Origin of the sequence: Ruegeria sp. HKCCD6119, from assembly GCF_013110585.1 — a bacterium.
Classification (GTDB): Bacteria; Pseudomonadota; Alphaproteobacteria; order Rhodobacterales; family Rhodobacteraceae; genus Ruegeria.
Genome location: NZ_WVQV01000017.1, coordinates 1 through 49,632 on the forward strand (window position 1 = coordinate 1; position 49,632 = coordinate 49,632).

A 49,632-nucleotide genomic window follows, 5' to 3' on the forward strand; every position below is an offset into this window, starting at 1 on the left:
TCAGGCTCATAACCTGAAGGTCGTAGGTTCAAATCCTACTCCCGCAACCAATATTACCTACATAAAACAGTATGTTACGCACCGCCTCAAGGCGGTGTTGCAATTTGTGCCAACCCCGCTGGAAACACTGTGGAAGCAAGCCCGTTCAACAGGCAAGGCCGAGTGGCGTTGAACAGAACCTCGTCGCTGTCGGTGTGCAACTTGCGGGTGCCAAACCCGCCGCCGGTGGCGATCCGACAGAAGGCGTCCGCCATCATCGGGCGGATGGTTGAGAGATAATCAAAGCTCAGAACATGGTTGTGCATGGAGGCGATCACCAAATCCTGTTCGGAATTGGGCGTGCTACGGGGGCTGGGCCAGGCCGATCAGGTCGCGCAGCGTTTGTGCAGTGGTGCTTTTGGCGCTGCCCTGTTCGCCTGACAGGATCAGGATAGGGTAGGGGCCTTTGGGGTGGAAACATCCCAGAACCCATGCCACCAACATGCGGAAATCATCTTCGCTGTCCACATTCAGAAAACCGCGCAGCAACTCGATGCCATTCTCATGCCGTTCCGGCACTGGCAGCGCCTGCATGGCTGGTGAGCGCCGAAACCGCGCGGGCGGGTGGCTGACCACCTGCCAGCCCTCGGACGTGATCGCCACAGCCCGCCAATCGGTGTTGCCAAGGTCGAGATAGACCGTGCGCCCGATGGAGGCGAAGCGGCTGGACACGGGGTAGGTCTCGCCTTCGAACCGAGCCACCCCTTCCAGCGGGCGCACCCGTTCTGCTGGGATAAACATGCTGGGTATCAGCGACACCGGCTGTCGGGTGGCGAAGGTTGGGCAGCGCGCTCATGCCTGCACCCCTAGGCGCCGAGCCAGCGCACGTGCGGCCTGACCTTGCTGCACCTCGTTCAGATAGGCAAAAAGGCTGATGGCATCCCCGCCTTTTTCACCCGTCGCGAAGTCTGCCCACAGTCCGCTGTCGAGATTGATCCGAAACGAACCCCGCGACCGATCTGCGCGGGTGGGATTCGGCGCCACCCATTCGCGCCCAATGATCCGGCCATCTGGCAACCATTAGGCCAGTAAAACTTGCAGATTGATCCGGGCCAGTGCAGCAATGGTCGCAAATTCGATGGGCTTCCAGTTACCAGTCATTTGTAACCACCTCCTGAAGACGCGCGATCTCGAACGCTTCTACATCTCCCATGCGATAGCGGACCAATCGGCGATGGCCGGATGCGGTAAAGGTGTTGAGAACTCTGCCAACACCTCACATGGACTGACAGCAAAATGCCCTGCTCAACTTGGATTTGGTGAAGCGGGTTGCCGGGGCTGAAAATTGCAAAAATTTTCGAAAAACCTTAAACTCAGCAGATTAAGGCCAAAAGCCATTTCCGGTTTTTGACAGCAAAGTCATGCGAAAACAGAAAATTCCCGGCTGAATTTTATTTCGTGGAGCCAAAAATATGACTGACAAAAACACCTTTATTGACATGCACACCCACCTGTTCACGGCGCGATATTTGCCGTTGCACAGTATCTTCTACTCGTTCACTTCACTGTATTGGTTTTCGCTTGGGTTGGCCTTTCTGGCGGTTCGTTTGACCCGCATGAGTGACTTCAGCAAACTCGCGACGGAAGAACCTGACCAGGACGATTTGATCGACGCGTTGCTCGATCACGATGTGGACCGGCTTATGCGGGCCATTGCACATCCAGTTCGCGAGAAAATCAGAGAGTATCAATCGACACCCAACCCCAGCCACCAAGATTGGAAGGACATAGAGGAGCTGATCCGAGCCCTGAACGATATTGACCGTGATATCAACTATTCAAGGGCGGGTGACCTCCCAATAGGTGTTCAGCTTGTGGGCGGCGACAGAATTTCTGAAAGGTCCGTCTTTGGAGACAGTGGCACGGACCCTGATTTGCTGGACCGTTTTCTGGCCGAGGCCTTCAGGACCGCTGGTCAAAAAGCGGTAGAAAGCGATTTCTTTCATGAAGCTGCACACTTGCCGTCGGGTGAGGTGTACAAACCTGGATCTGATGCCGGCTTTCGTGCCGTCGACATTCCAATCGGTCAAATCGGCATTATCTTTCAGTTTCTTGAATTCTTTGTCATCATGACCTTGTCCGAGCGAAACCGGTTCAAAGCGCTCAAGAGGGATTTCAAGAAGAATGGTCAGCCGAGCGACCCGGAAGCCAGCCTTTTCGTGGGTATCCTGCTGGATATGCGCCGTGCCTTCGACAAGCTCAAGGAATTTTGGATGCCCGGATTCCTACCGCCGTATTATGACTTCACCGAACAAATGGACCGGATGCAGTCACTCGCAGCTGAGAACCCGAATGAATTGATCAATTTTGGGGCAGTTGACCCGTTTCGAGGCGGGAACTGGAAACAGATTGTCGATTCAGGCGTTGCACTAGGGATAACGGGATACAAAATCTATCCGCCCTTGGGGATCCGGCCGATCGATATGCGCGGCTACCAGACCCCGGTCGCCCCTGGGCGAAGTCTGGACAAGTACAAAGAAAAAGCGCAGAATCCTGCGCCCTACCCGATGGCACAGGCCAAGATGGGTGACATCATTCGCCATTTCTCCAGCCACAACCTGCGTTTGTTTGCCCATTGCAGCCCGATGGGGTTTGAGGTGGAGAAAGGTTACGGCGTCTATTCCGATCCAGAGTTGTGGAAGCACGCGATGGAGACCCACAATGCCCAGGACCTTTGGTTGTTCCTGGCTCATGGTGGTGGCGCAAAAGAAGTAGATTGGATGGGATGGGCAGCAACCAACAATTTTGACCAAACATTTGCCTATCGTGCTATTCGCTTGGTTGAGGAATTCGACAATGTCTATCTTGGCTTGGGTCATTTTTTGGGAATTCTGGATTCAAAGCTCAAGCCAAAGATATTTCAGCGATTGAAATCAGTACTAGTGGCCAAGAGAACCAAGAACGCACCGCACCATTTCCGGGACAAAGTGTGTTTTGGAACGGATTGGGCGATGCCCCTGATGGTCGGCAGAACCCGTGAATACCTGATCGAATTTGACAAGTTCTTCAGCGATCCACAGATCAGTCCTTGTGCACCTAACTTCTTTGAAGGAAATGCAAAAAAATTCCTGGGTATTTGATGGATTTCCAGGCTGAGAGTGCCTGACCGGCGTCCATGACAACCTGAATTTCCGATGGTCCTGTTTCACACGGACTCCCAATACCTGAGGCGATCTCTGAATAATATATTGTGCATTGTAAATACATGTTATGTTGGTTGGGGGGTATTTTTATGAGTCGTATTTTGGAAGAGTCTTATAGGGCTTACGAACCTCGTCCTTTTACTGCGGATCAGCGCAAGGATGTCACCCTGTTGTTTGGTGGGGTTACGTGGCGCGCCGAAAAACTGCTGGAAGGCCTGTTCAAAAGCGCGGGCTACAATGCGCAGCGCCTGCCTGATGTGACAGTTGAAGACTTGTACCTGGGACGTGAACTGGCGGATGTCGGACAGTGCTGCCCCACAGCTTTCACGACGGGCAACTTGTCGAGTTTCCTCAGAAACGAAGCCGAGGCCATCGGGGCTGACGAAGTGGCCGAAAAATATGTTTATGTGACCGCCGGGGCCTGCGGAGCCTGCCGTTTCGGTCAATATCACCAAAGCTATGAGCTTGCGCTGAAGAACCTGGGGCTCGAGGCGTTCAGGATGTTCCTGGTTCAGCAGCATGAAATCGATCAGTCGAAAGGCAAAGACGCCGGTTTGCAGACTGACATTCACCTGCTGCTGAGCACGGCCTTGGGCATGATGGCTGCGGATGCCATTCAGGATCTGGAATACCAGCTGCGACCCTATGAGCTAGAGCAAGGAGCGACCGACCGGGCGGCTCAGAAGGCGGTTTCCGAGATATACGACGTCATGTTGAGCAGGCCGAAACACATGCCGAAATGGGGATCAGTCCTGTGGCATGCGACGACCAGACGCTTTCTGAAGGCCATGAGGCGTGCGCGCGGCCATTTTGAAGACATCCAGCTTGATCGCTTGAGGGTCAAGCCGATGGTCAAGATTACCGGCGAGTTCTATCTGGCCACCGCCGAAGGGGTGCAAAACTACAATATGCATAACTGGCTTGAAGGCGAAGGCGCCGAAGTTCAGCCGGCGCCGATGGTCGTATGGTTCGACTACCTGATGCGGTATGGCGGACAAAAGCTGGAGCTGGGTTTCGGGATAAAAGAAAAAGCGCGTCAGAATTATGTTCTGTTGAAACTTGGGCAGCGCTTTTTCAGGTTCAAATACGATCAGATGCGCCGGATGCTGGGGAGTGTTCCGCGTCCGATGCCCGATCAGGACAAGCTGGGCAAATTGGCGGCTCCGTTTTTTGACAACATGATCAACGGGGGTGAGGGTGATTTGCTGATCGCCAAGGCGATCTGGGCGCATACCCAGCGAAAAGCACATATGATTTGCGAGCTGTCGCCCTATGGATGCCTTCCCAACACAATGAGCATCGGCGCAATGGCGGCCGTACAGGGCCGGTATCCCGATATGCTGTATGCCCCAATCGAGGTAAAAGGGGACAGTGACGTACACGCTTTGTCGCGGTGCCAGATGGTGCTGGCAGACGCCAAGATCCGCGCGCAGGAGGAATTTGAATCTGCTCTTGCCGCTGCCGGGTTGACTGCGGACGAGGCCAGAAAGCGCGCCAAAGAGCATCCCAAGGTCAACACGCCGTTTTGGAAAGTTCCCCATCGTGGCGCCGTGGGCACCGCATCCAATGTCGTGCTTGAGCTGGGAAATGCCACGTTGTGAAATACGCGGGGATAGATATCGGATCGACAACTGTAAAAGGCGTCGTGGTAGAAGATGGCGAAGTCATCTGGAAAGCCTATGGTCGTCACAAAACACGCCAGGCCGAGAAAACCCTTGAACTGTTGTCGCAAATGGAGCTGGAGGCCGGCCTGACCGCCGGTCGCGATGTCGTCACGTTTACGGGATCCGGGGCTGGGACACTGGCAAATCATGTGAACGCGCGGCAAATCCAGGAAGTTGTCGCCGTCGCGGCCGCAGTCGAAGCGTTGCATCCGGATGTGCATTTCGTGTCTGAAATTGGCGGTGAAGACATGAAGACGTTGTTCTTCACGCCAACTACCGCAGGCAAGGCCAAGCAGGTCTATATGCAATCAGCGTGCAGCGGCGGTACGGGCACCTTTATCGAAAAGTCCGCACGAAAACTGAACATCTCCCCGGACGAGCTGACCACTCTGCCATTCGATGGACAAACCCTTCATCGGATCAGCGCCAAATGTGGGATCTTTGCAGAGACGGACGCAAACAGTCTGGTCAAGGCCGGAGTTCCCAAGACCGAAATCATCGCAAGCTTGTTTGACGCAGTCGTGCGGCAGAATCTGGCGACTTTGACAAAAGGCAACACCCCCACACCATCAGTGCTTTTGCTGGGTGGGCCGAACATGTTCTTTCAAGGTCTTCAGCAGGCATGGGCAAGCCATTTGGCCGCGCTCTGGGACGAGCGCAATGTCGTATTGGAAGCAGGACAGAGCGTCACCGATGCAATCCTGGTTCCCGGCGATGCCTTGTACTATGCAAGCCTTGGTTGCGTCGAGATATCTCGTCGGGAAGAAAATGTATCCCGGGCCTATTCCGGCACGGATGGCCTGAAATGGTGGGTGGAAACAGGCCAACACGGTGAAAAGGCCAAGACCGGGCAAGAGGCCTTGGCCCGGAACGGTGAACTCGTCCGGTTCCTGGAGGATTTTACGCAACCAGTGATCCAGATGCCCCAGCCCGTTGTGGCCGAGACATATTATGTCGGGTGCGATTTCGGCAGCACTACGGTCAAGGCGGTGGCGTTGGACTGCGACGCTGAAATTAAGGCTTCGGTTTATCAGCATAGTCAGGGAAACCCGATCGAAGACGCCAAGTCCGTTTTCCGCAAGTTGCGCGATGCAGGGATCGAGGATATCGGCGCTCTTGGCCTGACGGGGTACGGGAAAGATCTGCTGAAGGATATTTTGGGGGCGGACGTGCCAGTGGTTGAGACGGTCGCACATGCGGCTGCAGCCATGCACATACATCCCGACGCAGACGCGATATGCGACGTCGGTGGGACCGATGTCAAAATCATGCTGTTGCGGCAGAAAGCGGTCGTCGATTTTCGGCTCAATTCCCAATGTTCTTCCGGCAATGGGGCGTTTCTTCAAGGCGTTGCCGAACGCTATGATGTCCGGCTTGAGGATTACGCCGAAAAAGCCTTCAGCGCCAAGCGGATGCCGAAACTGATGATGGGGTGCGGCGTGTTCCTTCAGTCCGACATCGTGAACCAGCAACGCAAAGGGTGGGCGGCAGAAGAAATCATGGCAAGCCTTGCTGCGGTCCTGCCCCTGAATGTTTGGGTCTATGCCGGGCAGTTTCAGAACCTCAAGGCCATCGGCAGGAAGTTTGTCCTGCAAGGTGGAACACATCGAAACCTGGCCGTCGTCAAAGCCCAGATCGATTTCATCAGGGGTAAAATTCCTGACGCGGAAATTACCGTGCACCCTCATGCTGGCGAGGCTGGCGCTTTGGGCGCCGCCCTTCTGGCGCTCGAACATGTGAACACCGGGCAAACGTCCCGCTTCGTCGGGCACGACCGCATCGAAGAGTTGGAATATGTCAGTACAACCAACAGCAAAACCACCTGCAAGTGGTGTGCGATGAACTGTAGCCGGGCCTTTGTGGATGTTCAGATCCCCGGCGGTCGTGGCCGGGCAAACAGCAAGGTTCCTCTGGCGGAAGGGTGGGAGCGGGTGATTACCGGCAATTCTTGCTCGAAAGGGTTGATTGAAGACGCAGCCGAGATGAAAGCGCGAAAAAAGCAAATCGACGAGGAAGCGAATGCCAATCCAAATATTGCAGAAAGCGTTCGCGAAGGCGCCTTTCGCTAAGTCCAAACCACCCAAGCGGGATTTTCGGATCGGCATCCCTCGGGTCCTGAACCAGTGGTCGACGCACAGGTTTTGGACGACATTGTTCGTTGAACTGGGAATCAATCGCCGCAATATCGTCTATTCGTCGGACACATCAGAAGCACAACAGCTGAAATTCGGAAAAGGGCGTGGTGCTGTTGATTGCTGTTACCCCGTCAAGTGCATGTCCGGCCATTATGGTGAATTGCTGGACGGGCAAAAGCGCCCCATTGATATCCTGTTCGTTCCCATAATCCTGACTGTCCCATCCTTTTTGCGGGGTCATGTCCGGGAAAACATGGCCTGCCCGCGCGTTATTGCCGGCCCCGAAAGTACACGAGCCGGATTTCGGCGGGAAAAGGACGTGTTCAAGGAAGTGGGCGTACATTATCTTTCGCCCGCCGTATCCTTGGCAGACCCACAAATTGCGACCCGGCAGCTGTACGATGCCCTGAAGGGCGTAATCACCGACTTGCGCTTGGCTGAACTGCGCGCTGCGGTTGCCAAAGCTTATGACGCCCTTCAAGAGTTTGATCAGAGTCTGCGGCGGCAAAGTCTGGCGGTACTGTCCGAGTGCGCCACGCAACATCGGCCTTGCATCCTAGCCTTGGGCCGCCCCTACCACATGGACACCGGAATTGGCCACGCCATTGAAAGTGAGTTGCAGGCCTTTGGTTATCCGATCCTCTGGGGTCAGTACCTGCCATTGGACGCAGAGATACTGGATTGGTTATACGGCGATCTGATCAAAGCTGGCCGAATTCAAAGCCCTTTTGACATTTCGGATATTTGGAAAACGTCTCACAGTGCAAACACCAACGAACTTCTTTGGGCTGCACGCTATGGATCTATTATGCCGTGGATAACCTGTTCAATCCGGTTTTCAAGCTATGAATGCGGAATGGACCAGCCGACTTATTCACCAGTCCAGGAAATTACCGAAGCGCTTGGAACGCTTTTCTTTGTTTTTCAGGATCTCGATGAGACGAAACCTGCCGGCTCTGTCCGAATTCGCGTGGAAACCATTGCTTACTATCTGGAACAGAAATCGCCGAATATCATTCAGAGCAAACTGGAGGCTCTGAAAACAGCACCACCTGAATTGTTGTTGCCAACTTGATCCAACGGCCGATTTTCAGGGCAGTACGGCACCCGTTTGCGGGCGCGAGGCCAAAAGCGGTTCAGGCTGTGTTGGCGTCGCGACGCGAAAGTAGCTTCTGAACAAACAACCTGGGGCTTATCGACTAAGAAAGGGATTTGAGGGATATTTTGCATAGAGCTGGCGCGGGGGCGATGCTTTGCTGAAACACATTGTGGACTCTGAAAATCCGATCGACGATGGAAAAATAAGACGAAAAATGCAAGTTGTTAACGTTGCAGCCTTTATTGCGTCGCTTGGGTTCGGTTTCACAGCTTTCTACCAGTTCCAACTTGGACCAGACTGGAGATATCTCGCATGGGTAAACTTTGGTCTTGGCTTCGCGGCACTTTTGACGATGACGTTGGATCGCTTCGGCCTTGAGGTCAAAGTCGCTTATTTTACAGTGTGGTTATTCCTGTTTCTGGCCCATGACATCAGTGTCGGCAAAAACGGTGAAGATCATCTGGTCTTGCTTGTTGGCCCGCCCTTGCTTTTTTATTTTCTGGGGGCCGCATATTGGCGCTGGATCACTTTGATAACGATCCTCAGCGCAGCTTTGTTTATTTACATATCGCTTGTCGTTCCTTTGCATATACCGCCCGGCGAAACGATTTGGGATATTATTGCGCAGTCATATCGGGACGGATTTGTAAGGCAGCCTCAGGATGTTATTTTCATTGTATTGATTTTGGGAATCGTCTCGGCGCTTTTTTTCACCTCCTATTCTGCAAATGCCGCAATAGATCGATACGAAGATGCTTTGGAAAGGGAATTTGCTGTTTCCGAGCGGCTGATAAATGTTCTTTTGCCTTCGCGCATTGCAAGGCGCATCAAAGCGCACCCGGACAGGTTAATCGCTGAAAGAATTGATGACGCCACAATTCTGTTTTCTGATTTGTCTGGATTTTCTGAATTCGCGGCCGCCAATGGGGCAAGGGCGACGGTCAAATTGCTGGGCTCCGTGTTCTCAGCATTCGATGAACTGGTTTTGAGCTACAAGCTGGAGAAAATCAAAACCATCGGTGACAGTTACATGGTTGCAGGTGGTTTGGACCCCTCGGTCAAAGAGAGGCAACCGGATTCTGTTCGCATGGCGGCGTTGGCGATTGATATGATTGCGACGGTCGAGCAGGTGACAGACAAACTGCATCCAAAGGTGTCCCTGCGGGTCGGAATTCACAAAGGCCCGGTAATCGCAGGTGTAATCGGCGGCGACAAACCGTTTTTTGACGTTTGGGGTGATACAGTCAACATCGCCTCAAGAATGGAAAGCACCGGAGAACCCGGGCGCGTTCAAATCTCACCCGAAGTAAGAGACGAGATAGCCGAATATGTAGATTGCGAGAGACGAGAGGTTATCAATATCAAGGGAAATGGCGAAATCCAACCGTATTGGCTGCTGAAGGTCCACGACAAACCTGCAACGTCACACTCGTCCGAGCGGCTCATCAAAGGCTGAAAACCTTATCTTCTCGGTGAAACGTGCCAATTTCAGTGCGGGTTCAATCAGTGACTGGAATGGGGCGAACCTGGGTCAGTTGAAACAACAGATCACGCGGAGGCAGCTGCGAGCCGCAGCCGGATGGCCTGTTGTGACAGTGAGAGCATTCCTTTGAAGCCCGGCCGCTTTTTCAAAAACGAGCCGCCGGATGAAAACCCCGGCGGCTCGGACCTTGGCGCTTTACGGTGAAACTGGGACAACCGTGGTCAGCGGTTTTATGCGGCAACTTCCTGCTCGGGCGCGCTGAGCGAGATGACAAGCACCACGGCCGCGCCGTTCAGCCAATAAAACACCGCATCCAGTCCTGAGAACCCTAGGACGCTGGGTGCAAACAGGAATGTGATGCCGACAATCAAGTCTACGGCCAGATGGAACTTGTAGGGAAGGACCCGCCAAATCCCAAGGTGGTGATCCGTCAGTACCGTCAGAACAAACGCAGCAACACCGGTGACAACCGACAGCCACAGGGCCAGGGGGTTGGATTGGCCCAATCCCAACAGGAACGGCAACGTCATGAGGGCAATGGCGACGGGGTAGTCGAGGTAAGCATGGACAGAGCGGGTAACGAAACGCAGGGACATCAGATCTTCCTTTTCTCAATCAATGATAAAGGGAAGGTAGGACGCCCAAGCCGAACGCTGAATTCCTGATCGTCTCTAATACCATGCAGATCGTTCAAAAAACCTGGGGGATCAATGCATCGCCCGGTACGCAGCCGGTGACAACCCAACCTGTTTCTTGAACACGCGTGAGAAAGCCGCCTCGGAGGCATACCCGACCTCGGCCGCTGCATCTGCAACGTTCCATCTTGCCTCGGTCAGGCCGTGGCACGCGATTTGCATCCGCCAATCCGTGAGGTACTGCATCGGCGTAGTGTCCATCTTTTCAGCAAAACGCTGAGCAAAGGCAGTGCGCGACATACCCGCCACACGTGCCAAAGACGCGACGCTCCAGTCCTTGGCCGGGGCCTGGTGGAACGCGGTCAAGGCCCGCGAGATGCGCTGATCAGCAAATCCTGCCAATGCGGAATCCTGCGGGCTCTGACGCTCCAGATAGGCCCGGATCGCCTGTGCGAACAGGGCCTCGGACAGTTTCAGCGCGATCAGGTCGCCACCGATTTTTGCGCCTGAAACCTCAGAGCCGATCATGCGCAGGGTGGCTTCCATCCACGATCCGGCCTCTTCGCCATAATTCTCGATCAGGATATAGGGCGGCAGGCGGTCGATCAGCATATGCCCGGTGCCGTTTCGGCCGGCCGGGCCGGAAAAAGAGAAATGACCGCAGATCAGCTGTGTATCCCGTTCCTCGTCATCACCGCCATAGACCAGCACGCCTTCGCCCGAGTAGCCCGCGCGCTCCAGCACCTGCTCCAGAGGCAATGCGTCCAACGGCTTGACCTCGGCGCAGAGCAATGCGTGTGGCGCCCCGTGGGGGATCAGGATCAGGTCCCCCTGCCTCAACCGCAGCGTTTCGCCCGTGGTCGAGACATGAACCTTCAGCTCACCACGCTGCACAAAATGAAACCGCGCCACGTTTTCGAACCCCGGCACCTGAATTCCGAAGGGCGGAGTGAATGACGTGCGGAAGTAAAACGTGCCGCGCAAGGAAAGGCGGGTGAGAATATCGCTGAGAAGGTCCAACATGTGCCGAAGATACGCAATCTGTGCAATCCGTCCAGATGGCCGAACGGTTTGCACAAAAAATTGCACGTTTGGCAACAAAAAGCCCCCGACAAAGCGGGGGCAATGTCTTACGAGCGAACCAGTTTCTCGTAATCTTCGGCGATTTGGCGGGTCAGGTCGCCGACCTCGAATGTATATTCGCCGATCTGTCCGACAGGCGTGACCTCGGCCGCGGTGCCGGTCAGCCAGCACTGTTCGAAGTCAGCCATTTCTTCGGGCTTGATGCGGCGCTCATGCACGGTGATGCCCTTGTCTTTCAACATCTGGATCACCGTCTGGCGGGTGATGCCGTTCAGGAAGCAGTCTGCCAGCGGGGTGTGCACCTCGCCATCCTTGACGAAAAACACGTTTGCGCCGGTGGCCTCGGCGACATAACCGCGCCAGTCCATGAACAATGCGTCCGAGCATCCTTTGGCCTCGGCCTTGTGCTTGGATATGGTGCAAATCATGTAAAGACCCGCCGCCTTGGCATGGACCGGGATGGTTTCCGGGCTGGGGCGTTTCCATTCGGCGATGTCCAGCTTGGCGCCCTGCAACTTGGCATCGCCGTAATAGGCGCCCCAAGGCCAGACTGCGATGGCCATGCGCACCGGATTGCGCGCCGAGGCCACGCCCATATCCTCGCCCGAGCCACGCCAGACCAACGCCCGCACATATGCGTCCTGCAAACCGCTGGCTTTCAGCGCTTCTTCCTTCGCAGCTTCGATTTCATCAACCGAATAAGGCATCGGCATGTCCAGCGCTTCGGCCGAGGCGATCAGACGCTGGGAATGTTCGCGGCTTTTGAAGATCTTACCGTTGTATGCGCGCTCGCCTTCGAATACCGATGACGCATAGTGCATTGCGTGGGTCAGAATGTGCACATTGGCCTCACGCCAGGGCACCAGCTTGCCATCCATCCAAATGGTGCCATCACGATCATCATACCCCGCCATGCGAAACCTCCTGAACCGGGTTGAGTTTTCGATTGTTGCGCGATTTAGGTCCGGTGCGGACACAATATTGCGCAAAAACTGCAATTCGATACCGCTCTACTCTTGGAATGTCAATAACGCTGACATAAACTCGGCCCCGGTAGTAACGAATGAGGCATGATATGTCCGACGTCCGTCCGGCCCCGCGTTATGGGGGCGAGAGCCTTTTGTTTTTGACCGATGAGCAATTGAGGCAGGGGATCGAGGCCATGTTCTTCGCCTATCGCGGCTTTACGGCTGATCCCGACCGCATCCTCGCAGAGATGGCCTATGGCCGCGCCCACCACCGGGCAATCCACTTCATCAACCGCGCGCCGGGCACGACGGTCAACAATTTGTTGGCCATCCTTGGCGTGACAAAACAGTCTCTGAACAGGGTTTTGCGAACCTTGATCGAGGATGGTTTGGTGGAAAGCCGCGTGGGTACAGTGGACAAACGCGAACGCCACCTATTTCTGACAGAAAAGGGGCAGTCGCTGGAAACCACGTTGTCGGATGCTCAGCGGGCAAGAATGCGCGCCGCCTACAAGGATGCCGGTCCCGAAGCCGTGGCCGGATTTCGCAAAGTGCTTGAAGCAATGATGGATGCTGATATGCGTCATGCCTATACGAAACTTCGGGATACGACCACATGAGCGATATGGATGCCCATCTGCTGATTGTTGACGACGACGAGCGCATTCGTGATCTGCTCAAGAAGTTTTTGATGCGAAACGGGTTTCTGGTTACTGCGGCACGGGATGCGGCCCACGCGCGGCGCGTATTGTCGGGGTTGGATTTCGACATGATCGTCATGGACGTGATGATGCCGGGCGAGGATGGTGTCAGTCTGACCCGCGCTTTGCGGGAAACGCATACGACACCGATCCTGCTGCTGACAGCAAAGGGCGAGACGGAACACCGGATCGCGGGCCTCGAGGCCGGGGCGGATGATTACCTGGCAAAACCGTTCGAGCCGAAAGAGCTGCTGTTGCGGATCAATGCGATCCTGCGCCGGATGCCGGAAACGCCGGCAGAAGAAACCACGGCGAAGATCCTGAACCTCGGGCCCATCCGCTATGACATTGAACGCGGTGAGATGTGGCAGGGCGAAGACCCGGTCCGTCTGACCGCAACCGAAAGCCAGTTGATGAAGATATTCTCGGCCCAGCCCGGAGAGCCCATCAGCCGCGCCAAGCTGGTCGAGGATCTGGGCCGCGACAAGGGACAGGCGCAGGAGCGCGCGGTGGATGTGCAAATCACGCGCCTTCGACGCAAAATCGAACAGGACCCCAAGCAGCCACGCTATTTGCAGACTGTGCGGGGCGCGGGGTATATGCTTGCGCCGGATTGAGATGCCGCTGCGCGGCGTTTTTTGGCCTTCGGCGAGGATATTTGTAGCCAGATGAAGATGGGATCCCAATGACAACCGCCCTTTTGACCCACGCCGATTGTCTGGGCCATGTGACACCTGACGGGCACCCGGAACGGGTGGCGCGGCTGGAGCATATATTGCATGCATTGGAAGCGCTGGAGCTGAAGCGGGTGACGGCTCCGCTGGCTGCGGATGACGATCTTCTGCGCATTCACCCCGAGAGCTATATCCGCGACATTCGGGCCGCGCGCCCTGCGGACGGGTTCGCCCAGATCGACGGGGATACGTTCCTGTCTCCGGGATCGGTGGACGCAGCATACCGCGCGGCGGGTGCGGCGGTGCGGGCCGTTGATCTGGTTTTGGGCGGTGAAGCATCGAACGCGTTCTGTGCCATTCGCCCGCCGGGGCACCATGCGGAAACCGAAACGGCCATGGGCTTCTGCCTGTTTGGAAATGCAGCATTGGCGGCGAAACATGCGCTGGACCATCACGGCTTGAATCGTGTGGCGGTGGTCGACTTTGACGTGCATCACGGCAATGGAACCCAGGACCTGTTGTGGGATGAAGCGCGGGCATTGGTGATAACCAGCCAGCAGATGCCTTTGTGGCCCGGATCGGGCCGGCCCGAGGAAACGGGTGTTCATGATACGGTTCTCAACATCCCCCTGGCGCCCGGCAGTGGCGGCGCCGAGATGCGTGCCGCCTATGAAACGAAGGCCTTTCCGCGCTTGCGGGCCTTCAGGCCGGAACTGATCATCATTTCCGCCGGGTTCGACGCCCATCAGGACGACCCGCTGGCCAATCTGAACTGGGCCACTGATGACTTCGTCTGGATCACCGCAGAGCTGTGCAGGATTGCCGACGAGGTTTGCGACGGTCGTATCGTCTCGACTCTGGAAGGCGGGTATGATCTGAACGCACTGGCCCAGGCCACACGCGCCCATGTGGAAGAATTGATAAAGGCAGCCCGATGACCCAGACTCCCGTAGACCAGATGACATTCGAACAGGCGATGAAAGAGCTTGAAGCCGTAGTCGGCCAGCTGGAACGTGGTGATGTCGCGCTGGATCAATCAATTGCGCTGTACGAACGCGGCGCGGCGCTGAAAAAGCGGTGCGAAGACGAGTTGAAGCGCGCGGAAGAAAAAGTCGCAGCGATCACTCTGGACGCCAGTGGTCAGCCGACCGGTACGACGCCCGTCGAAGGTATGTGAATGTTCCCCGAAAGACTTGCGCAGGATGCTGCCAGCATTCAAAGCCATTTTGATCTGGTTTTGGGCGCGTTTGCAGACGTGGATGTAACCCGGGCCATGGCATATGCCACCCGAGGCGGAAAGCGGCTGCGCGGGTTTCTAGCAATGGAAAGTGCCCGACTGCACGGTGTTGAAGAAGACCGTGCGATCTGGCCGGCCACGGCCATAGAGGCGCTGCACGCTTATTCCCTGGTGCATGACGACCTGCCCTGCATGGATGACGATGACCTGCGCCGCGGGCGGCCCACCGTTCACGTAGAGTGGGATGAGGGCACGGCTGTTCTGGCCGGGGATGCCCTTCAGACGCTTGCTTTTGAACTTTGCACCTGTTCGCAGGTTGGGTCCGCAGATATTCGCGCAGACCTTGCCCTGACCCTGGCCAAAGCCAGCGGCGCACAAGGTATGGTGCTGGGACAGGCGCTGGACATTGCGGCGGAAACGGCCGCCAAACCGCTGACGCTGGACGAAATCACGCGTCTTCAGGCCGGCAAGACGGGCGCCCTGATCGAGTGGTCTGCCTGCGTTGGCGCCGTTATGGCCCGATCCGATCCTGACCCGTTGCGCCGATATGCCCGGGCAATGGGTCTTGCTTTTCAGATCGCAGATGACATCCTTGATATCGAAGGCGATGCCCAAAAGGCGGGCAAGCGATTGCAAAAGGATACCGAGGCAGGGAAAGCCACTTTTGTTTCGCTTTTGGGTCTGCCTGCTGCCAAAGCCCGCGCAAGTGAACTTGTGGATCAGGCCTGCGCCGCTTTGGACGGGTTTGGTCCGAGGGCGGAAACCTTGAAGGAAGCCGCCCGCTTCGTTATTGCCCGGGACAGCTAAGCCAGGAACGCGACACATGTCTGACCGCCCCAATACGCCCTTGCTGGATCTTGTGAACCGCCCAGCGGATCTCAAGCAGTTCTCGGACGCGCAGCTGCACCAGGTCGCACAGGAGTTGCGGGCCGAAACAATTTCGGCGGTTGCCGTGACCGGCGGGCACTTGGGGGCCGGCTTGGGTGTCGTTGAACTGACCACCGCGTTGCACGCTGTGTTTGATACGCCCCGAGACAAGATCATCTGGGATGTGGGTCATCAGTGTTATCCGCACAAAATCCTGACCGAACGACGTGATCGCATCCGCACATTGCGCATGAAGGATGGCCTCAGCGGTTTCACCAAGCGCAGCGAAAGCCCCTATGACCCATTTGGCGCTGCGCATTCCAGCACGTCGATCAGCGCTGCTTTGGGTTTTGCTGTCGCACGGGATCTGGGTGGTGTCACGCCCGAAGGGCTGGGCGACGCAATTGCGGTGATCGGCGATGGTTCGATGTCTGCGGGCATGGCCTTTGAGGCGATGAACAATGCAGGCCACCTGAAAAAGCGTCTGATCGTCATTCTGAACGACAACGAGATGAGCATCGCGCCGCCAGTTGGTGCGTTGTCCAGCTATTTATCGCGTATCTATTCCGAAGAACCGTTTCACGATCTGAAAGCTGCTGCAAAAGGCGCTGTCTCATTGCTGCCCGAGCCATTCCGGGAGGGTGCCAAGCGCGCCAAGGAGATGCTGAAAGGCATGGCGGTGGGCGGCACGCTGTTCGAAGAGCTTGGGTTTTCCTATCTCGGCCCGATAGATGGCCATGACATGGACCAGCTGCTGCCTGTTCTGCGTACGGTCAAAGCACGGGCAACCGGGCCGATTCTGATCCATGTATTGACGAAAAAAGGCAAGGGGTATGCCCCCGCCGAACAGGCCCGCGACAAAGGCCATGCCACGGCCAAGTTCGATGTGGTTACTGGGGAGCAAAAGAAGGCACCTTCAAACGCGCCCTCTTATACGTCTGTATTCGGCAAGGCGCTGGTGGATGAGGCCGCGCGTGACGACAAGATCGTTGCCGTGACCGCTGCGATGCCCGACGGAACAGGCCTCAACCTGTTCGCCGAGCGCTATCCGTCACGTTGCTTTGATGTGGCGATTGCCGAACAGCACGGCGTGACGTTTTCGGCTGCGCTTGCCGCAGGAGGAATGAAGCCGTTTTGCGCAATGTATTCGACCTTTCTGCAGCGTGGTTACGACCAGGTGGTACATGACGTGGCGATTCAGCGCCTGCCCGTACGTTTTGCAATCGACCGGGCAGGTTTGGTCGGTGCTGACGGCGCCACCCATGCGGGGTCGTTCGACATTGCCTATTTGGCCAACCTGCCCGGTATGGTCGTCATGGCTGCCGCAGACGAGGCCGAGCTGATGCATATGGTGGCGACCGCCGCAGCGCATGACGAAGGCCCCATTGCGTTCCGCTATCCGCGCGGCGAAGGTGTCGGGGTGGACTTGCCCGAACGCGGCGAGGTTCTGGAGATCGGCAAGGGCCGCGTTATCCGGGAAGGTGCGCGGGTGGCTTTGCTTTCATTCGGTACACGTCTGGCAGAGGTTCAGAAGGCGGCGGAATCCCTTTCAGCCAAAGGCATAACGCCCACGATTGCCGATGCTCGTTTTGCCAAACCTCTTGACCGTGACCTGATCCTGGATCTGGTATCCCGCCACGAGGCGTTGATCACCATAGAAGAAGGGGCCGTTGGCGGTTTTGGCAGCCATGTCGCTCAACTTTTGGCGGATGAAGGTGTATTTGATCGGGGGTTGAAATACCGCTCGATGGTTTTGCCTGATATTTTCATCGATCAAGCCAGCCCCGCGGACATGTATGCGGTGGCCGGCATGAATGCCGAGCATATCGAAGCGAAAGTTCTGGACGTTCTGGGTGTTGCCTCGATCGGAGAGAAACGCGCTTAGCGCGCCAGTCGGCAGGGCAGCGGAGGTTGCGAGGGCCGAATTCCGTTTGACCTGGATATATCTGGTGCCGCTGAAGGGACTCGAACCCCCGACCCCATCATTACGAATGACGTGCTCTACCAGCTGAGCTACAGCGGCACCTTAGGTCATATGGAACTGATTATGACCGGATGCGAAGCTTCGTTTAAACCGTCAGTCTGGCGCCTGCAAGCCCGGTCGTAACCGTTTTGACGTTGCTCAGCACGGCTGGGCCTCGAGTTGTGAACCGAAAGCCTGCGGCCAGTCTTTCAAATTGGCGCTCTGATCCGTGAATTTTTTGTGACGATGCGGAATGAAATTGACCCATCTTCTTTATTTCAATAATTCATGAAATATGATAGAAAAGATAATCGATCAGTTTACCATCCTTGGCCACCCGCAGCGCATCACCGTGTTTCGCATGTTGATGCGACGGTTTCCTGACAGGATTCCCGCGGGCGAGCTGGCGGCGGAGCTGGATATCAAACCCAGCACCATGTCGAACTACCTGAATGCTTTGCAGCGGTCGGGATTGGTGAAACAGGAACGATCCGGGACGTCTCTGCTCTATTCGATTGAAATGAAGAATGTGCAGAAAATGCTCGATTTCCTGATCGTGGATTGCTGCCGTGGCCGCCCGGATATCTGCATGTCCTTTCCCAAAGACACCGCGACGAACCGAAAGTTCAATGTGCTGTTCATCTGTTCCGGAAACTCCGCACGTTCGATTTTTGCCGAATCCTTGCTGCGAGAGATCGGCGGCGACCGGTTCAACGTCTATTCAGCCGGGACACGGCCCAGTTCAGAACTCAATCCCTTTGCGGTGCAGGTTCTGCGCGACAAGGGGCACGATATCTCGGCCCTGCGGCCGAAGACTCTGTCCGAGTTTTTGGTGCCGGAAGCACCTGCCATGGATTTTGTCTTTACTGTCTGCAATCAGGCCGCCAACGAGGAATGCCCGGCTTGGGAGGGCCAACCGATAAGTGGCCATTGGGGCGTGGAAGACCCGGTCAAGGCCGAAGGCACCGACGCCGAGAAAAGCCTGGCCTTTCAAACCGCCTATGGCGCACTGAAGCGCCGGATTCAGGCCTTTTCATCATTGCCGGTCGAAAGCCTTGACCGGATCGCATTGCAATCCGCCGTCGATGAAATCGGGCGTACGCCTACCGAGGAAATGAAATGACCACCTACGCACTGAACGGCCTTGGCCGTATGGGAAAACTGGCCCTGAAGCCCTTGCTTGAAAAAGGCGCAAAGATTGCCTGGATCAACGATGCCGTCGGTGATCCCGAGATGCATGCGCATCTGCTGGAATTCGACACCGTGCATGGGCGCTGGGACGCGGAATTCGACCATGACGCAGACAGCATCACGGTCAACGGAACCCGTCTGCCATTCATTGGCACCAAAGACCTGAGCGCGTTGCCGCTGGACGGTGTTGACGTGGTGATCGACTGTACCGGCGTGTTCAAGACCGAAGCGAAGCTGGCACCGTATTTTGACGCTGGGGTAAAGAAGGTTGTTGTCTCTGCTCCGGTCAAGGACGGGCCGACGGCCAATATCGTCATGGGTGTAAATGACGAAACTTACGACCCTGCGGCGCATAGGATCGTGACGGCGGCCTCGTGCACGACAAACTGTCTTGCGCCTGTCGTAAAGGTCATTCACGAAAACCTGGGCATCCGCCATGGATCGATGACGACGATTCACGACGTAACCAATACGCAGACAATCGTGGACCGGCCTGCCAAGGACCTCAGGCGCGCACGCTCGGCCCTGAACTCTCTGATCCCGACCACGACCGGCTCGGCCACGGCCATCACTCTGATCTATCCGGAACTCAAAGGTCGTTTGAACGGCCATGCGGTTCGGGTGCCGTTGCTGAACGCTTCGCTGACCGATTGCGTGTTCGAGGTTGAGCGTGAAACCACGGTTGAAGAGGTCAACGCCTTCTTCAAAGCCGCTGCCGAAGGCGAACTGAAGGGCATTCTGGGCTATGAGACGCGCCCGCTGGTGTCCACCGATTACACCAATGACGAACGCTCTTCGATCGTCGATGCGCCCTCGACCATGGTTGTGAACGGGACGCAGGTGAAAATCTATGCGTGGTACGACAACGAGATGGGTTATGCGCATCGGCTGGTGGATGTCGCGCTGATGGTCGGGGCATCATTGTGACGCAACGCCCCGAAGGACTGTCGGCTTATATCGCGGTCACGGCTGCCTATTGGGCCTTCATGCTGACCGACGGGGCGCTCAGGATGTTGGTGCTGTTGCACTTTCACACACTGGGCTTTTCACCGGTGCAGCTTGCCTATCTGTTTGTGCTTTATGAAATCGCCGGGATTGTCACCAACCTGTCCGCCGGTTGGATCGCCGCACGGTTCGGGCTGACCTCGACCCTCTATGCTGGGCTGGGGGTGCAGATCGTCGCGTTGCTCGCCATGACGCAGCTTAACCCGAACTGGACCGTCGCGGCTTCGGTCACTTTTGTCATGATCGTGCAAGGGGCCAGTGGAGTAGCCAAGGATCTGGCCAAGATGTCTTCGAAATCGGCGGTCAAATTGCTGGCTCCTTCCGAAGGAGGCGCGTTGTTTCGATGGGTTGCGGTTCTGACGGGTTCGAAAAACGCGGTCAAAGGGCTGGGATTCCTGTTGGGTGCCGCCATGCTTGCAACACTGGGCTTCCTTCCGGCAGTGCTTGCCATGGCCGCCGTTCTGGCGGTGATCCTGGTCGCGGTGATGCTGTTCATGCCAGCGGGCCTGCCGAAGGGGCGCAAGGGCGCAAAGTTCTCTGAGGTTTTTTCAAAATCCGCAAATGTGAACTGGTTGTCCGCGGCGCGTGTCTTCCTGTTCGGCGCGCGGGACGTCTGGTTCGTGGTCGGCATCCCGATCTATTTCTATGCTGTTCTTTCAGATGGCACCGAACAGGGCAATCGGGCCGCGTTCTTCATGATCGGAACATTCATGGCGGTGTGGATCATCCTCTATGGCGCCGTGCAGGCCAACGCGCCAAGGATTCTTCGTGCGTCAGATCGAACCGAAGGTGATCTGATCCGTGCCGCACGCAGCTGGGCGGCGATCCTGTTCTGCGTTCCTGCGGCTCTGACACTGGCAGTTTTGCTGTCAAATGGGCCCGAGACCTGGCTGACCCTGACACTGGTCGTCGGGCTTTTGGTCTTTGGTGCGATCTTCGCGGTCAATTCATCGCTGCATTCCTATCTGATTCTTGCCTTCACCCGGTCCGAGCGTGTGACGATGGATGTCGGCTTTTACTACATGGCAAATGCGACGGGGCGGTTGGCCGGCACCGTCTTGTCTGGCCTGACCTATCAGGTCGGAGGGCTGCCCATGGTGCTGGGCACGGCGGCCGTGATGGTCGGGCTTGCCGCGCTGACCTCTGGCAAACTTACGGATCAAACGACTGAGGCGCTGTCATGAGCATTTTTGAACGGTATCTCACGATCTGGGTTGCACTTGCGATGATCGGTGGCGTCCTGATCGGGCTGGCCGCGCCGGGGCTGGTGCACCTGGTGGCAAACGCCGAAATCGCCAGCGTCAATCTGGTGGTGGCGGTGCTGATCTGGGCAATGGTTTACCCGATGATGGTCAACGTCGATTTCGGCGCAGTCGCCGGAATCGCCCGCCAGCCACGTGGTCTGATTGTGACGCTGGTAGTGAACTGGCTGATAAAGCCTTTCACCATGGCACTGCTGGCCGTCCTGTTTTTCGACTATGTCTTCGCACCCTGGATCGCGCCCGAAGATGCCGCGCAATACACTGCCGGTCTGATCCTGCTGGGGGCCGCCCCTTGCACCGCCATGGTGTTTGTGTGGTCGCAGCTTACCAGAGGCGACGCGACTTACACGCTGGTTCAGGTCTCGGTCAATGATCTGATCATGGTCGTGGCATTTGCGCCGATCGTGGCCTTTTTGCTGGATGTCACCGACATCGAAGTGCCGTGGCAGACTTTGGTCTTGGCCACGGTCCTTTATGTGGTGCTGCCGCTTGCCGCCGGGTTGATCACCCGCCGCAGATTAGGCTCTAAACAAGCGATAGAAGCCTTTTCTTCGCGGGTGAAACTGTGGTCCGTCATGGGATTGATTGCAACCGTGGTCATCTTGTTCGGCCTGCAAGGTCAGACCATTCTGGCGAAACCTACGGTCATCGTTCTGATCGCCGTTCCCATTCTGATCCAAAGCTATGGGATTTTTGCCATTGCCTATGGCGCCGCTTATGCGCTGAAGGTTCCCCACCGGATCGCAGCGCCCTGTGCCATGATCGGGACATCGAACTTTTTTGAACTGGCCGTTGCCGTCGCAATCAGCTTGTTCGGTCTTCATTCCGGCGCGGCACTGGCGACGGTCGTGGGGGTCCTGGTCGAAGTACCGGTGATGCTGTCGCTTGTGGCTTTCGCCAACCGAACACGCCAGCGTTTCCCGGAACCTGCGACATGACAGAATCGGTCAACGCAGCAGGGCGATAATCGGAACTGGCGGCTATGCACCGCCAGCCTTGCAGCAACGTTGCTTCAGAAATCCACGCCGCGCTGTGCTTTGATGCCCGCTTGGAACGGGTGTTTCTCCTCGGTCATTTCCGTGACCAGATCAGCATAGTCACGCAGCGCGTTCGGCGCGTCGCGACCAGTCAGGAATACGCTGGTCTTTTCCGAACGCGTGTTCAAACCTTCGATGACCTGTTCGACCGACAGGTATTCGTAACGCAGGGCGATGTTGATCTCGTCCAGCACAACCAGATCGTATTCGCCGCTGGACATCAGGGCGCGGGCCTTGTCAAAGGCGGCATTGGCAGCCGCAATATCGCGTTCCCGGTCCTGTGTGTCCCAGGTAAAACCTTCGCCCATCGTATGCCATGTCACCAGATCGCGCTCTTCGAAGAAACGGCGCTCGCCGGTTTTCCACTTGCCCTTGATGAACTGCACCACAGCAACCTTCTGGCCCCAGCCCAAGGCACGAATGACCACGCCGAACGCGGCCGAGGACTTGCCTTTGCCCTTGCCGGTATTGATCAGGACCAGACCGCGGCCTGGATCCACGGCCTCGGACACTTTCTTGCGGTGCTGGGCCTGCACCTTCTGCATCTTTTCCTTGTGATCCTGCGCGTCGCTCATTTGGGAACCTCTTTGACTGTTCGGCCCAACCTAGGGGAAGATTGCAAAAGGTAAAGTCATGCTTTGGGGTCTGTAACCGACCGGACCTTGCCGCGCTCCAGCCCCAACTGGTGTTCGCGCCAGATGACGACAACATTGCCTGCAATCACCAGCGCGGCCCCGATCAGGATTGCAATCGTTGGCAGTTCGTCGAACCAGACATAGCCGATCACGATCGCAAAAAGCATGGTTGCATAGTCATAAGGCGCCAGCATCGAGGCCTGGCCAAACCGATAGGAAGATGTGACCAAAATCTGCGCGACGCCGCCGATCAGGCCCATCATGACCATGATCAGAGCCTGATTCCAGGTGGGCATCGTCCATCCCCAGAATGCTGTCAGAGCGGACAGGAGCGTCGCGGTCATCGAGAAATAGAACACGATGGCCGCAGGGTGATCGACCTTGACCAATTGCCGGATATGGATCTGAACGAAGGCACGGGCGAGGGTTGCGCCCAACACGCATAACGCGCCGATGGTGGCGGCGAGTTCCATCTTGGTGGTGCCAATACGTGGCCATATCATGATCAGGACGCCCAGCAGACCCAAAGCCACAGCGCCGATACGGATAAGCCGAATCCGTTCGCCCAGCATGACGGCGGCCAGAATCAGGGTGAAGATCGGTGTCGCATAGCCGATGGCAGTAACTTCCGGCAGGGGCAACAGGCTGAGGCCGGTAAAGGTAAGACCCATGGCGCTTGTCCCCAGAACACCGCGCCAGAAATGGCCCATGGGTTTCTTGACCACAAAGCCTTTCGACAACTCCCCCCGCGCGATGAGCCAAAGAATGATCACGGGGATTGCGAACAGGGATCGGAAAAACACCAATTGGCCCGGCGGGAATTCATCTGAAAGTGCTTTGACCAGCGCGGACATCGACGTGAACAGGAACAAGGCGCACAGCTTCAGCGTTACGGCAAGCAGAGGTCGATGCGAAGTTAAGGGTTTTGTCATCGGCGCGAACCTGCGTCTTTGACGGGCAAAGATCAACGGGTGGATTCAGCAATTCACCCAGGATTGCGGCAGGGAACAGCCGATCTCTTCGGCGAATTCTTCAAGAAAGCGGATCATGCGAGCGGTGCGTTGTTCTGCAATCCGCCTTCCGGTTTCGGTCAACATGTCACCTGGCAGGCGCAGAAGTTTCACCTTCCAGTGGTCGAGCGAGAAATGAAGGTCATCCAGTGGCCGGGCTTGGGCAAAAGGGTCCGCCGGATCGTAAAGAGTACGCCCCAAGGCTCCGGAAACGGAAAAGTTGCGGGCGATACCGATGGCGCCTAGGGCGTCAAGGCGGTCCGCATCGCGCAGAATGCGTGCCTCGATCGTTTCAGGGGGGATATCGGCCGAAAAACTATGGGCTTCGATCGCGTGCTGGATCGCACGGACCTGATCGGCCTCAAACCCGATTTCCTTAAGAATAGGCTCTGATTCAGCTGCGGATCTGCGCGAGGCAAGATGCCGGGCGGGATCGTCCTTGGGCAGATTCACAAGATCGTGCAGGTAACTTGCGGCCAGCAGCACGGACATATCGGTTTGATCATCTGCGATGGCCCGGGCGTTGGTCCAAACACGATCCAGATGGGCCAGATCATGGGCCGGATCCGTTTCCATGCGATGTGCGACCACAGCCCGCAGGCGGGAGCGCAGATCAGCCGATCCGTCCACGGTTCTCTCCGATCTGGCCGCGATGCAAGAGCAGGTGGTCGAGGATCACGCAGGCCATCATCGCCTCTCCTACCGGGACCGCGCGAATACCAACACAAGGGTCGTGACGGCCCTTGGTGATGATCTCGGTCTCTTCGCCTGATTTGGTGATGGTTTTGCGTGTGGTCAGAATAGACGAGGTCGGCTTGACCGCAAAGCGAACGACGATGTCCTGTCCGGTTGAGATGCCGCCCAGAATCCCGCCCGCATGGTTCGAGCTGTATTGTGGGCCATTCTGGCCCATGAAAATCTCATCCGCGTTGGCCTCGCCCGTCAGTTCAGCCGCGGCCATGCCTTCGCCGATTTCGACGCCTTTCACCGCGTTGATCGACATCATCGCAGCGGCTAGATCAGTGTCTAACTTGGCATAAACCGGCGCGCCAAGCCCTGCGGGCACGCCACGCGCCACAACTTCGACAATTGCGCCAACCGAGTTGCCGGACTTGCGCAGATCGTCCAGATAGGTGGCCCACTTCTCGGCGGCTTGCGCATCCGGTGTCCAGAACGGGTTCTGCTCGATCTGGGACCAGTCGAAATTGTCGCGCTCGATCTTATGCGGCCCGATCTGGGTCATGTATCCGGTGATCTGCACGTTGGGCGCAATCTGTTTGATCGCCTCACGCGCCAATCCACCCGCAGCAACACGTGATGCTGTTTCGCGTGCAGAACTCCGCCCGCCGCCGCGATAATCCCGGATCCCGTACTTCTGCCAATAGGTGATATCGGCGTGCCCCGGGCGGAACTTTTCCATGATATCGCCATAGTCTTTCGAGCGCTGATCGGTGTTCTCGATCATCAGCTGCACAGGCGTTCCCGTGGTTTGCCCTTCGAACACACCGGACAGGATTTTCACCTGATCGGGTTCGCGCCGCTGGGTGGTGAACTTGTTCTGCCCCGGTTTGCGCTTGTCCAGCCAGTGCTGGATCATGGCCTCGTCGATCGTGACACCCGGCGGGCAGCCGTCAACAGTGGCACCCAAAGCGGGTCCATGGCTTTCACCCCAGGTGGTGACACGGAATAGATGGCCAAAACTGTTCATCGACATGCGGCGGGCTCCTTTGGGATCGTGATTAGCGGGCAAGACCCTTGGCCTCAAGCGGATTTGCGAATTGGTGGGCGCCACCTTGCGGTGGCGCGAATGAGTATTTTTTGAAAAGATGAAGATCAGGCGGCCTGCGTCAGCGCCTCTCGGGTCGCTGTGATATTCAGCGCGGCTTGTGCGGCTTCGCGGCCCTTCTCAACAAAATGCGCGCTGTAAATGGCGTTGTGATGATCCGTCTCCTGGTACTGGTGCGGCGTCAGGGAAACGGACAGGACCGGCACGCCTGTATCCATGCCGGCGCGCATCAACCCGTCCACGACGGCCTGAGCCACGAAGTCGTGCCGGTAAATGCCGCCATCCACGACAAATGCGGCGCAGGCGACAGCGGCGTAGCGGCCGGTTTGGGCCAGATCGCGGGCCAGCAGCGGCATCTCGAACGCGCCGGGAACGTCGAAAACATCGACCTGATCGGCCGGGATCAGTTCAAGAAACCCGTCCAGCGCGCGGTCGACGATGTCGGAATGCCAGTTGGCTTTGACAAAAGCATAGCGGGTGTGTGTCATCGTGATCTCCTTTCAGTTCGGTGGCCTGCTGGCGGTCGCGAAAACCTTTGCTGCCAGCCCGGCATGACACGTCACCCAAGGCGATCACGAGCAGGCGCGCCGGTTCACCGGCACGACTTGCACGTTCTCTTCCATCCGGACTTTGACCGTCGGCTCTGGCCTCTCACCAGATCTGCTGACACTCTTTCGTGGTTCCACACTTTGTCCGAATACCGGCTCCTGCCTTTCGGATCGTGGACACGGCAGAGCCGCTCGCGGGCTTACGGGTCATGGCCCGCATACCGCCGGTGGGGAATTCCACCCCGCCCTGAGAACGAGGCAGACCTTGCCAAGAACCAACCCCATCTGCAAGAGATTTGGCAGGAGGTCGCCCATGCACCCAAATCCAGCCTTCCGCGCCGAGGATCGTGCGCGTCATATTGAATTCGCCCGTGACCGGGCTTTTGGCGTTCTGGCGATTTCCGGCGACGGCGCGCCATTGATCAGTCACGTGCCCTTTCTGCTGTCTGAGGACGGTGCGGTGGTCGATCTTCATCTGGTGCGATCAAACCCGATTGTCCGTATGCTGCACGGGCCGAAAGAGGTCAGGATCGCGGTGCAGGGGCCTGATGGCTATGTCTCGCCCGACTGGTACGGTGTCGCCGATCAGGTTCCGACTTGGAACTATGTTGCCGTGCACCTGACCGGACGGCTTGAACTGCGCCCGCAGGACGAGCTGCGTGATTTGCTGGATCGACAAACGGCATTCTTTGAAGATCGACTGCTGCCCAAAGCGCCATGGGTCACAGGGAAAATGTCTGATGACGCGTTGGCCAGAATGATGCGGATGATCGTACCATGCCGGATGCAGGTAGAGGATATCCAGGGCACCTGGAAACTGGGCCAGAACAAGCCGGAGGATGCAAGAATCGCTGCTGCCGACAAAGTGCCCGGCGGATTTGGCAGTGAAACCGGTCAGCTGGCCGCCTTGATGCACAAGGCGTAACCAGCACCGGGAAACAGGATTACTCGGAACTGAAAGTTGCCAGATAGGCGGCGATATCTTCCGCGCCTTTCCTGAGCTTGACGCTCATGTTCGGGCGGGCGGTTTCGTCATCCAGATACTCTTTGATGAAACCGATGGGGTCTTTGGAATAGGCGGCAATGTTTTCTTCGGTCCAGATCAGACCTTCTTCGCCGGCACGGATCATGTCATCGGTGAACATACCGACCGGCAGGCGCTCGCTGCCGTAGCGATAGTCATTTTCGGACCCGGCGACACGTCCGACGACACCATAGAGATTCGGGCCGGTGATTCCGCCTTTGACCAGTACTTCGCCGTCCTTGATTATCGCATGACACGATGAGCAGCGGTTGTACATCGCCTCGCCTTTCGCTGGATCACCTGCCGCAAGTGTTTGCGAGGACAGGGCCAATGTGAGTATCGCAGTGGCCAGGGTGATTTTTGACATTGGGGTCTCCTTGCAGGAGTTCGCGCGTTTTTGCGCTGTCCGGTATTCACGCAAAAAGTGCAACTGTGTAATTGCGCTCAATTTTCGATTTAAATCATCTATTTGGCAAATATGATTTACCCAGCAGACAATCGCTGCTTCGCGATGCTGATTGTCAAGAATACGCTCTCAAATGATTGGCCGACTGGTGGTCAGAATCGGGCTGGATTTCGCCTGCAAAACGGAGTTCGCAGTTCGAATCAACCCCCGTTGATTCGAAGTCGCAGGCAAAGTTGCGGACGAGAATCACCAAAAAAAGCCCCTCGTCACGTGCATGAAGGGACACATGCGGCGTATTGCGCGTTTATGAACGCTGGACGAACACTATTCTCCCCGATAGTAAGCGCGGTTAAGACACCGCATTCGTGCGGTGCGCGAGCTATTTGCCCGTCCGCGGGCGCCAGATAATCGGAGATAACCTCGTGTCCCACGCAGAAGACCACGAAGGCACCCGCAGAGATTTCCTGTACTACGTCGCTGGCGGCGCAGGTGTCGTTGCAACGGGTGCAGCCGTATGGCCACTGATCAACCAAATGAACCCGTCGGCAGACGTTCAGGCGCTGTCCTCGATCCGTGTGGATGTGAGCGGCGTCGAGCCGGGCACGCAACTGACGGTAAAATGGCTGGGAAAACCCGTTTTTGTCCGTCACCGCACCGGTGCCGAGATTCAGGAAGCCCAGGAACAGGACGCCGAAGGTGTTGATGCGCTGCCAGATCCGCTGGCACGCAACTTCAACCTGAGCGCAGATGCGCCTGCGACTGACGCAAACCGTGTCATGCCGTCACCGGAAGGCGAAGCGCCGGGTGCTTGGATCGTTCAGATGGGCGTTTGTACGCACCTCGGCTGTGTGCCTCTGGGGGATGCCGGCGACTTCGGTGGCTGGTTCTGCCCGTGCCACGGCTCGCACTACGACCTCGCCGGTCGTATCCGTAAAGGCCCCGCGCCTGAGAACCTGCCTGTCCCGCCCGCAGAATGGGTGGACAACAGCACAATCAAACTCGGCTAAGGGAGACCCAAACTTATGTCCGGAATTCCCCACGATCATTACGAGCCGAAGACAAACGGCGAGAAGTGGCTGAACAGCCGCCTGCCGATTGTCGGCCTGCTGTACGATACCCTTATGATCCCGACCCCCAAGAACCTGAACTGGTGGTGGATCTGGGGCATCGTTCTGGCGTTCTGCCTGGCGCTGCAAATCATCACCGGTATCGTTTTGGTGATGCACTATACCCCGCATGTCGATCTGGCCTTTGCCAGCATCGAGCACATCATGCGCAACGTGAATGGCGGTCACTTTATCCGCTATCTGCACATGAATGGCGCGTCGCTGTTCTTTGTGGCGGTTTACATCCACATGTTCCGCGGCCTGTTCTACGGCTCGTACAAAGCCCCGCGTGAAATCACGTGGATCATTGGTATGCTGATCTACCTGATGATGATGGGCACCGCCTTCATGGGCTATGTTCTGCCCTGGGGTCAGATGTCCTTCTGGGGTGCGACTGTGATCACCGGCCTGTTTGGTGCGATCCCGTTTGTTGGTGACGCGCTGCAGACCTGGCTGCTGGGTGGGCCCGCCGTGGACAACGCCACGCTGAACCGCTTCTTCTCGTTGCACTATCTGCTGCCGTTTATCATTGCGGCATTGGTTGTGGTGCATATCTGGGCTTTCCACACCACCGGCAACAACAACCCGACAGGTGTTGAAGTGCGCCGGGGCTCGAAAGCTGAGGCCGAGAAAGACACGCTGCCGTTCTGGCCGTACTTCGTGATCAAGGATCTCTTCGCCCTAGCCGTGATCCTGGTCGTGTTCTGGGCCGTCGTGGGCTTTATGCCGAACTATCTGGGCCACCCGGACAACTACATCGAAGCCAACCCTCTGGTGACACCTGCACACATCGTTCCCGAATGGTACTTCCTGCCGTTCTACGCGATCCTGCGCGCGTTCACCGGTGAGGTCTGGGTCGTTCAATTCGCCAGCTTCATCACCGGCGGTATCATTGATGCCAAGTTCTTCGGTGTTCTGGCGATGTTCGGTGCGATCCTGGCCATGGCGCTGGCGCCCTGGCTGGACACCTCGAACGTGCGTTCGGGCAAGTACCGTCCAATGTTCAAATGGTGGTTCTACCTGCTGGTCATCGACTTCTTTGCCCTGATGTGGCTGGGTGCGATGCCCGCGGAAGAGCCCTATGCGACCTTCTCGCTGATCGCGTCCGCCTACTGGTTCGCCTATTTCTTCGTGATCCTGCCGATCCTCGGAGTGATCGAGAAGCCTCTGGCACAGCCCGAGACCATCGAAGAAGACTTCAACGCGCATTATGGCAAGGCTGACGCCAAAGCCACGCCGGCCGAGTAAGAAGAGGGACCGGAAACATGTTCAAGAAACTTGCAATCGGCGCCGCGTTTGCCTTGGCCCTGACCCCTGTTGCATCCATTGCAGCAGGTGGGGGTGAGCAGCATATCGAAGACTTCGACTTCTCGTTCGAAGGTCCCTTCGGTACCTGGGACCAGCATCAGCTGCAGCGCGGCCTGCAGATCTATACCGAGGTCTGCGCAGCCTGCCACGGTCTGCAATATGTGCCTCTGCGCGATCTGGAAGCGCTGGGCTATTCGGAAGAAGAAGTTATCGCTTATGCAGCGGGCAACTTCGAAGTGTTTGACCCCGAGCTGGACGACTTCCGCCCGGCGATTCCGACTGACCACTTCCCGGCCAACAACGGTGTCGGCGCGCCGGACCTGAGCCTGATGGCCAAGGCCCGCGCGGGCTTCCACGGACCTTACGGTCTGGGCATCAATCAGCTGGTCAAAGGCATGGGCGGAGCCGAGTACATCGCCTCACTGCTGGACGGCTATACTGGTGAAGAGAAGGAAGAGGCAGGCACTGTCCTCTACGAAAACAAGGCCTTCCCCGGCGGCTGGATTTCGATGGCACCGCCGCTGGCGGATGAACAGGTCGAGTTTGCTGACGGGCACTCGAACTCTGTCGAACACATGTCAGAGGACGTCGCGGCGTTCCTGATGTGGGCGGCCGAGCCGAAGATGATGGAGCGCAAGAACGCCGGCTTTGTTGGCGTGATTTTCCTCACCGTTCTGTCGGTGCTTCTCTATCTGGTCAACAAGCGCCTGTGGGCTCCGCACAAGGGCAAGAAATCCGCCTGATCCGTCAGGGTAGGTTTAAGAAAATTCAAAAGGCCCCGTGCGTCGCACGGGGCTTTTTCTTTGAAACCGCTCGAAAACTTGTTCCTTGACGCGAACCCCGTGCAACACGACGCTGGTTGCATTGTAGAAGTCATTTTGGAGTGAATTGTCATGAACGCTTTGTCGAATGCCGCGAAACTGCGCGAGGCCTTTTCCAGATGGAACGAATCCAAGGGTTCGAACCTGAAAATGTGGGACGACTACACGACCGACGATATCTGCATCCGGTCCCTTGGCGACGGGAAAAACGGGCTGGACTTCAGTTGCGCCCGCAAGGGGCAGGGTCAGATGCACCAGTATCTGAAGGAATTGACGGATGCCTTCGAAATGGTCCACTGGACGTTGAAGGACACCATAGCCCAGGACGACCGGGTCGTCGGGGTGGGCGTCACGGCCTGGACACACAAAGCCAGCGGCCAGAAGGTCGAAACGCCGGTCGTTGTCATTTGCAAGTTCTGCGGCGACCGGGTCTGCGAATATCAGGAATTCTACGACACGGCCGCCCTCGCTGCCGTGACCGGGCAATGAATGCCGCCGGCAGCCGACGCCATCACGCGATCAGCTGGGTTTGAGTATGACCGGTGACTGCCGCCGTCACGATCTCGCCCTCGGTCCGGGGGGCCGAAAAGGACACTTCGGTGAATTGCTCGGTTCGGCCCATGTGCGGGCTTTCCATCAGGATGTGATGGGTTTTGCCGATTTGTTGTGACAAGTGCTTTGTGACCTGAGCGTCGCCTGCTGCGCGCAACCGGGCGGCGCGATCCTTGATAACCGTTCCATTCACCTGCTGCGGTATGCGAGCTGCCGGTGTGCCTTCACGCTTGGAATAGGGGAAGACATGCAGCCAAGTCAGGTCGCAGTCGCTGATCAGCTTCAGCGAGTTTTCGAAATGCGCTTCGGACTCGGTCGGGAAGCCTGCGATGATATCCGCACCAAAGGTCATGTCGGGGCGCAGCTTGCGTGCCTCTTCGGTAAAGCGGATGGCGTCGTCGCGCAGATGGCGGCGTTTCATGCGCTTTAGAATCAGATCGTCGCCGTGCTGAAGCGACAGGTGCAGATGCGGCATCAGGCGCGGCTCGGTTGCGATGGCCTGCATCAGATTCTCGTCCACCTCGATCGAATCGATCGAGCTGATGCGCAGACGCGCCAGGTCGGGCACCAGCTTGAGGATGCGCATGACAAGATCGCCCAGTTTGGGGCTTGCGGGCAGGTCGACGCCCCAGGATGTCAGATCGACCCCGGTCAGCACGACCTCGTTATAGCCCTTGTCGACAAGCCGCTTGATCTGATCCACCACCACACCGGCCGGCACGCTGCGCGAGTTGCCCCGGCCATAGGGAATGATGCAGAAGGTACAGCGGTGGTCACAACCGTTCTGGACCTGCACATAGGCGCGCGAGCGGGTGCCGAATCCGTCGATCAGATGGCCGGCCGTTTCGGTGACCGACATGATGTCATCCACCTGCACCGCCTCGGTCTGACCGATGAAATCAGTCGCCATGCCTTGCCAGGTCTCGGGCTGCATCTTTTCGGTGTTGCCGATGACCGCATCGACCTCGTCCATCTGCGCAAAGGTTTCGGGCTCGGTCTGGGCGGCACAGCCTGTAACGATCAGGCGGGCATTCGGATTCTCGCGCCGTAGCTTGCGGATCTCCTGCCGGGCCTTGCGCACGGCCTCAGCCGTCACTGCGCATGTGTTCACCACCACAGCGTCTGTCAGACCGGCCTGTTGCGACAGTTCTTTCATCGCCTCAGTTTCATAGGCGTTCAGGCGGCAGCCCAACGTGGTGAACTTGGGCGGGTTCATCCCAGAGACCTCAGAAATTCAGGCGTCAGAGTGCCAGAGAAAACGTGACATGTCGGGCCGGTCATCCAGACACCATCGTCGCGCCAGTCGACCCAAAGCGTGCCACCATCCAAATCAATCCGCACTTTGCGCCCGGTCAGCCCCCGTCGCGCGGCGGCCACGGCCGCTGCACAGGACGAAGACCCAGATGCCAGAGTGATGCCTACTCCGCGCTCCCATACGCGCATACGGATGTGATCCGGACCAATGACCTGGGCCACCTGGACATTAGTGCGTTCGGGATAAAGCGGGTGGTATTCGTAACGCGCGCCGAATTCTGCCAACGGGATCGCTTCGGCGTTGTCAACGAAGAACGTGCAATGCGGGTTGCCCATTCCCGTTGCCGTCGGGGTGCCTTCGATCGGCAATTCCAGCGTGTCCATCTCTTCTGCAAGGGGAACCTCGCGCCAGTTCAGCTGCGGGTGCCCCATGTTGACCGAGGTGAGCCCATCGCCGGCATCCCGCGTATGAAGGGTTCCCCGTTCCGTGGTGAGCTTGAGGGCAGAGCGCCCCGTCTCATCCATAAGCAACCGTGCAATACAGCGGGTGGCGTTGCCGCAGGCGGCAGAAGTTGATCCATCGGAATTGTAGAACACCAGATGCGCGTCGGCTTCACCCTTTTCGATAACGGCCAACTGATCGAATCCCACCCCAAATTGCCGATGCCCGATTCCCCGGGCCAGCGTCGGCGTGATCGGGGCATCCTGTGCGCGTGCGTCAACAATGACAAAGTCATTGCCCAGCCCGTGCATCTTTATGAAGGGCAGTCCGGTGTCGAGTCTCTGTTGCATGGCGGGCATATAACGTCGGTCCGAACATGAATCCACCCTGTCGCGAAGATTCCTCAAAAAAGGGGTTGACCCTCCAGCGCCACCTGCCTAATTAGGCCGCCTATCGGGTTGCCGGAAACACGCGTTGTTACGGCGAAACGAGGCGCAAAATAAAGGCTTGAACCCGGTCGGGGAATTGCCGTAAAGAGCGCCACGGATCAACAGATCCAACAAAAGAGTGGGCCGTTAGCTCAGTTGGTAGAGCAACTGACTTTTAATCAGTGGGTCGCAGGTTCGAATCCTGCACGGCTCACCACTTTTTTCAATAAAAATAAATACTTACACGAGGCCGTGCAGAGTGCGCTTCGTGACGTGCGGCCTACCGGAAGCAATACGGAAGCACTGTGACAAAGACTGAAGTGTGCTTATTGGATCACAATGGTATCGCGCGGCGGAAGCTTTTGGACACGGGTGTGCAATGCCCCGGACAAACTCAAGCAGGACTTGAGCAGGTCGGCCACACAGTCGCCGTTCGCTGCCGTTGCAGTATCCTTGATTTGTGATGACCGCTTCGCAGGCTGACCGGCCGTTGCCGAATACTGGGCTGTGTAGAAAAGTCGGTTTCTAGCAGAAAAACTCAGTACAACGTTCCAGGGTTGATGCAGACTCACGCATATCCCGCCACGCAAGGCGTAGTTATGCAGCGCAACGTGGGCCTTGAGTTTATTGCTGGCACTGAAGGTACAGTCATTCGGCGAGTAATTTGGGAACAATGCAATTGTGGGGGTGCGCTACCGAAGCTTCGCTAATATAGACAAAGAGCGAATTGAGTGAGAGGGCAAATCATTGAACATTTCAATTTTTTCATTTTACAACAACAAAGGTGGCGTAGGAAAAACCACCCTTTGCCAAAATGTTGCTTGTCTTTATGCAGAAGCAAACCCTGATGAACAAGTAGTAGTCATAGACCTTTGCCCACAGTCAAATATTTCCCAGTTTCTTTTAGGCGGCGGTCACAAAGGGTACATAGCTAATCAACGCCTTCAATCTCAAGCGTCGCGTCGAAACATCGTTGGGTTTATGGACTGGCTAGTAAGCGGTAACTCTGGTTTTACCAGCACGCCATCAAGCTATTTGGTGCAGGTTAGTAGACACAATCCCATTATATCAAACAACCTACATTTGCTCGCAGGCGATACGTTTCTGGAGTCTCTGACGCTTGCGTTGAACTTTGCCACAATGAACCCTGCTAACGTTAACGCGTGGAGCGAGTTCGTTACGGCGATCCGCAGGCTTTGCGAACTCGAACTTCAAAGATCAGACTACTCCTCAATGAAAGTATTTATTGACTGCAATCCAAGCTTTTCAATCTACACGCAGATGGCCCTAGTCTCATCCGACTTCTTGGTCGTTCCAGTGATGGCTGACTATAGCTCGATTGAAGGCATCAAGGGTATTTTGATGCTGCTCTATGGCAAGTACCCTTCCGCCGCTGTTCGAAACTACGCTCGGAATGTCCTGACGTTTTCTAATCAGATCCAAAACAACAACCTTCGGCTTCCAACAATATTTGAGATTCCATTCAATAGTTATACAAGTAATTTAGGCGCTGCGACTGCGTACAATGCTGTCAGAAATGAGATTATAGACTTTGGGTGGCAGCAGTATCAGGCTGATTCAACAATTTTCGCGCCCACAGGGTCAGCACCGATTACTCGCAAAGAATGGCAAAGTCTCTATTTCTCTGATGTCAAAGACTTTCACACATCCGGGAAAGTATCCGCGAGCTTAGGTATCCCATTGCACCGCTTGCCAGATCAAAGCAACTACATCATGCCCGATGGAACCCCCGTATCCGTGCCTAGAGGGAACTATCAGGAAGCGCTCCAGCACGTGCAGGATTTGGTCAGCAAAATATAGACGAGCCAGACTTCTATGTAACATGTAACCAGTTATCATCTCTTGTCCTGCGATAAGAGCCTACAGGTTACTTCCGTATCGAAAAGCAATGGTTGTCCGGCGCTCGAAAACAGACGTCGAAGCGGGTCTGTTGAATATCCGCTTCCGTCCGCTCAACTGCCTTTTGTCATGGAATGCCGAACGACCGGATTGTGCGGATCGCGACTTGCTACATTAGCATCGGATCAACACGTAGTCGACGGCAGCTAAGGGTTCGAAGCTGCCGCCGATGCTGCAGGCACATTCGGCGGCTAGTTCTTTGCTACATGCCTAAGATATAAGCCTCAGTGTTCGGGATCTAATTAAACCCACTCATGGACCGCCAACCTTAGTTACCAATGGTAAAGAAGCGATCCAAGTTTTCAGCTTGCTGGATTGAAAGGCGCGTGGTGCATTCAGCCAATACCGCGCCCCAGCCCGAGCCCCCTTTATGCCAACCGACAATATTGTCTTCGGAACACATTTCATTCGCGAACTGAAGCCAGAGGCGCTGAGCAGCGCGCAGATCGGCTACCCCTTCCTCGTCTATCCCCGCTTCGTCCTGAGAACCCAATGGTCCTTGATTCATTATGCGTTGATAAACAGCGTTCAGATGTTCGTCCGCTCGTTCCAAACCGATGTAGTTACAATACTCGTGAGGGGACACTGCGGCTCCTCCGGGTATGTAGAGACCTTTGCTTTCGAGAACTTCCTCCAAGTCTTTCACGCACTCTTGAATGCCCGATATGACACATGCTTCGCGATTAATTGAATCGCTTTCAAAACACTCCTCAACCTTGAGATAGGATTTGTCGTATTCGGCGGCAGCTGCCTCCGAGTCATAGGCATGCGCACTGGTTCCCATAATCGTAAACCCAATTGCCAGTATCCGTTTAAGCATATGTATTTCCTTACAATTTATCACTTGAGATTGACCCAGCATTCCCCACGCGGGTTGCTGTTTGATGGGAAAATGGTCGGACGGGACTTTGCCGTCAAGCACTTCTTGTGGTTGATCGATGTGAGGCGCGTACCCGCTCCGCCCGCATCACGACTCTCCGCGTAAGAAAATTAAAACGTGTAAGCGAAGGTCCTGTTGGGGGGCTCAACCTGCCCAAATGGATACGCCACAATAGAGGCGGTTACTTGTCAGTGGTTTACGCAATGAATCGATATCTGTTCTTCGCTTCATGCAGCTTGTTTGCGGCGCGCTCAGGATCAGCCTGTACATTCTCTGCGAGCCTGCCCCCTACACTTTCCATAAATTCACCCAGCTCACTTTCCTGAGTATCTTCCAGCGCGGCCAGCGTGATCCCAAGGCCCGCCATTTGTGCTGATATCAACCTAATTTGCTCAGTACGGTGTACGTGCTTAATGCTTGTTGCATCGACGTGGCTGCGCATTTCCAGCAGGTCATCCTCTGACGACGCGGCAACCAAGTTCCAGATTTCATGATTGGACCAGCGCGCGCGGTTTCCATCATCAGGATCAGGTTCACAGTAACGTATCTTTTTTAATGCCTCTGCGATGACATCGCCGAACATGGCATCGAACTGAGGCCACGTCCTGATCTGCCAACGATCTTTGAGCAAGTCCTTCCCCGCACGCACCTCAACGCGCCACACGCGCCTCTGAGACGCATCAGAAGGTTCCAAAGGAGGCAAACCATCCCGCTCTAGGTTGGTGTTCCAGACATCCCACCAGATCGGCTTTTTCTTATCAATCACTTCGCGACGCTTGTCATAGATGATGACCTGCCGTCCCGGCATTTTGCCAACCGTGACAGATGTGAACTGACCAGATTTACCGTTGCTGCGCATGTCATCTTGAGCGGTAAGATAGTCAGCGCGGTTGGTGTGGCTGTGAATGACGAAGTTTTCAGGAACAAGTTCGAATTCCGGCGCGAGAATATCGACGCAGAAATCGGCACGACTGATACTGACCTGATGCGACTCAAAGCGGATTCCAAGCCTAGTTAGGGTCTTATCTATGTAGGAACGCGCGTATCCGAGTCCTTGTGTCGCTAGAAGAGTTGAACCAACCGAAATCCGAATGCCCCAAGGATCGCGTGCATTTGGCTTCTTGAAGGACCAATGGACATCCAAAGGCCCACCTTTGAGGATAAAGCGATACCCGTTGCCGCCATGTGGCAATAAGTCGAAATCCGCACCTCCGTAGTTGAATGGGACGGGATGCCGCTCTTCTTCGGCTCTTTCCCTTTCAGTGTTCAGCAGGTCGAACAACTCCTGAGAGATACTCGCCTGAATTGAAAGAGCGATAGTGTCGAATCCACGGTGAACAACGTGCATTTCTTGGGTCTCCTTGAGTTCCGGTATTTCCAGAGGGGGGTGCTACAATCACCCCCCTCCTTCGGCGAATGCCGCGCGATTTGGTTGAGGTTGGGAAAAGGGGCGGGCGCTAAAGCGCCCTTCGATAGTGCCTCCGGCGGGGCAGCTATTGTTTTGGGGCCGGGCTGAACGCCCGGCGGATATCATTGGCTGGCTGCTGCCTGCTTGCGCGAAATCCAATTCTCTGCACGTTCCGCGCATTTGGCGACGTTCAGAAGATCATTGTGAGAAAACGCGCTGGTGGTGCGCCAGTCGCCCTCCCCGTTCTTGTAGGACCGTGAAATATCGACGGAGAAAAACCCGTCGTTGTCCCAGATCGTTGCGGTGATCAGCCCGATTTTGAATTTGAAAGCGGGTTGCTGTGTCATGGAGAACTCCTTGTTTGAATCATTTGGCAGGTACAGAAAGGGCGCGGGGTGGCGACACCCCGCGCCCCTGAGAGCCATCCGGCCCCAAAATCCCGCTCAGCGCTGCCAACTCTGAACGGGCAAAACTCAAGTGTTAGGAAGGTGCGGCGCTGGTATTGGCGACGCGCTTTTCAGCGATCCATTTTTTCAAGTCACTGCGCGTGTAACGGACAGACCGACCAGAGACCTTTACAAACATAGGCCCACCACCTCGAACACGCCAATTTTGCAATGCGCGTACGGAATAACAGAGATAGTTGGCGGCTTCTTTCTCGTCGATGAGCCGGTCGAAGTAGTCAGGGTCAATCTGTGCTTGCATGGTTGCCTCGCTGCATATCGTTTCATTGCAGCCAATATGCAGCGTAGGTCCGTATCAATCTAATGTCATATATGGCTCAAAATTTGTCCATTTATGACATCCCCTATTTTTTAAGGCCAAACACGCGCAATGTCGCGTTTCCGAGAGTGTGTGACGTCGGGAACTTGTGATTCTGATCGATCCAGAAAAACGCATACATGAAACTGAAGAAGTCGCTCTTGTAGGGCTGTTCTTCGTCCAGTTCGTCATAGCGATAGGTCTTTATTGGATTGCGTCTGGTGTAGTGTTGGAACACTTTCGCAAGCTGTTGGATTGTATCTTCCAAGCTTTCATTTTGTTTAGGGCGGGCGCGTGGGCGCTTGTGATGGTCCAGACCTTCTTGGATCAGGAACGCTATCTCGGGGAGATTCCCTTTCAGGACGTCAATCAAATACTCTCCGTAGTCCAGCCCTTCGTGGTCAGCACCAATCGCGTTCTCAAAATAGTCTTCCGGCTCATTCGCCATTCCAACTTCTTCAATTTCCCATTGAATAGAAGGAGGCAGGTTTGAGAGTTGGTCCAGCAAAGAACTGACGGTCTTGTCTAGCTTGCTATAAATCGCTTTTCGCTCTTTTGCTGGAAGCGGCTTTATTCGCCGGTCTTTGGGGCGATAGTGTCGAGCAATATATTCAATATCCGTGGCAAAGCCCTTAGCGACGGGTAACGGTAGTTGCATCTGGCTCCACATATGCTCAAGGTCCAGTTCAAGCTTCTTATCGTGATTGTCCAGCATGTGTTCCAAGCCTGTATGATATCTTATGGCCGCTTTGTGGTGCCCTATGTAACGTAACCTATACGTAGGGAGCTCAATTCTTTGCCATTGTCCCTATGTAAGGTAACGTTATTGGACAACCATCAGTGCTGAGGTTCCCCTATTTTAGGCAGCGACCGCTGAGTTTCTTGAGCACGACCATTGAGGCGTGTCGCACTGTTCAAGAAGCAGATGTTGGCAAAGCGCCATAAGAAAAGGGAACACACCTTCATGCTCCCCTTTCCTTGTTGCTTTAACCAGTCACGCCGATTTGGGGGCAATTCTTCGTCTGCATGGCCTGCGTGATGGCGTCGTAGTTCCCTTTCCGAGCCAGCGCCACTGCTCCAGCGTCCGCGGCGACATGTGCCACCGCTCCGCCAGCTGATCTTGTGTCAACTTGGGCATATCAACCTCAATTGCTCACTGCGGCACGAGGAAGTTCGGTCCGCTTCTGTTGAACAAAGTGAGGGTTCGGATCTCTAAAATCTGTGCCCGCCGCCAATAAAGGCGTGACACATGCCATGGCTAAGTTATTGATATTATGTGGCTTGAATCAGAAAGGTGTGACCCATCCGCAAAATGCGTGACCTTGCCATCCAAATCGCAGGGATTCAGCGGCTGCAAATAACCCGAAAGCTGACGTTAATCAAAAATGCTTGGAAGACGGCTTCGAGCCCAAAGTGGGCAAAATGCTGCGCTGAATCTGTGCCCCGGTCTAAGCTCTTGAAAAACTGTCTGTCGATAGTTCAAGTTCATCAACAAAGCCACGCTGATTTAATACAACGGGACCCTAAATGCGGCTAATTAGGATTTTATTGATTGTGGTAGCGTTGATCGCAATCGCCATAGTAGGGTTAAGGTTGGCGTTTCCTCTTCCTGAAGAAAACTTTTCTGAGTTGACACATAGACAAGGTGCCGATTGGGCCGGACCCTTGGGAGCAACTATTCAAAATGCTCTGGATAGGAATCCAGGGCTCGACGGGGTGCGGCCTTTGGGAAATGGACGCGCCGCTTTTGCGGCTAGGGCCATACTTGCGAGGGAAGCGACATCTTCAATCGATGCTCAGTACTACATTTGGCAGGATGACGTTACGGGCCTGATGCTTCTAGACGAGCTTAGGGCAGCAGCCGAGCGAGGCGTACGAGTCAGGTTGCTGGTCGACGATAACGGCATCTCCGGATTGGATAATTTGCTTGCCGAACTGGACGCTCTGCCCAGTGCGAGTGTGCGCATTTTCAATCCGTTTACGCTGAGAAACCCCAAGCTTTTGTCTTACGTATTTGATTTCAGTCGCCTGAACAGACGAATGCACAACAAGTCTATGACAGTAGACGGCGTGGCTACAATTGTCGGCGGACGAAACATCGGTGACATTTATTTCGATTATGGAACTGGAACGCACTACCTGGATGTAGATGCGATAGCCATTGGGCCAATTGTTGAAGAGGTTTCTCAATCATTCGACGCGTACTGGAACAGTGCTTCATCCTATGACGCGGACCTTTTTTTGGAGCCTCCGCTAAAACAAAGCCTTCAAGCCATGGCCGACGCAGCGCGTCAGACTGCTGCTGGCGCCGGCTATCAAAAGGCGATCCAGGAAAACGAACTGGCCGACCGAATAGCCGCACATGATCTGAAATTCGAATGGAGCGAAGTCACCCTTTTTGTAGACGACCCGGCGAAAGGTTTGGGGGAAGTCAAAAGTGGAGACCTGATCGTCGAACAACTGATCGAATTCGCCAATACATCACAAATCTCACTAGACCTTGTATCGGCGTATTTTATTCCCGGCGAAAGAGGCGCTGATGTTCTGCGATCGTTGGCTGAGTCCGGAGTAAAGGTGCGCGTTTTAACCAACTCTTTAGATGCTACGGATGTGATGCCGGTTCATGCGGCGTATATGCGATACAGGGATGATCTTCTGAACAGCGGTGTAGAGCTTTTGGAGCTGCGAGCCTTGCGACAGGAACATCGCGATCGAAGTCTACCAGAGATTCTGGCCGGATCAGCATCTGGGTTGCACGCAAAAGTTTTTGGGTCTGATAGAGAACGGGTTTTTATTGGCTCATATAATCTGGATCCCAGATCCGCACGTCTCAACACTGAAATGGGCCTCATGATAGAAAGTCCAACAATTGCTGCTTCGCTCGCTGAGCAATTGAACAAGCCCGAGTTTTCGTATCGCGTCGAGCTTGACGACAACGGCGAGATAATCTGGCTGCAAGTAGAACAAGACGGAACAGTTACCGTTCACACCAACGACCCGGAAACAAACGGCTTCCAGCGCGCATTGACAGTGGTCGTAAGGTGGCTGCCAGTCGAGTGGATGCTCTGACTGCTCGACTTCTAACAGTCAGGTTTTTCTCAGTCGTTCAAATTTTGATATTCGAGCTGAGGGTGTCCGCTGAGAGCCCAAAAGGAGCCCATTAAAACGATTGAGCAAACCGAGACATTACAGAGGGACGAATGAGAATATCCGCCCCTCTCACCGAGGCACTCGCTAAAAAATCTTCGTTTCCAACAGTCTAAAACCAGCTACTGCAGTGCTTTGCTGATGAAGTCCTCAACCACGTTGGACATGTCGAAGGACTCACCCCCTTGAACCGGAGGGTGGTCCGCAAGAGATCCCAAGTGCATGCCCATAAGAGTGCCCATTGGTTGGATCAGCCAGGACACTTTCTGCATGAGATGCCCGTAAGAATCGACTGAATCGAAGCTCTCGAAAGGGTCCATTCGGATATTGAAGACCAAAGGAGCACCGGTGCGGGCCGCAACGGGATCGTAGTAGTTTTCCTTGGTGGCAAAATGGAACTTCCAAGGTCCCATGCGAACCGCCATGAGGCGTGCTTCGTAGTAGTGGAAGATATGAGAACGGTTGGAATGCTCCTGCTCACCCTTCCAATAGCCGAGGTTGTCAACACCGTCGATGAACTGTTGCTCCTGCTCCATAGCTTGTGCGGCGATGTCCTCGATGCCGGCAGCGCTCGCCAGTGATGTAAACATATCCTGATGTCCCTGGATGCCGTTCAGTACCTTTCCTGCTTCCAGAGTGCTTGGCCAACGGATCATTGATGGCACCCGGACTCCACCTTCATAAGTGGTCATTTTTTCACCGCGGAAAGGAGTGGTCGCACCGTGAGGCCATGAAGAATGCTCTGGCCCGTTGTCTGTCGAGTACCAAACGATTGTGTTCTCAGTCAGCCCCTGTTCGTCTAGCCAGTCAAGCACGATGCCAATGTCATGGTCGTGCTGAAGCATGCCGCTGCCGTGCAAGTCCGCTTCTGATGTGTATTTTTCGGCTGCGTAGCGCCATTCGTCATTTAAGCGAGTATAAAGATGCATGCGGCTGGTATTGAGCCAGACAAAGAAAGGTTCGCCGGCCTCTTTGGAAGCGGACATGAAGTCCAGCGCCAAAGGGATCACTTCACCTTCGTCGAAGTTTTTCATCCGGTCTTGGGTTAGCGGCCCCGTGTCCTCAATGGTCTGCGTTCCTACCTTGCCAAATCGCGGATGCTCAGTCGGATCGTCGGTTTCCGAGGCGAAGCTGTGGATTACTCCGCGTGTGCCATACTGTTCTTCATAGGCTTCCAACGAGCCCGCAAACTCCTCTCCAAACCGCTGGTAATCGCGTTGTTCAGCCTCTTCCTGCGTGTTCAGGTGATAGAGATTGCCGAAAAATTCGTCGAAACCATGCATTGTCGGCAAGTGTTCGTTGCGATCACCGAGGTGGTTTTTGCCGAAGTGGCCGGTGCGATAGCCTGCCTGGTTCATGTAGTCTGCAAGTGACGGGGATTCCTGCTGCAAACCTAATGGAGAGCCGGGTTGACCCACGGTCGTCATGCCGGACCGAATTGGATATTGCCCAGTGATGAAAGCGGCACGCCCTGCCGTACAACTTGGCTGGGCATAGTGGTCCGTGAAACGAATGCCTTCGTTTGCGATCCTGTCAATATTGGGCGTGGTGTATCCCATGGTGCCCATACCGTACGAAGACAAGTTCTGCCATCCGATATCGTCACCCCAGATCACCAAAATATTGGGACGTTCATTTTCTTGCGCGATTGCGGTATTGCCAATTGCCGTCAAAGCAAACAAGCAAATCAGTTTTCCGAAATTCATTGGAGTCCCCCTTATTTTGAAAACAAGCTAGGTCACTGATGATAAGGTTCTTGAAAATTTCAATTGCCCCACACGGTGCAATTCTTTTAAATTTTGCGAATGTTACACAGCATATTGCTTGAACGCGGATGGCTTGCTCTACAACCTGAGAGCTTTCAGCAAGCTGTTGTGGCGGCAGGCCAGATTCTGCATTTTGAAGGTGGAGAAACTATATTTTCCGTCGGTGATCCACCCGGCGGTGCTTACGCAATACTCCGAGGCGCCGCCGCCATCGAAATCGCGCCAGCCAGAGACGGGCCGCATTTCGTACACGTTAGTGCACCCGGAGCATGGTTAGGAGAAATATCTTTCTTCACGGGAGAAAAACGGCGGATCACATTCAGAACTGTCGCAGCGGCTGATCTGTTTTTCCTACCGCTCGACGCCATGGAGCGTCTCTCTAAACACGACAGTGAAGCTATGCGCCGATTTGCGCAGATCACCGCTCAGAACGTCGACACAACATTCCGCAAAATCGAGATACTCCTTGATCCCGACCCCATGCGACGCATCGCTGGGACGTTGTTACAATGTCGCGGCGAAATGAAACGAGGCCCCATCTTCTTGTCGCAAGCGGACCTTGGCCGCATGGCTAACGTGTCGCGAAACACTGTTGTCCGTACTTTAAAGGAGTTTTCGCAGCGCGGCTGGCTGCGTCCTGGATACGCCCGAATTGAAATTCTTGAACCAAGCAAGCTGGATCGATTCAATCGGAAAACCTAGGCTCTCATACTATCGTCAGCGCAGTGCTTCGAAAGGCTGTTTTGTCCGCGAAGCAGACATTGACTTGATGAACTTCCAATAACTGCTTTGCGGACGAAGCGGACTTTTGATGTGATCGCTCCAAAGACAGCTATGCGCCCAATACAGACATTACATTCTCACATGCAGGAAAGGTAGCGAACCTTAATTGCGGGGGCAAACACGTGGCTTTGTTGAAAGCTCCGCTCTAGATCTTAACATAAATCCACTTCTTATTGGCAGAAAGCTCGGAGCGGAAAGCTCCGAGCCGCGTTCCCTACCATCAGGACTGACTAAGTTTCTTGAGTTGCAGGAAGCTCATCACCGCAAGAAACGCAAAGAATGCGGGATCCGACCAACCAAAGCCAGTGAAGATACCTGTCAGCGCCGCATATAGCGTTACGACAAAACCAAGTGCGTTGGTTGCCATCAGCCCGGTCAGCAGCTTCCGGGCGGTTGCACCGTCGGTCACATCCCTAAGAAGAAAGCCAATAATGGCAATCCCTCCAAGAAAAATGCTGTTGTGCTGCGACAGGAACCAGGCGTAGCGGTCATTCAGCTCCAATCCGTAGTTTGGCCACAGAAAACCAGGCAGAAAAAACAGCGCAAAGGCAAACAACGCATAGATTGTGCTGTGAAGGGTCAGGAATGTTCGATTGCTCATTTGAAAGCTCCTTGTATGTGCGCAAGTTTAAGAGGGATCCTGATCAGACTACCTCGCGCAAGGGGGCGTTGGTGATTGAGCTGAGGTCTTCCATGATATCAAACACATGGTCCGACGTTACGGTGACACCGATTGCCGCCAGACGCTTCACGTGCATCGCCTTGTAGGTTTCCAGGGCGGCGAGATCCCGGAACAAATAGGTCGAACCGAAATCACCACTGCTTTCATCAACGGTCCAGATTTTCCAGATCACACCAGCTTCCTGCGCAATGCTTTCAGCCAACCGCTTAGTGCCCTCGGCAAATTCTTCGGTCATGGGGCCGTCATATGTCATGTGTAGGTCCCAGATTTTCATCGTGCTCATCAGCTTTGTCCTTTTGACTTTCTCGCTCCGGTTTTGCGTGTGGCGAAGCGTGTGGTTTCCATTGCCAAGCAAGATAGTCAGGGATATTTGTTAGATAAACAGCCATTTTTAGATCGCGATGTAAGGAATATCTAACAATGAGGCGAAATGAGTTGAACGACGTGTCGATATTCGTGGCGGTTGCTCAAGAGAACGGTTTCCGCGCGGCGGCTGAAAAACTGAAACTTGGAGCGGGTTCGGTAAGTGAAGCTGTCCAGAGGTTCGAAGATCGCCTTGGCGTGCGCCTGATCGAAAGATCGACCCGGGCCATCGCCCTGACCAAAGCGGGCGAACTTCTTTTTCGCCGTAGCCTGCCAGCAATCAATGATCTGGAAACAGCACTGAAAAGTATTCACGACCTAAACGAAGATCTGTCGGGCACGCTTCGGCTAACGGCCCCGACCGCCGCGGGCCAATTGTTTCTGGATGCCCTAATCACAGGATTTGCAAAAGAACATCCGGCGGTGGCGATTGAACTAATTTATGACGAAACAAAAGTCGATCTCGTAACCAGCGGGGTTGATGCTGCTATCCGTGCTGAGACCCTGCTTGATCCTGATACATATGCCATCGCAATTGGCCCTACACTGAAGATGACGATTGTCGCGTCCCCCGAATATCTCGCCAATTGCCCGCCCCTAGAGAAACCGGCCGATGTGGCGGCACATAGCGGGGTCTGTTTTGCTATTACAGGTGCTGACAAGCTGGCCCCGTGGGTATTTGCAGGCACAGACGGCCCCTATTCGGTCATGCCGCGTCCCAAGATCGTCACCAACGACGTGACCTCCATCCTTGAAGGCGCAAAGGCGGGGCTTGGGCTGGCCTATATCTTTGCAAGCTCTGTCGAGAGCTTGCTGGAAGACGGCAGGTTGGTTCAGGTTCTGGAAGGCCAGACCGCTGATTTGCCCCGGTTCTCCCTGAACTATCTATCCAAGCGCAATATGCCGCCCCGTGTCAGAGCTTTCGTTGATTATGCGAAACGGTGCAATCCTTAAACAAAATCGCTAATCTCTGCACTATCAAACAAGTTCCGTTTCTTGGAGCCGAATTGAAGCTTGGTGGAGCATCATCAAGGGTCCAGTACGGGCCGATTCACGGAGCTTTGCAAAGCCCGATTTCTGCCCAAAACAGTCATTGGAACATCGTGCAGTATCCGGAAAAATGGGCTCAGAACAGCCGTTCGCTGCGTTCTGTATGGATGACCGTTTTGCGGACGAAGCTGACATTCTGGCTCACCCTGTGTATCCTGACGGCATCGATTAGGGAAGCTTCAATATGACCAATCCCAACGAAGTCGCGCACCATTACCATTCCGGTCACTTGCTCAAACGGATTTCCGATGGTTGCGCAGCACTGGACCTGACCCCGCCAATTTCCCACGACGCTTTGGCGCCGGTTGACGAGTTTCACATTGGCGGGCGTCTCGCGACCGAACCTTTTGTGAAAGCTCTCGGCCTTTCACCTGAAAGCCGAGTTGTCGATTTTGGCTGTGGGCTCGGGGGTCCGGCACGCTATGTGGCGGCGGCCACCGGGGCGTATATGACCGGTGTCGATTTAACCGCCGAGTTTGTGGAAACCGGTCGCGCTCTTACAGAATGGACGGGCTTGTCACACCGAGTTCAACTCATCGAAGGCAGCGTGTTGGAATTGCCGCTGGACACTGGCTCCATGGACGCCGCTTACATGATCCACGTCGGCATGAACATCTCAGACAAAGTCGGCATCGCCCGTGAGGCGAAGCGAGTGCTCAGGCCAGGCGGAATTTTTGCGATTTACGATGTTATGCAAGTCGGAGAGGGGCAAATGGACTATCCCGCACCCTGGGCGTCATCTGCAGATCAAAGCGCACTGACTTCTCCGGAGACATATGAAGCTGCTTTGAAATCTGCCGGTTTCGAGGTGAGTGACCGGATCGACCGCACTGCATTCGCCAAACAGTTCTTTGCAGATCTGGCAGCTGCGCAAAGCCGTTCAGATGGCCCTCCACCTTTGGGTCTTCATCTTATAATGGGCGATGACACCGCGCTTAAGGTTCAACATATGGTCAGGAATATCGAACGTGGTTTGATTGCCCCAATTGAAATCCACGCGCGCCTTCCAGTTTAGCTGCTTTGACTAACAGGTCAGGTTTGGCCTTTCTTAAGTGGGGTGGCGGTTTGTGGTAATCTTCCATAAGCAAATCGGGGAATGCTCATGGCTGAAACAGCTCTGATTACGGGTGCCTCAAGTGGAATAGGCCGGGCAACGGCCATCGACCTGGCTTCGAAAGGGTGGAACATACTCGCGCATGGACGCCGCGAGGACGCGCTGCAAGAAACAATTGCCATGGTTGAGGCCGCAGGTGGCACGGGCGAATGGTTTGCCGCAGAAATGGGCGACATGACTTCTGTGGCCGCTCTCGCAGACTGGGCGCTGCAAAGCGAGCGGTTGGACGCGATGGTTCACTGCGCCGCCAAGTTCACCTACGGCGCTGTTTCGATTGACCGCTTTTCAGATTGGGACACATCCATCGACCAAGTGCTGCGGGCAACCATCAGACTGACCGCGCATGTCTTGCCTGCGATCCGTGAAACAGAGGGGGCATTTGTCTATATCTGCGGGCCTACATCCTGGCTGGGCTGGAAAAATCACGCCATTCATTGTGCCCTGCGGCATGCGCAGGCTGGTTTCGCCAAGGCTCTGTTCGAAGATGTCCGCGAAGACGGTGTTCGGGTCACCCTTGTGCACCCGGGGTTTGTCAACACTCCAGACGTGTCCGACGCAGGCAAAGACCGCTCCAAAATGATTCAGCTTGAAGAAATTTCAACGCTAATCTCGACTGCAGTAATGCTGCCCAACAACGCCTGCGTCACGGAACTCACAGTGCGCCCCCAAAGGACGCCATATCTGTAACAGGCTCTATCTGGTTGGTCGTTCAGAAAGTGCTGACCCACGCGCACAGCAACATCCGCCAGGGCCCGAGGCCGATAGCAGGTGGTCTGCTTTACAACTCCACCAGGTCGTGGTGTTTGATTGACCGAGCTTCGACAAGTGCGGCTTCTGCCGGATCGATGTGGGGGCTTTCATAGTCCTCCCCTACAAACGCCTTTAGAGACTCCAGACTGTCCCAAATCATCACAAAGCTGAACTCTCTCGGGGAACCTGATCTTGCGGCGCCCGGAAAGACTTGGACGACGCCCTCGGTCCGTTTCATCAATGGAATGGCAGTTTCGTGAAAGAATTTACTGAACTCTTTCTCGTTGCCTGGCCTCACAAGCACCTAAAAAATCCGCATGATCATGTGTGCATCCTCCAACAACGGCGATGCCTGGATACTTGCCTGCCTAAATCGGGCGCATCGTAGCACAATTTTTTTTGCGCGTCCGTAAGGGCTCGGAGCGGTAACCACGCCCTTTCAAGTGACGGCTGGTAAGACGAGATAGCACCATCAAAGTCGTTGAGTGGTGGCCCCAGCATTGATCAAAGCTGCCATGCCCCCATCGACGAAGCGAACATGTTGGAACCCCATTGAGGTCAGGACGTTTGCTGCGGCAGCGCCACGATAGCTTGGAGCGCCGCCGCACGTTGTGAAGATCGTCCTGGTTCGGTCCTGCAATTCCGAACTCCGATACTCGCTCTCCAGATCTGCCATCCAAGCAACTGCGCGGCCGGGCGCAGCTACAGCATTTGGGTACACACCGGTGGCGTTCATTTCCGCGGTGTCCCTTACATCGACCAAGAGTACTTTTTGGTCATTCTCTAATGTTGCGAGTGCTTCGGCAGCGGAGATGCCTTCAGCAGCCGAAATTTCCTCTTCTTCCATTTGAGCAAATGTGCGCGCCATGTCGACCTCCAGTCGTCTGTGCCAGAGCACGTTTCAGACGTTCACGGGTTTAATCAAGGTCGCCAGATAGGCCCGTGTTTCACCATCCCAATCAGCAGGATTTTCGTCATGAGCAACTTGCGCATGAAGTTCCATAAGTTTCCAAACTTCATCCTTGGTCTCGGCGACCACGCTTGCGGGACAGGCCGCCATCCCTTCACAATCCCGACAAGCATATGAAAACGCGTTCGCCATCTAGTTTCTCCCCTTTGTTTGAACCGAGAATAGCAGATTGGGCATTATTCACCGAATCCGGCAGTTAGATAGACTGTTTGTGAGACGTGGTCATCGCTGTGAAAGTCGCCTTTGGGCTCGAAGCGGAAGATTAACGGGAGATTCCGAAAGTCTGCTTGGGAGCGGCGAGCGGACGATCCCGCCCGCCTAAATCGTTAAAGATCGATACGTTCGGCAATACTAAGCGCGTCTTCAAGCTCGACGCCAAGGTAACGCACCGTACTGTCCACTTTGCTGTGACCGAGCAGAAGTTGAACGGCACGTAGGTTTCCGGTCTTTCTGAATATCAAAGCCGCTTTGGTGCGCCTAGGGTCAGGACTCATAACCAATAAATGACGGTTGCGGCGAGGGCGATGGCGG

General features: G+C 55.5%; 49 protein-coding genes, 2 tRNA genes, 1 pseudogene and 1 riboswitch. Of the genes and pseudogenes, 27 read left to right on the top strand and 25 right to left on the bottom strand.

Features of this window, described 5'->3' with window-relative positions:
* Positions 1 to 342 precede the first annotated feature (342 nt).
* Both GS611_RS20175 and GS611_RS21045 read right to left on the bottom strand, forming a co-directional pair.
* A complete protein-coding gene (locus tag GS611_RS20175) occupies positions 343 to 780 on the bottom strand; it encodes a hypothetical protein (protein WP_171638410.1) in 438 nt (145 codons plus the stop codon).
* A gap of 51 nt (positions 781 to 831) precedes the next feature.
* Positions 832 to 1,023, bottom strand: coding sequence for a hypothetical protein (locus GS611_RS21045; protein WP_216598358.1), 192 nt, complete (start codon positions 1,021 to 1,023; stop codon positions 832 to 834).
* Positions 1,024 to 1,451: 428 nt separating this feature from the next.
* Here GS611_RS21045 and GS611_RS20185 point away from each other — a divergent pair, with 428 nt between their 5' ends.
* The 5 genes from GS611_RS20185 to GS611_RS20205 all read left to right on the top strand — a co-directional run bounded on the left by GS611_RS20185 (position 1,452) and on the right by GS611_RS20205 (position 9,536).
* On the top strand, positions 1,452 to 3,119 hold the full coding sequence (locus GS611_RS20185) for a hypothetical protein (protein ID WP_171638412.1): 1,668 nt from the start codon (positions 1,452 to 1,454) through the stop codon (positions 3,117 to 3,119).
* Between the two features lie 152 nt (positions 3,120 to 3,271).
* Entirely contained in the window at positions 3,272 to 4,783 is a 1,512-nt protein-coding gene (locus tag GS611_RS20190) for a hypothetical protein (RefSeq protein ID WP_171638414.1), read from the top strand.
* Positions 4,780 to 6,915, top strand: a complete 2,136-nt coding sequence (locus GS611_RS21360; protein ID WP_171638416.1) for a BadF/BadG/BcrA/BcrD ATPase family protein — start codon at positions 4,780 to 4,782, stop codon at positions 6,913 to 6,915. The genes GS611_RS20190 and GS611_RS21360 overlap by 4 nt, the downstream gene beginning before the upstream one ends.
* Positions 6,866 to 8,056, top strand: a complete 1,191-nt coding sequence (locus tag GS611_RS20200; RefSeq protein ID WP_171638418.1) for an acyl-CoA dehydratase activase-related protein — start codon at positions 6,866 to 6,868, stop codon at positions 8,054 to 8,056. Before GS611_RS21360 ends, GS611_RS20200 begins: the two co-directional genes overlap by 50 nt.
* Positions 8,057 to 8,234: 178 nt before the next feature.
* Entirely contained in the window at positions 8,235 to 9,536 is a 1,302-nt protein-coding gene (locus GS611_RS20205) for an adenylate/guanylate cyclase domain-containing protein (protein ID WP_171638420.1), read from the top strand.
* A 257-nt stretch (positions 9,537 to 9,793) separates the two neighbouring features.
* Here the strand turns inward: GS611_RS20205 and GS611_RS20210 are convergent, their stop codons facing one another.
* From GS611_RS20210 to GS611_RS20220, 3 genes are all read right to left on the bottom strand, one after another.
* Positions 9,794 to 10,159 carry a hypothetical protein gene (locus GS611_RS20210; RefSeq protein ID WP_152459687.1) on the bottom strand — a complete coding sequence of 122 codons (366 nt, stop codon included), beginning with the start codon at positions 10,157 to 10,159 and terminating at the stop codon, positions 9,794 to 9,796.
* Positions 10,160 to 10,270: 111 nt separating this feature from the next.
* Positions 10,271 to 11,221 carry an AraC family transcriptional regulator gene (locus GS611_RS20215; RefSeq protein WP_171638422.1) on the bottom strand — a complete coding sequence of 317 codons (951 nt, stop codon included), beginning with the start codon at positions 11,219 to 11,221 and terminating at the stop codon, positions 10,271 to 10,273.
* Positions 11,222 to 11,328: 107 nt separating this feature from the next.
* The gene (locus GS611_RS20220; RefSeq protein WP_171638424.1) at positions 11,329 to 12,195 is read right to left on the bottom strand and encodes a branched-chain amino acid aminotransferase; all 867 of its coding nucleotides are present in this window, start codon (positions 12,193 to 12,195) and stop codon (positions 11,329 to 11,331) included.
* Positions 12,196 to 12,356: 161 nt separating this feature from the next.
* Between GS611_RS20220 and GS611_RS20225 the strand changes: the two genes are divergently transcribed.
* The 6 genes from GS611_RS20225 to dxs all read left to right on the top strand — a co-directional run bounded on the left by GS611_RS20225 (position 12,357) and on the right by dxs (position 17,613).
* Positions 12,357 to 12,869, top strand: a complete 513-nt coding sequence (locus tag GS611_RS20225; protein ID WP_171638426.1) for a MarR family winged helix-turn-helix transcriptional regulator — start codon at positions 12,357 to 12,359, stop codon at positions 12,867 to 12,869.
* Positions 12,866 to 13,567, top strand: coding sequence for a response regulator (locus GS611_RS20230; RefSeq protein ID WP_152459691.1), 702 nt, complete (start codon positions 12,866 to 12,868; stop codon positions 13,565 to 13,567). Before GS611_RS20225 ends, GS611_RS20230 begins: the two co-directional genes overlap by 4 nt.
* A gap of 68 nt (positions 13,568 to 13,635) precedes the next feature.
* Positions 13,636 to 14,562, top strand: coding sequence for a histone deacetylase family protein (locus GS611_RS20235; protein ID WP_171638428.1), 927 nt, complete (start codon positions 13,636 to 13,638; stop codon positions 14,560 to 14,562).
* Positions 14,559 to 14,801, top strand: coding sequence for an exodeoxyribonuclease VII small subunit (locus GS611_RS20240; RefSeq protein ID WP_171638430.1), 243 nt, complete (start codon positions 14,559 to 14,561; stop codon positions 14,799 to 14,801). Before GS611_RS20235 ends, GS611_RS20240 begins: the two co-directional genes overlap by 4 nt.
* Positions 14,802 to 15,668: a polyprenyl synthetase family protein gene (locus tag GS611_RS20245; protein ID WP_171638432.1), complete on the top strand. Its 867-nt coding sequence runs from the start codon at positions 14,802 to 14,804 to the stop codon at positions 15,666 to 15,668.
* Positions 15,669 to 15,684: 16 nt separating this feature from the next.
* Complete coding sequence (gene dxs, locus GS611_RS20250; protein ID WP_171638434.1) at positions 15,685 to 17,613, top strand: 1-deoxy-D-xylulose-5-phosphate synthase; 1,929 nt, start codon at positions 15,685 to 15,687, stop codon at positions 17,611 to 17,613.
* Positions 17,614 to 17,675: 62 nt separating this feature from the next.
* Here dxs and GS611_RS20255 read toward each other — a convergent pair.
* A tRNA-Thr gene (locus GS611_RS20255) sits at positions 17,676 to 17,751 on the bottom strand.
* Positions 17,752 to 17,986: 235 nt separating this feature from the next.
* On the opposite strand from GS611_RS20255, the gene GS611_RS20260 reads away from it, so the two are divergent.
* Genes GS611_RS20260 through arsB form a run of 4 tightly spaced genes read left to right on the top strand, consistent with a single transcriptional unit; the run spans position 17,987 to position 22,087 of the window.
* Positions 17,987 to 18,814: a helix-turn-helix domain-containing protein gene (locus GS611_RS20260; RefSeq protein ID WP_171638436.1), complete on the top strand. Its 828-nt coding sequence runs from the start codon at positions 17,987 to 17,989 to the stop codon at positions 18,812 to 18,814.
* Positions 18,811 to 19,809 (top strand): ArsJ-associated glyceraldehyde-3-phosphate dehydrogenase, encoded by a 999-nt coding sequence (locus GS611_RS20265; protein ID WP_171638438.1) that lies wholly within the window; start codon positions 18,811 to 18,813, stop codon positions 19,807 to 19,809. Before GS611_RS20260 ends, GS611_RS20265 begins: the two co-directional genes overlap by 4 nt.
* Complete coding sequence (gene arsJ, locus GS611_RS20270) at positions 19,806 to 21,071, top strand: organoarsenical effux MFS transporter ArsJ (RefSeq protein ID WP_171638440.1); 1,266 nt, start codon at positions 19,806 to 19,808, stop codon at positions 21,069 to 21,071. The genes GS611_RS20265 and arsJ overlap by 4 nt, the downstream gene beginning before the upstream one ends.
* Positions 21,068 to 22,087: an ACR3 family arsenite efflux transporter gene (arsB, locus tag GS611_RS20275; protein WP_171638443.1), complete on the top strand. Its 1,020-nt coding sequence runs from the start codon at positions 21,068 to 21,070 to the stop codon at positions 22,085 to 22,087. Before arsJ ends, arsB begins: the two co-directional genes overlap by 4 nt.
* A 74-nt stretch (positions 22,088 to 22,161) precedes the next feature.
* On the opposite strand, the gene cobO is transcribed toward arsB, so the two are convergent.
* From cobO to GS611_RS20300, 5 genes are all read right to left on the bottom strand, one after another.
* Positions 22,162 to 22,761 carry a cob(I)yrinic acid a,c-diamide adenosyltransferase gene (gene cobO, locus GS611_RS20280; protein ID WP_171638445.1) on the bottom strand — a complete coding sequence of 200 codons (600 nt, stop codon included), beginning with the start codon at positions 22,759 to 22,761 and terminating at the stop codon, positions 22,162 to 22,164.
* 56 nt (positions 22,762 to 22,817) lie between these two features.
* The gene (locus GS611_RS20285; RefSeq protein ID WP_171638447.1) at positions 22,818 to 23,753 is read right to left on the bottom strand and encodes a DMT family transporter; all 936 of its coding nucleotides are present in this window, start codon (positions 23,751 to 23,753) and stop codon (positions 22,818 to 22,820) included.
* A gap of 45 nt (positions 23,754 to 23,798) precedes the next feature.
* Entirely contained in the window at positions 23,799 to 24,461 is a 663-nt protein-coding gene (locus GS611_RS20290; RefSeq protein WP_371732305.1) for an HD domain-containing protein, read from the bottom strand.
* Positions 24,445 to 25,545 (bottom strand): chorismate synthase, encoded by a 1,101-nt coding sequence (aroC, locus tag GS611_RS20295; protein ID WP_171638449.1) that lies wholly within the window; start codon positions 25,543 to 25,545, stop codon positions 24,445 to 24,447. The genes GS611_RS20290 and aroC overlap by 17 nt, the downstream gene beginning before the upstream one ends.
* A gap of 119 nt (positions 25,546 to 25,664) precedes the next feature.
* Positions 25,665 to 26,105, bottom strand: a complete 441-nt coding sequence (locus GS611_RS20300; RefSeq protein ID WP_171638451.1) for a 6,7-dimethyl-8-ribityllumazine synthase — start codon at positions 26,103 to 26,105, stop codon at positions 25,665 to 25,667.
* A 119-nt stretch (positions 26,106 to 26,224) separates the two neighbouring features.
* A riboswitch (FMN riboswitch) is annotated at positions 26,225 to 26,424 on the bottom strand.
* A gap of 54 nt (positions 26,425 to 26,478) precedes the next feature.
* Between GS611_RS20300 and GS611_RS20305 the strand changes: the two genes are divergently transcribed.
* On the top strand, positions 26,479 to 27,090 hold the full coding sequence (locus tag GS611_RS20305; protein WP_171638453.1) for an FMN-binding negative transcriptional regulator: 612 nt from the start codon (positions 26,479 to 26,481) through the stop codon (positions 27,088 to 27,090).
* A gap of 19 nt (positions 27,091 to 27,109) precedes the next feature.
* On the opposite strand, the gene GS611_RS20310 is transcribed toward GS611_RS20305, so the two are convergent.
* Positions 27,110 to 27,556: a cytochrome c family protein gene (locus tag GS611_RS20310; RefSeq protein WP_171638455.1), complete on the bottom strand. Its 447-nt coding sequence runs from the start codon at positions 27,554 to 27,556 to the stop codon at positions 27,110 to 27,112.
* A gap of 461 nt (positions 27,557 to 28,017) precedes the next feature.
* Between GS611_RS20310 and petA the strand changes: the two genes are divergently transcribed.
* The 4 genes from petA (at position 28,018) to GS611_RS20330 (ending at position 31,319) form a co-directional block, all read left to right on the top strand.
* Entirely contained in the window at positions 28,018 to 28,602 is a 585-nt protein-coding gene (gene petA / locus GS611_RS20315; RefSeq protein ID WP_152459513.1) for a ubiquinol-cytochrome c reductase iron-sulfur subunit, read from the top strand.
* A 15-nt stretch (positions 28,603 to 28,617) separates the two neighbouring features.
* Positions 28,618 to 29,949 (top strand): cytochrome b, encoded by a 1,332-nt coding sequence (gene petB / locus GS611_RS20320; protein WP_171638457.1) that lies wholly within the window; start codon positions 28,618 to 28,620, stop codon positions 29,947 to 29,949.
* 17 nt (positions 29,950 to 29,966) lie between these two features.
* Positions 29,967 to 30,752, top strand: a complete 786-nt coding sequence (locus tag GS611_RS20325; protein ID WP_171638459.1) for a cytochrome c1 — start codon at positions 29,967 to 29,969, stop codon at positions 30,750 to 30,752.
* A 150-nt stretch (positions 30,753 to 30,902) separates the two neighbouring features.
* The gene (locus GS611_RS20330; protein ID WP_171638461.1) at positions 30,903 to 31,319 is read left to right on the top strand and encodes a nuclear transport factor 2 family protein; all 417 of its coding nucleotides are present in this window, start codon (positions 30,903 to 30,905) and stop codon (positions 31,317 to 31,319) included.
* Positions 31,320 to 31,341: 22 nt separating this feature from the next.
* On the opposite strand, the gene mtaB is transcribed toward GS611_RS20330, so the two are convergent.
* Entirely contained in the window at positions 31,342 to 32,598 is a 1,257-nt protein-coding gene (gene mtaB, locus GS611_RS20335; protein ID WP_171638463.1) for a tRNA (N(6)-L-threonylcarbamoyladenosine(37)-C(2))-methylthiotransferase MtaB, read from the bottom strand.
* Positions 32,595 to 33,437: a diaminopimelate epimerase gene (dapF, locus tag GS611_RS20340; protein WP_171638464.1), complete on the bottom strand. Its 843-nt coding sequence runs from the start codon at positions 33,435 to 33,437 to the stop codon at positions 32,595 to 32,597. The genes mtaB and dapF overlap by 4 nt, the downstream gene beginning before the upstream one ends.
* A 210-nt stretch (positions 33,438 to 33,647) precedes the next feature.
* Between dapF and GS611_RS20345 the strand changes: the two genes are divergently transcribed.
* A tRNA-Lys gene (locus GS611_RS20345) sits at positions 33,648 to 33,723 on the top strand.
* Positions 33,724 to 34,253: 530 nt separating this feature from the next.
* The gene (locus GS611_RS20350; protein WP_171638466.1) at positions 34,254 to 35,327 is read left to right on the top strand and encodes a ParA family protein; all 1,074 of its coding nucleotides are present in this window, start codon (positions 34,254 to 34,256) and stop codon (positions 35,325 to 35,327) included.
* 367 nt (positions 35,328 to 35,694) lie between these two features.
* Here the strand turns inward: GS611_RS20350 and GS611_RS20355 are convergent, their stop codons facing one another.
* From GS611_RS20355 to GS611_RS20375, 5 genes are all read right to left on the bottom strand, one after another.
* A complete protein-coding gene (locus GS611_RS20355) occupies positions 35,695 to 36,246 on the bottom strand; it encodes a lysozyme inhibitor LprI family protein (RefSeq protein WP_171638468.1) in 552 nt (183 codons plus the stop codon).
* Between the two features lie 256 nt (positions 36,247 to 36,502).
* The gene (locus GS611_RS20360) at positions 36,503 to 37,654 is read right to left on the bottom strand and encodes a hypothetical protein (protein ID WP_171638470.1); all 1,152 of its coding nucleotides are present in this window, start codon (positions 37,652 to 37,654) and stop codon (positions 36,503 to 36,505) included.
* 182 nt (positions 37,655 to 37,836) lie between these two features.
* Positions 37,837 to 38,061 (bottom strand): hypothetical protein, encoded by a 225-nt coding sequence (locus GS611_RS20365; protein WP_170326242.1) that lies wholly within the window; start codon positions 38,059 to 38,061, stop codon positions 37,837 to 37,839.
* Between the two features lie 133 nt (positions 38,062 to 38,194).
* Positions 38,195 to 38,419, bottom strand: a complete 225-nt coding sequence (locus tag GS611_RS20370) for an AlpA family transcriptional regulator (RefSeq protein ID WP_171638472.1) — start codon at positions 38,417 to 38,419, stop codon at positions 38,195 to 38,197.
* A gap of 103 nt (positions 38,420 to 38,522) precedes the next feature.
* Positions 38,523 to 39,191 (bottom strand): hypothetical protein, encoded by a 669-nt coding sequence (locus GS611_RS20375; RefSeq protein ID WP_171638474.1) that lies wholly within the window; start codon positions 39,189 to 39,191, stop codon positions 38,523 to 38,525.
* Positions 39,192 to 40,030: 839 nt separating this feature from the next.
* Between GS611_RS20375 and GS611_RS20380 the strand changes: the two genes are divergently transcribed.
* On the top strand, positions 40,031 to 41,545 hold the full coding sequence (locus tag GS611_RS20380; RefSeq protein WP_371732308.1) for a phospholipase D family protein: 1,515 nt from the start codon (positions 40,031 to 40,033) through the stop codon (positions 41,543 to 41,545).
* Between the two features lie 200 nt (positions 41,546 to 41,745).
* On the opposite strand, the gene GS611_RS20385 is transcribed toward GS611_RS20380, so the two are convergent.
* Positions 41,746 to 43,329 (bottom strand): arylsulfatase, encoded by a 1,584-nt coding sequence (locus GS611_RS20385; RefSeq protein ID WP_171638478.1) that lies wholly within the window; start codon positions 43,327 to 43,329, stop codon positions 41,746 to 41,748.
* A 99-nt stretch (positions 43,330 to 43,428) separates the two neighbouring features.
* Here GS611_RS20385 and GS611_RS20390 point away from each other — a divergent pair, with 99 nt between their 5' ends.
* On the top strand, positions 43,429 to 44,091 hold the full coding sequence (locus tag GS611_RS20390; RefSeq protein ID WP_171638480.1) for a Crp/Fnr family transcriptional regulator: 663 nt from the start codon (positions 43,429 to 43,431) through the stop codon (positions 44,089 to 44,091).
* 301 nt (positions 44,092 to 44,392) lie between these two features.
* Here GS611_RS20390 and GS611_RS20395 read toward each other — a convergent pair whose 3' ends face one another.
* Positions 44,393 to 44,773: a hypothetical protein gene (locus GS611_RS20395; protein WP_171329884.1), complete on the bottom strand. Its 381-nt coding sequence runs from the start codon at positions 44,771 to 44,773 to the stop codon at positions 44,393 to 44,395.
* 43 nt (positions 44,774 to 44,816) lie between these two features.
* Positions 44,817 to 45,137, bottom strand: coding sequence for a monooxygenase (locus tag GS611_RS20400; RefSeq protein ID WP_171364712.1), 321 nt, complete (start codon positions 45,135 to 45,137; stop codon positions 44,817 to 44,819).
* Positions 45,138 to 45,274: 137 nt separating this feature from the next.
* Between GS611_RS20400 and GS611_RS20405 the strand changes: the two genes are divergently transcribed.
* The 3 genes from GS611_RS20405 to GS611_RS20415 all read left to right on the top strand — a co-directional run bounded on the left by GS611_RS20405 (position 45,275) and on the right by GS611_RS20415 (position 48,068).
* A complete protein-coding gene (locus GS611_RS20405; RefSeq protein WP_171329880.1) occupies positions 45,275 to 46,171 on the top strand; it encodes a LysR family transcriptional regulator in 897 nt (298 codons plus the stop codon).
* A 280-nt stretch (positions 46,172 to 46,451) separates the two neighbouring features.
* Positions 46,452 to 47,282, top strand: a complete 831-nt coding sequence (locus GS611_RS20410) for a class I SAM-dependent methyltransferase (RefSeq protein ID WP_171638482.1) — start codon at positions 46,452 to 46,454, stop codon at positions 47,280 to 47,282.
* Positions 47,283 to 47,369: 87 nt separating this feature from the next.
* Entirely contained in the window at positions 47,370 to 48,068 is a 699-nt protein-coding gene (locus GS611_RS20415; protein ID WP_171638483.1) for an SDR family oxidoreductase, read from the top strand.
* A gap of 535 nt (positions 48,069 to 48,603) precedes the next feature.
* Here the strand turns inward: GS611_RS20415 and GS611_RS20420 are convergent.
* The 3 genes and pseudogenes from GS611_RS20420 to GS611_RS21050 all read right to left on the bottom strand — a co-directional run.
* The gene (locus GS611_RS20420) at positions 48,604 to 48,999 is read right to left on the bottom strand and encodes a rhodanese-like domain-containing protein (RefSeq protein WP_170780946.1); all 396 of its coding nucleotides are present in this window, start codon (positions 48,997 to 48,999) and stop codon (positions 48,604 to 48,606) included.
* 33 nt (positions 49,000 to 49,032) lie between these two features.
* Positions 49,033 to 49,233, bottom strand: a complete 201-nt coding sequence (locus GS611_RS20425; RefSeq protein ID WP_170745557.1) for a DUF1059 domain-containing protein — start codon at positions 49,231 to 49,233, stop codon at positions 49,033 to 49,035.
* A gap of 194 nt (positions 49,234 to 49,427) precedes the next feature.
* Positions 49,428 to 49,632 (bottom strand): annotated as a pseudogene (locus tag GS611_RS21050) (hypothetical protein); the annotation flags it as partial.

Coding starts and splice junctions, on each gene's coding strand:
- GS611_RS20175 (WP_171638410.1), bottom strand. CDS start 780: ATGTTTATCCCAGCAGAACGGGTGCGCCCGCTGGAAGGGGTGGCTCGG.
- GS611_RS20355 (WP_171638468.1), bottom strand. CDS start 36,246: ATGCTTAAACGGATACTGGCAATTGGGTTTACGATTATGGGAACCAGT.
- GS611_RS20370 (WP_171638472.1), bottom strand. CDS start 38,419: ATGCAAGCACAGATTGACCCTGACTACTTCGACCGGCTCATCGACGAG.
- GS611_RS20185 (WP_171638412.1), top strand. CDS start 1,452: ATGACTGACAAAAACACCTTTATTGACATGCACACCCACCTGTTCACG.
- GS611_RS20210 (WP_152459687.1), bottom strand. CDS start 10,159: ATGTCCCTGCGTTTCGTTACCCGCTCTGTCCATGCTTACCTCGACTAC.
- GS611_RS20360 (WP_171638470.1), bottom strand. CDS start 37,654: ATGCACGTTGTTCACCGTGGATTCGACACTATCGCTCTTTCAATTCAG.
- GS611_RS20260 (WP_171638436.1), top strand. CDS start 17,987: ATGATAGAAAAGATAATCGATCAGTTTACCATCCTTGGCCACCCGCAG.
- GS611_RS20420 (WP_170780946.1), bottom strand. CDS start 48,999: ATGGCGCGCACATTTGCTCAAATGGAAGAAGAGGAAATTTCGGCTGCT.
- GS611_RS20300 (WP_171638451.1), bottom strand. CDS start 26,105: ATGACACACACCCGCTATGCTTTTGTCAAAGCCAACTGGCATTCCGAC.
- GS611_RS20425 (WP_170745557.1), bottom strand. CDS start 49,233: ATGGCGAACGCGTTTTCATATGCTTGTCGGGATTGTGAAGGGATGGCG.
- GS611_RS20215 (WP_171638422.1), bottom strand. CDS start 11,221: ATGTTGGACCTTCTCAGCGATATTCTCACCCGCCTTTCCTTGCGCGGC.
- GS611_RS20400 (WP_171364712.1), bottom strand. CDS start 45,137: ATGAGCACGATGAAAATCTGGGACCTACACATGACATATGACGGCCCC.
- GS611_RS20310 (WP_171638455.1), bottom strand. CDS start 27,556: ATGTCAAAAATCACCCTGGCCACTGCGATACTCACATTGGCCCTGTCC.
- GS611_RS20220 (WP_171638424.1), bottom strand. CDS start 12,195: ATGGCGGGGTATGATGATCGTGATGGCACCATTTGGATGGATGGCAAG.
- GS611_RS20235 (WP_171638428.1), top strand. CDS start 13,636: ATGACAACCGCCCTTTTGACCCACGCCGATTGTCTGGGCCATGTGACA.
- arsB (WP_171638443.1), top strand. CDS start 21,068: ATGAGCATTTTTGAACGGTATCTCACGATCTGGGTTGCACTTGCGATG.
- dapF (WP_171638464.1), bottom strand. CDS start 33,437: ATGCCCGCCATGCAACAGAGACTCGACACCGGACTGCCCTTCATAAAG.
- cobO (WP_171638445.1), bottom strand. CDS start 22,761: ATGAGCGACGCGCAGGATCACAAGGAAAAGATGCAGAAGGTGCAGGCC.
- GS611_RS20305 (WP_171638453.1), top strand. CDS start 26,479: ATGCACCCAAATCCAGCCTTCCGCGCCGAGGATCGTGCGCGTCATATT.
- GS611_RS20365 (WP_170326242.1), bottom strand. CDS start 38,061: ATGACACAGCAACCCGCTTTCAAATTCAAAATCGGGCTGATCACCGCA.
- GS611_RS20395 (WP_171329884.1), bottom strand. CDS start 44,773: ATGAGCAATCGAACATTCCTGACCCTTCACAGCACAATCTATGCGTTG.
- GS611_RS20230 (WP_152459691.1), top strand. CDS start 12,866: ATGAGCGATATGGATGCCCATCTGCTGATTGTTGACGACGACGAGCGC.
- GS611_RS20245 (WP_171638432.1), top strand. CDS start 14,802: ATGTTCCCCGAAAGACTTGCGCAGGATGCTGCCAGCATTCAAAGCCAT.
- GS611_RS20225 (WP_171638426.1), top strand. CDS start 12,357: ATGTCCGACGTCCGTCCGGCCCCGCGTTATGGGGGCGAGAGCCTTTTG.
- petB (WP_171638457.1), top strand. CDS start 28,618: ATGTCCGGAATTCCCCACGATCATTACGAGCCGAAGACAAACGGCGAG.
- GS611_RS20265 (WP_171638438.1), top strand. CDS start 18,811: ATGACCACCTACGCACTGAACGGCCTTGGCCGTATGGGAAAACTGGCC.
- GS611_RS20405 (WP_171329880.1), top strand. CDS start 45,275: ATGAGGCGAAATGAGTTGAACGACGTGTCGATATTCGTGGCGGTTGCT.
- GS611_RS20200 (WP_171638418.1), top strand. CDS start 6,866: ATGCCAATCCAAATATTGCAGAAAGCGTTCGCGAAGGCGCCTTTCGCT.
- aroC (WP_171638449.1), bottom strand. CDS start 25,545: ATGTCGATGAACAGTTTTGGCCATCTATTCCGTGTCACCACCTGGGGT.
- GS611_RS20410 (WP_171638482.1), top strand. CDS start 46,452: ATGACCAATCCCAACGAAGTCGCGCACCATTACCATTCCGGTCACTTG.
- mtaB (WP_171638463.1), bottom strand. CDS start 32,598: ATGAACCCGCCCAAGTTCACCACGTTGGGCTGCCGCCTGAACGCCTAT.
- dxs (WP_171638434.1), top strand. CDS start 15,685: ATGTCTGACCGCCCCAATACGCCCTTGCTGGATCTTGTGAACCGCCCA.
- GS611_RS20330 (WP_171638461.1), top strand. CDS start 30,903: ATGAACGCTTTGTCGAATGCCGCGAAACTGCGCGAGGCCTTTTCCAGA.
- GS611_RS20240 (WP_171638430.1), top strand. CDS start 14,559: ATGACCCAGACTCCCGTAGACCAGATGACATTCGAACAGGCGATGAAA.
- GS611_RS20390 (WP_171638480.1), top strand. CDS start 43,429: ATGTTACACAGCATATTGCTTGAACGCGGATGGCTTGCTCTACAACCT.
- GS611_RS20375 (WP_171638474.1), bottom strand. CDS start 39,191: ATGCTGGACAATCACGATAAGAAGCTTGAACTGGACCTTGAGCATATG.
- GS611_RS20190 (WP_171638414.1), top strand. CDS start 3,272: ATGAGTCGTATTTTGGAAGAGTCTTATAGGGCTTACGAACCTCGTCCT.
- GS611_RS20325 (WP_171638459.1), top strand. CDS start 29,967: ATGTTCAAGAAACTTGCAATCGGCGCCGCGTTTGCCTTGGCCCTGACC.
- GS611_RS20285 (WP_171638447.1), bottom strand. CDS start 23,753: ATGACAAAACCCTTAACTTCGCATCGACCTCTGCTTGCCGTAACGCTG.
- GS611_RS20385 (WP_171638478.1), bottom strand. CDS start 43,329: ATGAATTTCGGAAAACTGATTTGCTTGTTTGCTTTGACGGCAATTGGC.
- GS611_RS20415 (WP_171638483.1), top strand. CDS start 47,370: ATGGCTGAAACAGCTCTGATTACGGGTGCCTCAAGTGGAATAGGCCGG.